At 62.1% G+C, this 57202-nt stretch carries 54 protein-coding genes, 1 tRNA gene and 1 CRISPR repeat array (2 of these 56 running past the window's edge); of the genes, 28 read left to right on the forward strand and 27 right to left on the reverse strand.

The genetic code is table 11. From position 1 onward, the window contains the following. The 7 genes from IGB42_RS08270 to IGB42_RS08300 all read right to left on the reverse strand — a co-directional run. A protein-coding gene (locus IGB42_RS08270; protein WP_159669782.1) for a CHASE2 domain-containing serine/threonine-protein kinase crosses the window boundary here: on the reverse strand, positions 1 to 124 show its 5' end (the start). It extends 2399 nt beyond the left edge of the window; the window shows 124 of its 2523 coding nt (coding positions 1-124); its start codon is at positions 122 to 124; the stop codon falls past the left edge of the window. Between the two features lie 148 nt (positions 125 to 272). Next, positions 273 to 980, reverse strand: a complete 708-nt coding sequence (gene mtgA / locus IGB42_RS08275) for a monofunctional biosynthetic peptidoglycan transglycosylase (RefSeq protein ID WP_159669784.1) — start codon at positions 978 to 980, stop codon at positions 273 to 275. A 53-nt stretch (positions 981 to 1033) separates the two neighbouring features. Then, complete coding sequence (gene aroE, locus IGB42_RS08280) at positions 1034 to 1849, reverse strand: shikimate dehydrogenase (protein ID WP_159669786.1); 816 nt, start codon at positions 1847 to 1849, stop codon at positions 1034 to 1036. A 79-nt stretch (positions 1850 to 1928) separates the two neighbouring features. Beyond that, positions 1929 to 4406: a DUF1631 family protein gene (locus IGB42_RS08285; protein ID WP_159669788.1), complete on the reverse strand. Its 2478-nt coding sequence runs from the start codon at positions 4404 to 4406 to the stop codon at positions 1929 to 1931. 220 nt (positions 4407 to 4626) lie between these two features. Continuing rightward, positions 4627 to 4953: a hypothetical protein gene (locus tag IGB42_RS08290; protein WP_159669791.1), complete on the reverse strand. Its 327-nt coding sequence runs from the start codon at positions 4951 to 4953 to the stop codon at positions 4627 to 4629. Between the two features lie 100 nt (positions 4954 to 5053). Beyond that, a complete protein-coding gene (locus IGB42_RS08295; protein WP_159669793.1) occupies positions 5054 to 7447 on the reverse strand; it encodes a DUF1631 family protein in 2394 nt (797 codons plus the stop codon). 102 nt (positions 7448 to 7549) lie between these two features. Continuing rightward, positions 7550 to 8002 (reverse strand): rhodanese-like domain-containing protein, encoded by a 453-nt coding sequence (locus IGB42_RS08300; RefSeq protein ID WP_159669795.1) that lies wholly within the window; start codon positions 8000 to 8002, stop codon positions 7550 to 7552. 416 nt (positions 8003 to 8418) lie between these two features. Here IGB42_RS08300 and glnA point away from each other — a divergent pair, with 416 nt between their 5' ends. Further along, on the forward strand, positions 8419 to 9828 hold the full coding sequence (glnA, locus tag IGB42_RS08305) for a type I glutamate--ammonia ligase (RefSeq protein ID WP_159669797.1): 1410 nt from the start codon (positions 8419 to 8421) through the stop codon (positions 9826 to 9828). A 219-nt stretch (positions 9829 to 10047) separates the two neighbouring features. After that, positions 10048 to 10605, forward strand: a complete 558-nt coding sequence (locus tag IGB42_RS22645) for a GNAT family N-acetyltransferase (protein ID WP_374705046.1) — start codon at positions 10048 to 10050, stop codon at positions 10603 to 10605. A 48-nt stretch (positions 10606 to 10653) separates the two neighbouring features. Here the strand turns inward: IGB42_RS22645 and egtB are convergent, their stop codons facing one another. Then, the gene (egtB, locus tag IGB42_RS08315; RefSeq protein WP_159669800.1) at positions 10654 to 11856 is read right to left on the reverse strand and encodes an ergothioneine biosynthesis protein EgtB; all 1203 of its coding nucleotides are present in this window, start codon (positions 11854 to 11856) and stop codon (positions 10654 to 10656) included. Continuing rightward, on the reverse strand, positions 11853 to 12926 hold the full coding sequence (gene egtD / locus IGB42_RS08320; RefSeq protein WP_159669803.1) for an L-histidine N(alpha)-methyltransferase: 1074 nt from the start codon (positions 12924 to 12926) through the stop codon (positions 11853 to 11855). The genes egtB and egtD overlap by 4 nt, the downstream gene beginning before the upstream one ends. Positions 12927 to 13173: 247 nt before the next feature. Between egtD and IGB42_RS08325 the strand changes: the two genes are divergently transcribed. The 9 genes from IGB42_RS08325 (at position 13174) to IGB42_RS08365 (ending at position 20004) form a co-directional block, all read left to right on the forward strand. Beyond that, complete coding sequence (locus tag IGB42_RS08325) at positions 13174 to 14268, forward strand: flavodoxin family protein (protein WP_159669806.1); 1095 nt, start codon at positions 13174 to 13176, stop codon at positions 14266 to 14268. Positions 14269 to 14288: 20 nt separating this feature from the next. Further along, positions 14289 to 14684, forward strand: coding sequence for an MAPEG family protein (locus tag IGB42_RS08330; RefSeq protein WP_159669809.1), 396 nt, complete (start codon positions 14289 to 14291; stop codon positions 14682 to 14684). Positions 14685 to 14877: 193 nt separating this feature from the next. Further along, positions 14878 to 15390: a hypothetical protein gene (locus IGB42_RS08335; protein WP_159669812.1), complete on the forward strand. Its 513-nt coding sequence runs from the start codon at positions 14878 to 14880 to the stop codon at positions 15388 to 15390. Between the two features lies 1 nt (position 15391). After that, positions 15392 to 16024: an HAD family phosphatase gene (locus IGB42_RS08340; protein ID WP_159669814.1), complete on the forward strand. Its 633-nt coding sequence runs from the start codon at positions 15392 to 15394 to the stop codon at positions 16022 to 16024. Continuing rightward, positions 16021 to 16305 (forward strand): SelT/SelW/SelH family protein, encoded by a 285-nt coding sequence (locus tag IGB42_RS08345; RefSeq protein WP_159669817.1) that lies wholly within the window; start codon positions 16021 to 16023, stop codon positions 16303 to 16305. The genes IGB42_RS08340 and IGB42_RS08345 overlap by 4 nt, the downstream gene beginning before the upstream one ends. A 37-nt stretch (positions 16306 to 16342) precedes the next feature. Further along, positions 16343 to 16825 (forward strand): DUF4124 domain-containing protein, encoded by a 483-nt coding sequence (locus IGB42_RS08350; RefSeq protein ID WP_159669820.1) that lies wholly within the window; start codon positions 16343 to 16345, stop codon positions 16823 to 16825. A 250-nt stretch (positions 16826 to 17075) separates the two neighbouring features. Then, positions 17076 to 18155, forward strand: a complete 1080-nt coding sequence (gene glnL, locus IGB42_RS08355) for a nitrogen regulation protein NR(II) (protein ID WP_159669823.1) — start codon at positions 17076 to 17078, stop codon at positions 18153 to 18155. Then, complete coding sequence (gene ntrC, locus IGB42_RS08360; protein WP_159669826.1) at positions 18152 to 19552, forward strand: nitrogen regulation protein NR(I); 1401 nt, start codon at positions 18152 to 18154, stop codon at positions 19550 to 19552. The genes glnL and ntrC overlap by 4 nt, the downstream gene beginning before the upstream one ends. A 152-nt stretch (positions 19553 to 19704) precedes the next feature. Beyond that, the gene (locus IGB42_RS08365; RefSeq protein ID WP_159669828.1) at positions 19705 to 20004 is read left to right on the forward strand and encodes an STAS domain-containing protein; all 300 of its coding nucleotides are present in this window, start codon (positions 19705 to 19707) and stop codon (positions 20002 to 20004) included. Between the two features lie 82 nt (positions 20005 to 20086). Here the strand turns inward: IGB42_RS08365 and ubiB are convergent, their stop codons facing one another. The 4 genes from ubiB to IGB42_RS08385 are packed head-to-tail and all read right to left on the reverse strand — an operon-like array spanning position 20087 to position 23308. After that, positions 20087 to 21616 (reverse strand): ubiquinone biosynthesis regulatory protein kinase UbiB, encoded by a 1530-nt coding sequence (gene ubiB / locus IGB42_RS08370; RefSeq protein ID WP_159669831.1) that lies wholly within the window; start codon positions 21614 to 21616, stop codon positions 20087 to 20089. Next, positions 21616 to 22182 carry an SCP2 domain-containing protein gene (locus IGB42_RS08375; RefSeq protein ID WP_159669835.1) on the reverse strand — a complete coding sequence of 189 codons (567 nt, stop codon included), beginning with the start codon at positions 22180 to 22182 and terminating at the stop codon, positions 21616 to 21618. The genes ubiB and IGB42_RS08375 overlap by 1 nt, the downstream gene beginning before the upstream one ends. A gap of 11 nt (positions 22183 to 22193) precedes the next feature. Continuing rightward, entirely contained in the window at positions 22194 to 22925 is a 732-nt protein-coding gene (ubiE, locus tag IGB42_RS08380) for a bifunctional demethylmenaquinone methyltransferase/2-methoxy-6-polyprenyl-1,4-benzoquinol methylase UbiE (protein ID WP_159669838.1), read from the reverse strand. A gap of 11 nt (positions 22926 to 22936) precedes the next feature. Further along, positions 22937 to 23308: a gamma-butyrobetaine hydroxylase-like domain-containing protein gene (locus IGB42_RS08385; RefSeq protein ID WP_159669841.1), complete on the reverse strand. Its 372-nt coding sequence runs from the start codon at positions 23306 to 23308 to the stop codon at positions 22937 to 22939. Positions 23309 to 23451: 143 nt separating this feature from the next. Between IGB42_RS08385 and phoB the strand changes: the two genes are divergently transcribed. The 3 genes from phoB to tal all read left to right on the forward strand — a co-directional run bounded on the left by phoB (position 23452) and on the right by tal (position 26776). Beyond that, positions 23452 to 24138, forward strand: coding sequence for a phosphate regulon transcriptional regulator PhoB (phoB, locus tag IGB42_RS08390; protein ID WP_159669844.1), 687 nt, complete (start codon positions 23452 to 23454; stop codon positions 24136 to 24138). 100 nt (positions 24139 to 24238) lie between these two features. Beyond that, a complete protein-coding gene (gene phoR, locus IGB42_RS08395; protein WP_159669847.1) occupies positions 24239 to 25528 on the forward strand; it encodes a phosphate regulon sensor histidine kinase PhoR in 1290 nt (429 codons plus the stop codon). A gap of 168 nt (positions 25529 to 25696) precedes the next feature. Beyond that, positions 25697 to 26776, forward strand: a complete 1080-nt coding sequence (gene tal / locus IGB42_RS08400) for a transaldolase (protein ID WP_159669850.1) — start codon at positions 25697 to 25699, stop codon at positions 26774 to 26776. A gap of 402 nt (positions 26777 to 27178) precedes the next feature. Here tal and IGB42_RS08405 read toward each other — a convergent pair whose 3' ends face one another. Continuing rightward, positions 27179 to 30016 carry a chitinase C-terminal domain-containing protein gene (locus tag IGB42_RS08405; protein ID WP_236822531.1) on the reverse strand — a complete coding sequence of 946 codons (2838 nt, stop codon included), beginning with the start codon at positions 30014 to 30016 and terminating at the stop codon, positions 27179 to 27181. Between the two features lie 409 nt (positions 30017 to 30425). Here IGB42_RS08405 and IGB42_RS08410 point away from each other — a divergent pair, with 409 nt between their 5' ends. Continuing rightward, a complete protein-coding gene (locus tag IGB42_RS08410) occupies positions 30426 to 30719 on the forward strand; it encodes a hypothetical protein (RefSeq protein WP_159669853.1) in 294 nt (97 codons plus the stop codon). Then, positions 30691 to 31287 (forward strand): 6-carboxytetrahydropterin synthase, encoded by a 597-nt coding sequence (locus tag IGB42_RS08415; RefSeq protein ID WP_159669856.1) that lies wholly within the window; start codon positions 30691 to 30693, stop codon positions 31285 to 31287. The genes IGB42_RS08410 and IGB42_RS08415 overlap by 29 nt, the downstream gene beginning before the upstream one ends. Positions 31288 to 31326: 39 nt before the next feature. Here the strand turns inward: IGB42_RS08415 and IGB42_RS08420 are convergent, their stop codons facing one another. From IGB42_RS08420 to IGB42_RS08445, 6 genes are all read right to left on the reverse strand, one after another. After that, positions 31327 to 32436: a VanZ family protein gene (locus IGB42_RS08420; protein ID WP_159669859.1), complete on the reverse strand. Its 1110-nt coding sequence runs from the start codon at positions 32434 to 32436 to the stop codon at positions 31327 to 31329. Positions 32437 to 32550: 114 nt separating this feature from the next. Beyond that, positions 32551 to 33609, reverse strand: a complete 1059-nt coding sequence (locus tag IGB42_RS08425; RefSeq protein ID WP_159669862.1) for a spermidine/putrescine ABC transporter substrate-binding protein — start codon at positions 33607 to 33609, stop codon at positions 32551 to 32553. Positions 33610 to 33804: 195 nt separating this feature from the next. Further along, positions 33805 to 34382: direct repeats of the CRISPR family, unit length 29 nt; unit sequence CGGTTCATCCCCGCTGGTGCGGGGAACAG. 267 nt (positions 34383 to 34649) lie between these two features. Then, the gene (locus IGB42_RS08430; RefSeq protein WP_159669865.1) at positions 34650 to 35975 is read right to left on the reverse strand and encodes a CRISPR-associated endonuclease Cas3''; all 1326 of its coding nucleotides are present in this window, start codon (positions 35973 to 35975) and stop codon (positions 34650 to 34652) included. Positions 35976 to 36265: 290 nt separating this feature from the next. Next, entirely contained in the window at positions 36266 to 37045 is a 780-nt protein-coding gene (locus tag IGB42_RS08435) for an ABC transporter permease (protein WP_159669868.1), read from the reverse strand. Next, positions 37042 to 37968, reverse strand: a complete 927-nt coding sequence (locus IGB42_RS08440) for an ABC transporter permease (RefSeq protein ID WP_159669871.1) — start codon at positions 37966 to 37968, stop codon at positions 37042 to 37044. Before IGB42_RS08440 ends, IGB42_RS08435 begins: the two co-directional genes overlap by 4 nt. Before the next feature lie 12 nt (positions 37969 to 37980). Further along, on the reverse strand, positions 37981 to 39066 hold the full coding sequence (locus IGB42_RS08445) for an ABC transporter ATP-binding protein (protein ID WP_159669874.1): 1086 nt from the start codon (positions 39064 to 39066) through the stop codon (positions 37981 to 37983). A 260-nt stretch (positions 39067 to 39326) separates the two neighbouring features. Here IGB42_RS08445 and IGB42_RS08450 point away from each other — a divergent pair, with 260 nt between their 5' ends. From IGB42_RS08450 to IGB42_RS08460, 3 genes are all read left to right on the forward strand, one after another. Further along, positions 39327 to 40649, forward strand: coding sequence for a deoxyguanosinetriphosphate triphosphohydrolase (locus IGB42_RS08450; RefSeq protein WP_159669877.1), 1323 nt, complete (start codon positions 39327 to 39329; stop codon positions 40647 to 40649). Beyond that, entirely contained in the window at positions 40650 to 40967 is a 318-nt protein-coding gene (locus IGB42_RS21870) for a hypothetical protein (RefSeq protein ID WP_174764187.1), read from the forward strand. 94 nt (positions 40968 to 41061) lie between these two features. Beyond that, the gene (locus tag IGB42_RS08460; protein ID WP_159669880.1) at positions 41062 to 42108 is read left to right on the forward strand and encodes an oxidoreductase; all 1047 of its coding nucleotides are present in this window, start codon (positions 41062 to 41064) and stop codon (positions 42106 to 42108) included. A 70-nt stretch (positions 42109 to 42178) separates the two neighbouring features. On the opposite strand, the gene IGB42_RS08465 is transcribed toward IGB42_RS08460, so the two are convergent. Continuing rightward, positions 42179 to 43078, reverse strand: coding sequence for an endonuclease/exonuclease/phosphatase family protein (locus IGB42_RS08465; protein ID WP_159669883.1), 900 nt, complete (start codon positions 43076 to 43078; stop codon positions 42179 to 42181). Continuing rightward, a complete protein-coding gene (locus tag IGB42_RS08470) occupies positions 43078 to 43836 on the reverse strand; it encodes a pteridine reductase (protein ID WP_159669886.1) in 759 nt (252 codons plus the stop codon). Before IGB42_RS08470 ends, IGB42_RS08465 begins: the two co-directional genes overlap by 1 nt. Before the next feature lie 50 nt (positions 43837 to 43886). Here IGB42_RS08470 and IGB42_RS08475 point away from each other — a divergent pair, with 50 nt between their 5' ends. Beyond that, positions 43887 to 45053 carry a class I SAM-dependent methyltransferase gene (locus tag IGB42_RS08475; RefSeq protein ID WP_159669889.1) on the forward strand — a complete coding sequence of 389 codons (1167 nt, stop codon included), beginning with the start codon at positions 43887 to 43889 and terminating at the stop codon, positions 45051 to 45053. A gap of 48 nt (positions 45054 to 45101) precedes the next feature. Continuing rightward, positions 45102 to 45178: transfer RNA gene (locus IGB42_RS08480), tRNA-Met, on the forward strand. 152 nt (positions 45179 to 45330) lie between these two features. On the opposite strand, the gene IGB42_RS08485 is transcribed toward IGB42_RS08480, so the two are convergent. The 4 genes from IGB42_RS08485 to IGB42_RS08500 form a co-directional block, all read right to left on the reverse strand. Continuing rightward, positions 45331 to 45531, reverse strand: a complete 201-nt coding sequence (locus tag IGB42_RS08485) for a KGG domain-containing protein (protein ID WP_159669892.1) — start codon at positions 45529 to 45531, stop codon at positions 45331 to 45333. Positions 45532 to 45655: 124 nt separating this feature from the next. Then, a complete protein-coding gene (locus tag IGB42_RS08490) occupies positions 45656 to 47044 on the reverse strand; it encodes a DUF1501 domain-containing protein (RefSeq protein ID WP_159669895.1) in 1389 nt (462 codons plus the stop codon). 10 nt (positions 47045 to 47054) lie between these two features. Beyond that, positions 47055 to 48821: a DUF1800 family protein gene (locus IGB42_RS08495; protein ID WP_159669898.1), complete on the reverse strand. Its 1767-nt coding sequence runs from the start codon at positions 48819 to 48821 to the stop codon at positions 47055 to 47057. A 365-nt stretch (positions 48822 to 49186) separates the two neighbouring features. Beyond that, positions 49187 to 51583: a catalase gene (locus tag IGB42_RS08500; protein ID WP_159669901.1), complete on the reverse strand. Its 2397-nt coding sequence runs from the start codon at positions 51581 to 51583 to the stop codon at positions 49187 to 49189. Between the two features lie 365 nt (positions 51584 to 51948). Here IGB42_RS08500 and IGB42_RS08505 point away from each other — a divergent pair, with 365 nt between their 5' ends. From IGB42_RS08505 to ybeY, 7 genes are all read left to right on the forward strand, one after another. Continuing rightward, positions 51949 to 52284, forward strand: a complete 336-nt coding sequence (locus IGB42_RS08505) for a hypothetical protein (protein WP_159669904.1) — start codon at positions 51949 to 51951, stop codon at positions 52282 to 52284. Continuing rightward, positions 52281 to 53633 (forward strand): tRNA (N6-isopentenyl adenosine(37)-C2)-methylthiotransferase MiaB, encoded by a 1353-nt coding sequence (gene miaB / locus IGB42_RS08510; protein ID WP_159669907.1) that lies wholly within the window; start codon positions 52281 to 52283, stop codon positions 53631 to 53633. The genes IGB42_RS08505 and miaB overlap by 4 nt, the downstream gene beginning before the upstream one ends. 26 nt (positions 53634 to 53659) lie before the next feature. Continuing rightward, positions 53660 to 54013, forward strand: a complete 354-nt coding sequence (locus IGB42_RS08515; protein ID WP_159669910.1) for a hypothetical protein — start codon at positions 53660 to 53662, stop codon at positions 54011 to 54013. Continuing rightward, the gene (locus IGB42_RS08520) at positions 53976 to 54593 is read left to right on the forward strand and encodes a UPF0149 family protein (protein WP_159669913.1); all 618 of its coding nucleotides are present in this window, start codon (positions 53976 to 53978) and stop codon (positions 54591 to 54593) included. The genes IGB42_RS08515 and IGB42_RS08520 overlap by 38 nt, the downstream gene beginning before the upstream one ends. Before the next feature lie 18 nt (positions 54594 to 54611). Then, positions 54612 to 54767 (forward strand): hypothetical protein, encoded by a 156-nt coding sequence (locus IGB42_RS08525; protein WP_159669916.1) that lies wholly within the window; start codon positions 54612 to 54614, stop codon positions 54765 to 54767. 62 nt (positions 54768 to 54829) lie between these two features. Then, positions 54830 to 55849, forward strand: coding sequence for a PhoH family protein (locus IGB42_RS08530; protein WP_159669919.1), 1020 nt, complete (start codon positions 54830 to 54832; stop codon positions 55847 to 55849). After that, on the forward strand, positions 55846 to 56346 hold the full coding sequence (gene ybeY, locus IGB42_RS08535; RefSeq protein WP_159669922.1) for an rRNA maturation RNase YbeY: 501 nt from the start codon (positions 55846 to 55848) through the stop codon (positions 56344 to 56346). The genes IGB42_RS08530 and ybeY overlap by 4 nt, the downstream gene beginning before the upstream one ends. A gap of 82 nt (positions 56347 to 56428) precedes the next feature. Here the strand turns inward: ybeY and IGB42_RS08540 are convergent, their stop codons facing one another. Beyond that, on the reverse strand, positions 56429 to 57202 hold the 3' portion of the coding sequence (locus IGB42_RS08540) for a sulfate/molybdate ABC transporter ATP-binding protein (protein WP_159669925.1). The gene runs 276 nt beyond the window's last position; only the last 774 of its 1050 coding nucleotides appear in the window; the start codon falls outside the window, past its right edge; the stop codon is at positions 56429 to 56431.

A 57202-nucleotide genomic window follows, 5' to 3' on the forward strand; every position in this document is an offset into this window, starting at 1 on the left:
CGCCGATGTCGTAGCCACGGCGCTCGATACCGGAGACCACCGGCGTCAGCAACCAGACGGCCAGGTACACCAGCACCACGGCCAGTGCGGTCACCCAGTCGCGCCGCCATATCCCACGCTTCATCCCGCGTCCCGCCGATTTTCTAGTCATCTATTGATAGCCGATCAGGCCCAGTTTGGACAGCGTGGGGCGCGCCGCTGGCAGCGGCAGGCGCAGATAGGTTCATGGAAGGATGAGGTGCGCAACACCCGGCGCATTTCAGCGCCCCCCATCATGGCACCTCTGCATACGGCAGCCGGCGCTGGATGATGGCGGCCTTGCGCAACAGGCGGCGGTCGCTGCGGTGTGCATCGTAATAGCGCGGGTTGGTCACCATGGCCGCCAGCCGCGCCGCTTGCGCGGCGCTGAGCTGGCTGGCCGGCACCTTGTAGTAATGCCGCGCAGCCGCTTCGGCACCGAACACGCCATTGCCCCATTCGATCACGTTCAGGTAAAGCTCGAAAATGCGCCGCTTGTCCATCACCGCCTCCAGCATCACGGTGATGATGGCTTCCTCCGCCTTGCGCCACGGCGTGCGGCGGCTGGACAGGAACAGGTTCTTGGCCAGTTGCTGGCTGATGGTGGAACCACCCGCCACGATGCGGCCTTTCTTCAGGTTTTTTTCCCACGCGGTCTGGATGCCTTCCCAGTCGAACCCGTCGTGATCAAGGAACTTGGCATCCTCGGATGCCACCAGCGCGCGCTTGAGGTTGGGCGAGATCTGCGCGTAGCCCACCCATTCATGGCGCAGCTCGGCATCCGGATTGGTGGCCTCCAGCCGCGACAGCTGTTCGTCCATGAACGAGGTATCGGACGGGTTGGTCCACTTCCACGCCAGCACATGCAGGAAAATCCACAAGTTCCAGGCAAGGAACAAGCCGAGCAGGCACAGCGTAATACGTGCCAGCCACCAGCCGAATGAATGCCTTGCTCTTGCCATGACCATGCCCTGAATGCAAACGGCCCGGATTATACCGGGCCGCAGCGATTGCCTTACAACGCCGTGCGCAAGGTGTGCAAAACCGGCGCCACCGCCGGCCGCTGGCCGGTCCACAGGAAGAACGCTTCCGCCGCCTGGCCCACCAGCATGCCCAGCCCGTCCACGCATTGCGCGGCACCTGCGCTGCGCGCCTGTGCCAGGAAGGCCGTTTCTTCCCGGCCATACATCATGTCGTACGCAATGGCGCCCGGCTCGAACACGCCGGCCGGCAGCGCAATGGCCTCGCCCCCCAGGCTGGCCGAGGTGGCATTGATGATCACGTCGAACGATCCTGCCACGGCATCGACACCGCACCCCGCCAGCGGCACCGCGATGCGACTGCGGAATTCATCCGCCAGCGCCAGGGCCTTGGCTGCGGTGCGGTTGGCCAGCATGATCGAAGCGGGCTGTTCAGCAGCCAGCGGCAGCAACACGCCGCGCGCTGCGCCACCAGCGCCCAGCAGCAGCACGCGCTTGCCGGCCAGCGTGGTGTGGCGCAACAGATCAGCCACCAGGCCAGCGCCATCGGTATTGTCCCCCAGCACGCGCCCGTCCGCCTGCACCTTCAGCGTATTCACCGCGCCCGCTGCCTGCGCACGCTCGGTCAGCGCATCGGCAAAGCGGAAGGCATCTTCCTTGAACGGCACGGTGACATTGCAGCCCCTGCCACCTGCAGCAAGAAAATCACGCACAGCGGCATCGAAGCCACCCAGCGGTGCCAGCAGGCGCTCATAGGAAAATCCATCCAGCTTGCATTGCGCGGCAAATGCGGCATGGATCTGCGGTGATTTGCTGTGGGCAATCGGGTTGCCGACGACGACATAATTCATGGCTAAACACTTCCGGGATTCAACAGGTTGAAAGTACCGTAAGCCGGCACCGCGTGGTACCGGCTGCGGCATTGCACAATCACGCTACGCGGTCGGCCGATACCAGCAGCGATTCGATGGCACGCTCGAACAGCGGTGCGGATTCCAGGAATTTCGCCCGGCCGCTGGCCAGCAGGCGGCGCAACACCTTGGCGGCAATCACCATGGGCTGGCGGTCTTCACCCATGGTCAGGATCATGGTGGATGCATCCTGGTTCACCCAGTTCAGCCTGGCCACCGCCGGCTTGCCGGCGATATTCACTTCGATGGAAACGCCGCTCTGCAGGGTGGCCAACACATCGGCGTCCTCGTTCTGCACCATGGATGCCGGCTCCTCATCGCCCAGCTCCTGCGCCACCACGCGGTCAAACACCTGCAGGTCCACCTCCAGTTCCCTGATCGCTTCATCAAGGAAACGGGGATCAACGTACGTGCCGCCCTCGGACATTGGGGCAGGGCCGGCTTCCTCGCGCGCAAAGACCGGGGCAAAGCGTTCATGCATCAGCGACAACGGCGGCACGGGCGCCGGGATTTCGCTCACGCGCAATGCGTCCTTGTGTGCCTCCACCAGCCAGTGCACAAAATCCTGCCGCTGCGCCGGGGTCCAGCCGATCAGCGTCAGCCCTTCCTGCAGCGTGGGCAGCAGCGACGGAATCAGCGCAAACAGCTGCTTGCGCTCCGCAGGATCAACCTTGGGGGCGATACTCCAGATCAGATCCGGAATCGCCAGCCGGTAGGACTGCGCGCGCCGGGCATCGGTGCGGCCAGCCTGCTCTATCGCCAGTGGCCAGGTTTTGACGAGGAAATCACGCAGATAGGGTTCCAGCGTCAGGCCCGCCAGGCCATCGGCAACCATCGCCGTGGTACGGGCGTACTGCAGCGTGCGGTTCTCCGAATTCTCCACCGCCTGCGCGGCCTGGCTGACGCGCGCATCGGCGGCACGCAACTCATGCGCAATGAAGGCATCGAGCTGATCGAGCATGGCGGTAAACAGCGAGACGTCGTCATTCGGCTCGGCCAGCAGCGTTTCGATGATGCGGCGGATTTCCGTCACCACCCGTTCACCGCTCGGATCCACTTTCTGCAGGCCGGCGGAAATCGAGCCAATGCGGTTGACCAGCATTCGCGCCGGGTGGTTCTTGTGCGAAAACAGCGCCGGGTCCAGCAGCGCGATCTTCAGTACCGAGAACTGCAACCGGCCCAGTTGCGCGCGTACTTCAGCCGGCACCTGGTTATCGCGCAGGATGAACTCGAACAGCATGCCGACGATGTCGATGATCATCTGTTCGTTGCTATCGCTGGCTACCTGGCTCAGCACCGGTCGCTGCTCGATGATCAGGTTGCGTAGCGCGCCATCCGGATCGGCGATGAGGTCGGGCTGGAAGCTGCGTGCCTGCAACAGCTTCACATCCAGCACATCGACCAGTTGCGAATGTGCCTGCAAAGGCCCGGTGGGAATGGCCGGCTGATGGCGGCCGGAGAACAGCCCGCGCAGCACCTCGCCAACGGACTGTGCGCCACCGAGCCAGCTGGTCCTGGGGGGCGCACTGGCTGCTGCCGCAGCGGCGGCACCGCCCGCGTGCATTGCCTGCACCAGTTGTTCGACCGTTCCGGCATCCACGCGGCCCAGCTGCGCGGCAACAGCGCCACCGGGGTGTTGCACTTGCTGGAACAACGCATCCAGCCGGGTTTGCGCATTGAGCATTTCACCCAGTTGCGCCAGCAGCGCGGCGGAAACCTGCGGATCGGCACTATCGGCGGGTGCCGCACCAACACCGGCCGGCCCGGAATCAGCAGTTGATGCATCGACACTATCGCCAGACGGGATGTCGCCGGCATCGGCACTGCTTGCTGCACCGCCAGCGCCGGGTGTTTTCCTGATCTTGAGCTGCAATTCCGCAGCAATGCCATGCTTGGCCAGCAGCGCATTCAGCCGCTCGTAGATACCGGCCACCCGGTTGAGCATGGCGAGCGAAAAGTGCTCGGTCAGTGCCGTGATCACCTCGGGGCTGTCACTCAACCCTTCAGCCACGCTGACCATGCAACGGGAAAACAGGTAGGGACGAAACGGGTTTTCCCGCTCCTTGATATTGTCCTGCTCGAACAGCAGCGCAACGCGGATGTTCAGATCACGCAGCGCTTCTTCCGCCACATTGCGGAAGCGTGCGGTGGCGGCATCCAGCCGCAATTCGCCTTCGACGGTATTCACGTCGATCAAGGACAGCGAGTTGCCGGAAAAGGAATCGGAAAAGGACGGGCGAAAGGTGCTGTATGCCGTCTGGAAGCTGCGGTTGAGCAACCGCTCCATCGTGTCGAACACCTGGGCATTCAGGCTTTGCGTATGCGTAAGCAATATGGTGCGCGCGTCCAGCAGTTTCCGCTGTTCGAGCATGGACGACGCGTGGTCTGCGCGCTCGAACAGGCTGGCAGCAGCGCGGTCGGCCAAACCATCGAGGTCGGCGGCAAACGCGCGCAAGAACTCGCTGCGTGTAGCAGCCAGCAGATCGTTACGGTCCATACCACCCCATCCCCGCAGCCCGCATCAGTCTGACGGAGCAATCTCCGTGACCGGCTTCACGCCATGCGTGCTGGAATTTATTCTAGTTGATGTTTTTTTATTGCAAATCAGGCTGGTACGGCTGGTTTGCACCCGGACAGATGGCGCACCGCAGCCCAACCTTGCAAGGGCATGATTTTAGCATGGCCGGCCCACGCCATACCGGGCCAAACTTACAATCTCACAATACGCCATCGTCGGGGCCGAGGATCAGCGCCGACGGGTAGAGCTGGTTGCGCACACGCTTGCGGGTCAGCAGCTTCGATTGCGCTTCGGGCGGCAAATCGGTGATGCGCAAGACATTCTTGTGGATCAGCACGTCCACCAGATCTTCCAGCACGCGGATCAGATCCTGATCGAGCCCGCTCAGCGGTGCCGGATCGGCATCCAGCCCGACAAAGGCGAGCACTTCTGGGCTGCGTTGCGGCAAGTATTCGTATACGCCCCCTTCCGGGCTTTGAAACAACGCACTGATGTGACCATCCGGCCCGCGCAGCACATAAGGCATGAATTTCTCCTGCAACATTTGCGCAACTGAGGCGTTGCACAGGCCTTGGCCCAAGATAGGCGAATCTGCTGAAAAACAAAGCCTTTCCATCAACCGGCCATCAGGACGCCTGTTCTGCCGCACCCAGCAGCGACGCAATCGCACGTTCGAACAGCGGTGACGGCTCGGCAAAACGGGCCTGCCCCTGTTCATGCAATTGCACCAGGGTTTCCATCGACATCAGCACCGGTTTGCGTGCGCCTGCGATATGCAGCAACAGCATGCGCTTGTCGGCACTTACCCAGCCCAGTATCGCGTGCGCCGGTGTGCCGTTCACCGCCAGGGCCAGGGCAACGCCGCACGCCACGCGCTCAAGCACGGCGGCAGTACGCTCGACCAGTGGCGCCTGCTGCGCGCTGGCAGCAGCAATCACTTGCCCGATGCGGATATCCGCCACCGCTTGCGCAACGAAGTCAACCTCGACCCCGTGCTCGCGCAGCGCTTCATCCAGAAAGGGCTGCAATACCGCCGGCGCGATCGCAGCTTGCCCGGCCCCGCCGGCAAACACGCGCTCGAAGTGCGGCGCAAAACGCGCACGCAGCATATCCAGCGATGGCACCTGCACCGGATCTTCAGGCGAGCGCAATGCCACCTTGTGTGCATCCACCAGCCAGCGCTGCATTTCATCCAGCTGCGCTGCGTTCCAGCCGGCCTGTACCAGCCCGGCCTTGAGCATGGGCAACAATCTGGGGATCAGTGTGAGCAGCAGTTTGCGCTCGGCAGCATCGCTCTTGGGCGCGATGCTCCAGATCAGCTCGGGAACCATGTGCAGCCAGCTTTCAGCCAGTTGGTGATCGCGGCGGCTGGCCTTTTCTATCGCCCGTGGCCACGCCTCCTGCAGCAGCGATTCAACATAAGGCATGAAGCGCAAGCCGGCCATACCCTGGCGGATGGCATCGCTGGCAGCAAGGTGCACCGCCACGCGCTGCGTTGCAGCGTGCCGGGCTTGCAGCGCACGCTGCGCCAGCACGGCATCATCGCTGAACAGGGAGCGCACCCAGGCTTCGAAGCGGTCCAGCATCACCGTGATCAGCGGCGGATTATCGCCCCGGTCGGCCAGCAAGGGATTGAGCGTACGGCCCACCTCGGCCAGCACGTGCGTGCTGCGCACCATGTCGTTATCGACGGCAAGCGCGACCTCGGCGATGCGGTTGATCAACAATCTGAGCGGGTGCGTTTTGCGTGTGAACAGGTCCGGCTCGATCAGGCCGATCCTGAGCACCAGGAACTGCATGCGCGCCAGTTGCACGCGCACAGTGCGCGGCAGCAGCTCATCGCGCAGCACGTAGGCAAACAGCAGCCCTACCACATCGATCACCATTTGCCTGGCATCCCCTCCGGCAACGGCACTGAGTTCGGCGTGATGTTGCATGATCAGGTTGGGCAAGGCGCTGCCATCCTCGGGCAGCGCCAGATCTGCCGCACCGGCGCCGAGGCTATCGAGCAGCTTTTCCAGTTGCGCGGCCGGGTTCCTGAACGCCAGCGTACTGCCGGCTGCGACACCCTCGCCCGAAAAAACGGCCTGCAGTGTCTGCTGGATGGCGCGGCCGGCAACCGGCACTGTTCCCGCAGCTTGCGCCACAGGCAGGCTGCCCGTCGCCTGCCCTTGTGCGGCCAGCACCTGTTGCAGCAAGGATTCCAAACGACTTTGCGTCGCCAGCAAGGCACCGGGAGACAATGCCTCTTGCCCGGACAATAAAGCCGCTACCGCCTGATCAGGCGAGGCCGGGCCGGCAGTGGCGCCAGCGGGTGTGGCTGCCGCCACGCTGGCGGGGGCCGGGCCGGGCGAGGCCGCCGGTACAGGCTCGGCCTGTTTCTTGATGGTCAGGCGCAGCTCTGCATCCACACCGCGCTGCGCCAGCGCCTCATTCAACTGGGCATAGATCTCTACCACCTGATCGGTGATCGTCACACCCAATGCCTCGGTCAGCGCGGCGGTGACATCGCCAGGCAACTCGAGCAGATCCACCGCACTGACAATGCAGCGTGCAAACATATAGGGACGGAACGGGTTTTCGCGCTCATGGATCTGTTGCTGGCTGAACAACTGGGCAATACGGATATTCAGATCGCGCAACGCCACCTCGGATGCATTGCGAAAACGCGTGGCCAGCCAGTCCAGGCGCAATTCCGATTCAACCGCACCGGTATCGATCAATGACAGCGACGGGGCCTTGGCGGCGCTGGCGAAAGACGGGCGAAACGCATTGTATGCTGTCTCGAAACCGCGATCGATCAAGCGCACCATGCCGCCAGACAGATGCTGCTTGAGCGCCCTGTCGGCATTGCGCAGCGCCTTGCCGGCATCCAGCATCACGCGCTGCGCTTCACCACTGCTTTGCGCGGCACGATCAGACAACTGCACCGCGCAGCGGTGCAGCCATTCATCAACGCCCTGGGAAAACGCCCTGAGGAACAGTCCCTTGGTTGTAGCGAGTAAATCGTTGCGATCCATGCAGGCACTCTTGATCTGGGCCGCGGCGCAGCGCGCGGTTCTGGATAAACCCGGTCAGCCCGACCGGCAAAATGGCATGGCGCCTATCGCCCGCAACACAACTCAGCCCTGCACCCAGGGCAGTCCCGCTGCTTTCCAGCCGTTGACTTCGTTGCGGTGCTGCGCGCCATTCCTGTCACCCTCGAAACCTTCGAGCACGTTATATACCTCGCTATAGCCGTTTTGTGCGGCCAGTGTGGCGGCATCGTTGCTGCGCGCACCGGAGCGGCACATGAACAGCACCACGTGCTGCGGATCGACCTGCTGCGTGAGCTGGCTCAGAAAATCCGGATTGGCCTGCATACCGGGGAAGCGCTTCCACTCCAGCAGCACACTGCCCGGTACGGTACCGACGAATTGCCATTCAGCTTGTGTGCGCACGTCCACCAGGCGTGCATTTGGCAATTCGCCAAGCAGCGCTTGTGCTTCGCGCGGGGTAACGGCACCGGAATAAGGCAACTGCAACTCGGCCGCGCGCTGACGCGCTGTCTGCAGGATGGTATTGGCTTGGCTCATCGCCGCTTGCTCCTTGTTGCAATGGGGTGCTGACGATTTTCTGTCAGCCGCCCGGCGAAGGCAATGCACAACAACAGCAACAGCATTTGCGCCAACAGTATCCGGCCCTGTCCGGGCGTCAAAGCGCAGGCGCAGTGCATGCCCGCAGCACAAAGGGGCGACTCGCACCAAACCGGTGCATTCATCGATAAAATTGCACCAATAAATGGCGCCCGTCGCAGCAGCCAGACGGTTGCAAAGCGACATCAGCAGCGGCAAGTGTTTATGGCACAATGGGCGCGCCCTGCGAATTTCCTCTGGCACGCTTCATGCTTCCCAGAGAGGCCATTCCAGCGCCCGCACGGTCAGCCGTGTGGCGTGTGAATAAACATCGAATTCGCTTTAAATGACTACTTTACGCAACCAGGAGCACTAGCATGGCGGCAGCCGACGTTCTCAAGCTGATCAAGGACAACGATATCCGTTTCGTTGACCTGCGTTTCACCGACACTATTGGTAAAGAGCAGCACGTAACCGTGCCGTCTCATGTGGTTGACGAAGACTGGTTCGTCAATGGCCACGCTTTCGACGGTTCGTCGATTACCGGCTGGAAGGGCATTCAGGCTTCCGACATGCTGCTGCTGCCGGATCCGTCCACCGCCAAGATCGACCCGTTCTACGACGAGCCGACCGTATTCATCACATGTGACGTGCTCGAGCCGGCAACCGGCAAGGGTTACGACCGCGACCCGCGTTCGCTGGCCAAGCGCGCTGAAGCCTACCTGAAGGCTTCGGGTATCGGCGATACCGCTTACTTCGGTCCGGAACCGGAATTCTTCATCTTCGACAGCGTACGCTGGAATGCTGACCTGTCCGGCTCGTTCGTGAAGATCGGCTCGGAAGAAGGCGCCTGGGCAACCGGCGAAGAATTCGAAGGCGGCAACCTGGGCCACCGTCCGCGCCTGAAGGGCGGCTACTTCCCGGTTCCCCCGGTTGACAGCCATCAAGACATCCGCGCCACCATGGTGATCGTGCTCGAAGAGCTGGGCGTACCGGTTGAAGTGTTCCACCACGAAGTGGCGAACGCTGGCCAGAACGAAATCGGCACCAAGTTCAGCACCCTGACCCAACGCGCTGACTGGACCCAGATCCTGAAGTACGTGGTGCACAACGTTGCCAACCAGTACGGCAAGACAGCCACCTTCATGCCCAAGCCCATCGTTGGCGACAACGGTTCCGGCATGCACGTTCACCAGTCGATCTGGAAAGACGGCAAGAACCTGTTCGCAGGCAATGGCTACGCTGGCCTGTCCGAAACCGCGCTGTTCTACATCGGCGGTATCATCAAGCACGCCAAGGCACTGAACGCCATCACCAACCCGGGTACCAACTCGTACAAGCGTCTGGTTCCGCACTACGAAGCACCGGTAAAGCTGGCTTACTCCGCCAAGAACCGTTCGGCTTCCATCCGTATCCCGCACGTGGCATCGGACAAGGGCCGTCGTATCGAAGCGCGTTTCCCGGATCCGTTGGCTAACCCGTACCTGTGCTTTGCCGCGCTGCTGATGGCCGGCCTTGACGGTATCCAGAACAAGATCCACCCGGGCGATCCGGCAGACAAGAACCTGTACGATCTGCCGCCGGAAGAAGACAAGCTGATCCCGACCGTTTGCGCATCGCTGGACGAAGCGCTCGACGCACTCGACAAGGATCGCGAGTTCCTGACCCGTGGTGGCGTGTTCACCGACGAGTGGATCGATGCCTACCTCGAACTCAAGCAGAACGACGTGAACCGCATCCGCATGTGGACTCACCCGGTCGAGTTCGACATGTACTACTCGCTGTAACAGAGTTTGGCCCGTGCTTACACGGGCCGGCAGCGACAAAAAACCCGTACCGGCTTTGCTGGTACGGGTTTTTTTCTGGTGCGGCGCTGACTGCCGATGGCCGTTGCGGCACACAGGCAGTAGACCTTGCCGATCAACCTTGAGCCTGCGCGGATCAAACGGGCTTGGCCCACCCCGAACCAAGGCCATAGCCGCATACAATGCGTGCTGGCCCCCGCTATGGCACGCCGATCTCCTGGCGTGGTAACGGATTTGAATCATGCGCCGGATGCAGACCACAGGTCTTGCTGTCCAGGCAATTACCGGCCCTATTCATGCATTTACGCCCCGCCACCGCTGACGACGCCGCAGCTACTGCCGAGCGCTACCTCGCCGCACGCAAGACCTTCCTGCCCGCTGACCCATGCCGACGACGCGGTGCGGGCATGGATACGCGATTATCTGCTGCCTGCAGGCGACGTAACGGTTGCGGAAATGGATGGCGTGACCAGCGGCTTTGTCGCCACCTCGTACGCAGATGGCTGCTCGTGGATCGATCAGCTGTACCTGCAGCCAAACACCGTGGGGCAAGGCATCGGGGCGGCGTTGCTCACGCATGCACTGGCAGACATAAAAGCGCAGGTGCGCCTGCATACCTTCCAGGCCAATCACGGTGCACGGCGGTTTTACGAGCGCTTCGGCTTTATGGCGATTGCATTTGGCGATGGCAGCAGCAATGAAGAGCACTGCCCGGACGTGCTGTATGAGCGCGGCCGCAATCAACTCACCACCAGTTGACCACGCTCATCAGGCCTTGCCGCGCCAGGTATCCAAAGGGCGGTGACGCTACACATCCCGCGCCAGCCGCACCCCGCTGAACTGCCAGCGCGCAGCGGGCGGGAAGAAGTTGCGGTAGCTATTCCTTGCATGCCCGCCCGGCGTGGCGCATGAGCTGCCGCGCAGTACCATCTGGTTGATCATGAACTTGCCGTTGTATTCGCCCACCGCACCTTCCGGCAGGCGGAAGCCCGGGTATGGCAGGTAGGCGCTGCCGGTCCACTCCCAGACATCACCCGTTGCCGCCACCAGCCCTTGCCGCGCCGCATGCTCCCACTCCTGTTCGCTGGGCAGCCGGGCACCGGCCCAGCGCGCATAGGCATCGGCCTCGTAGTAGCTGATCTGCGCAACAGGCGCATGCGGATCAAGCGGCGTATCGCCGTGCAGGCCGAACACCTGCCAGCCATCTTGCTGCCGCCAGTACAGCGGCGCCTGCCAGCCTTCGCGGCTGCAAGCATCCCAGCCATCCGACAGCCACAGCGTGGGGGTGCGGTAGCCGCCATCGTTGATGAAATCGAGATACTCGCTCTGGCTGACCGGGCGCGAGGCAATTTCGAACGGGGCCAGCCAGATGCGGTGCGCAGGCCTTTCGTTATCGAAGGCAAAATCCGCCCCCTCGTGGCCGATATGCGCATCGCCGCCAGCCAATGGCTGCCATTGCATGGCCGCTGGCTGCGGGGCAGCGGGCTGGCCGGGCCGATAAGCCGGGTGCAGCGGGTTGCACCAGAAGTGGTGCAGCAGGTCGGTTACGATCAGCTCCTGATGCTGCTGCTCGTGGTGCAGGCCCAGCTCCAGCAGATCGAGCACGGCATCGGCGAGCGGCTGCGCCAGCAGTGCGTCGATGCGTGCATCCACCTGCTGCCGGTACGCCAGCACGGTCGCCAGGCCGGGGCGCGACAGCACGCCGCGTGCCGCACGCGGGTGACGCGCGCCCACGCCAACGTAATACGAGTTGAACAGCATGCGGAACGCCGGATCGAATGGCTGGAAACCGGCCTCGTGCTGTTCCAGGATAAAGGTCTCGAAAAACCACGTCACATGTGCCAGATGCCATTTAACCGGGCTGGCATCGGCCATCGATTGCACCATGCAGTCTTCCGCACTCAGGCCCGCTACCAACTGCTGCGTATGCTGGCGCACGGCGGCGTAGGCGGTGCGCAAGCTGGCCTGGCGCGATCCGGGCAGCACGGTGGCAATGGCTTCGCGCTTCATGCCTGCGCTCCGGGCGCAGCCACGTAGACGTTGAACCAGCCACGCTCATCGCTCCAGCGGCGCACGTCGCCAAAGCCGGCTTGGGCCAGCAGCGCCTCGAAGCGCTCGGGCGTGTACTTGTACGAGTGCTCGGTGATGATGGCCTCGCCCGCGGCAAACTGGCGGATGGCATCGCCCACCGTCACCTGATGGCTGCGCCGTGCCACCAGCTGCATCTCGATGCGGCTGGCAGCGGCATTGAATACCGCGCGGTGCTCGAAATCGCCCGGCGCAAAGTGACTGCCCAATTCACGATTCACCACGCGCAGCACGTTCAGGTTGAAGGCTGCGGTCACACCCAGCGCATCGGCATAGGCGGCTTCCAGCAATGGCTGCGGCTTGGTGGTGGTATTGCATGGGGCATCCGCGCCGATCAGCAGCCGGCCGTGGCTGCCCAGGTGCGCACGCATGGTACGCAGCATGCTCAGCGCCTGCCCGGGCTCGAAGTTGCCGATGGATGAACCCGGGTAAAAGAACACCGCCGGCTTGTCTGCCTGCGTGCCCAGCACATCGGTAATCGAAAATGGCCGGGTGAAATCGGTAACGACTCCGGTAAAGCCGATATGCGGAAAGCGCTTGTGCCCGGCCTGCAAGGTGGCGGCCAGCCAGCCCTCGGCAATATCGATTCCGATATAACGGGCGGCCTGCACGGCATCGAGCCAGCCCCAGGCTTTTTCACCATCGCCGCACCCCAGGTCCACCCATTGCGCGCCGGTGGGCAGGCAGGCGGCAATCGCCTGGCGGTTTTTGGCAAAAATGCCGGTTTCGGTACGCGTGGGGTAATACTCGTCCAGCGTACAGATTGCACCGTAGATGGCACACCCTTGCGCATCGTAGAAAAACTTGGGGCTGATGCGGGCGGGCTCGGCAAGCAAGCCCGCAATCAGCCCGGCACGGCGCTCTGCCGGGCTCTCTATGGTATCGACCAGTATTTCCGGCGCGAGCGCCGGTGCGGGCTCGTCCGCAGGCGGATAGGCAAAATAGAAGCGGGGCAATCTGGTGCTGAACGGTAAATCCATCGGCGCAAACATACGGTCAGGTTCCTGTCGGCTAACAGCACGGCCCCCGCAATTTTGTACGGGCAAAAGCCAAGCAATTTTTCCGTTCTAGCCTAAAAACATTTCGATCTATACCGCCAAAATTCACGCCGCGACGAACGTAGCAGCTGTGGGCAGACGCCGACAGGGCAAGGCTGCATTGCCCTGCATCGGCGCCGTTGCCACGGCGCTACAGTGGCGTGATGCTGCGCCGCAGGTGCGCCGCACAAAGGAGAGCGCCATGGAACCCGCAGCGCAGCCACCGTCACTCGAGCCCGTTACCGGGCAAGCGCCCGGCGATGTATCGCGCATCACCTTCCACCAGCGCTTTGGCGCGCAATTCAGCGATCCGCTGTTCGCCCCCGAGCAGGCCGCGCTGGAACGGCTGGAGGCGATCGCATGGGAAGCCTACAAGGCCGGCCGCAAGGCACCACGCACGCAGAAAGCAGGCGCCGGCTATGCCGACCCGGATTACGACCTGTCTATCGACTGGATCAATATCCGCCGGCAACTGGATGACGCTGCCCGCACGCAGCAAGATCCGGCCACGCAATCGCGCGTATTGGTGATTTGCGCATCCGCACGCAACGACGGCACCTGTCCGGGCGAGGTCTCCAAAACCTGGCGCATGACGCAGCAGATCAGCACGTTGCTGAGCGCCGCCGGCATCACCGTAGACCTGCTGGACCTCAGCCTGCTGACCAGCGAATACGGCCGCAAGATCTACCCGTGCAAGGCATGCGTATCCACCGCCATGCCGCTGTGCCACTGGCCCTGCAGCTGCTACCCCAACCATGCGCTCAACCAGGCGGATGACTGGATGAACGAGATCTACGCCCGCTGGGTAGCGGCGCACGGGGTGATCATCGTGACCCCCGTGTACTGGTACCAGGCACCCAGCCCGCTCAAGCTGATGATAGACCGGCTGGTATGCGCGGACGGCGGCAATCCGGACCCGACCAGCACGCACGGCAAGAGCGCGGTCAAGGCCAAGGAGATCGAACTGGCCGGCTGGGACTATCCCAAGCACCTGGCAGGCCGTGCGTATGGTGTGGTGGTGCACGGCGACGTGGCCGGCATCGAAGGCGTGCGGCGCGGGCTGTGCGACTGGCTGGACTGGATGGGCCTGATCGACGCGGGCAACAGCGCGCAGCTGGACCGCTATATCGGCTACTACAAGCCCTACGCCACCAGCCACGCCGAATTCGACGCCGATGAAGATGTGCAGGAAGAGGTACGCAATGTGGCACGCGCAGTAGCCAGCACCGTTGCCAGGATACGCAAAGGCGAGCTCATCCCGCCGGATGCCGCTTTGCAGCGACCCCGCCCCAAATAAGCACGAGGAGCCCACATTACATGACTACCGAATTGACCCTGCTGGCCTGGAGCGTCGTGATCGGCGTGGTGCAACTGATGCTCGCCTCGCTGGCCATTCGCCGGCAAAACGGCCTGCAATGGGCGGTGAGCGCACGCGATGGCGAATCACGGCCACCGCAGGGCGTGGCCGGCCGCTTGCAGCGTGCCGAAGACAATCTGATGGAAACCTGGCCATTCTTTGCCGCGCTGGTGCTGATCGCCCATGTGGCCGGCCTCCATACCGGCACCATCCTGCTGGGCTGCCAGCTGTACGTGGCTGCGCGCGTGGTCTACCTGCCGCTGTATGCACTCGGCGTGCCGGTGCTGCGCTCGCTGGTGTGGATGGTGTCGTTCATCGGCCTGCTGATGGTGCTGTATGGTGTGCTGAGCTACTGAAACCCGCCAGGCTTGGCCGATGGGCAAGCTGCGGGCTGGTGAACCAATCCCGCGCCGCGTGGGTCTAGCCGTTCGGTATGTAATCTGGTCGACGCGGTGATCTGGTCGACACGCATGCGGATCAGCCGCAAGCAGATCGAGCATCGCCGGATCGGCCATAGCCGGATCAACGCTTTATGGACAGGAGGTGCCCATGCTGCCCGCAAACCTGCAACAACTTGAAACCATACGCGATGAATGCAAGGCGATGGTGACGCGCCGCGCCGGCTGGTCGGCCGGTGCCGCGCTGGTGCCGATTCCCGGTATCGACGTCGGCACCGATGTGGCCGTGCTGCTGCAGCTGATTCCCGCCATCAACCAGCGCTTCGGGCTGAGCCCGGCACAGCTGCGCGAGCTGGATCCGCAGATCGAAAAACTGGTGTGGGTGGGCATCAGCAGCGTGGGCAGCGAACTGGCCGGCCGCTGGATCAGCCGCAAGCTGGTACTGCGTATCCTGCAAAAAATGGGCGTTCGCGTGGCGACCAAATCGGTGGTGCGCTTCATCCCGTTGCTGGGGCAGGCGATTGCCGCCGGCATCAGCTTTGGCGCCATGAAAATGGTGGGTAATGCGCATGTGGAGGATTGCTATCAGGTGGCCAAACGGGCATTGTTGGCAGCCCCGGCGGCGCTGTTGCCCGCGCCGGGAATGATAACCAACGAGAGCTGACATGCAAACGATCTCCGACCCCATCGTCGTTTTCGACCTGGGCGGTGTGTTGTTCGAATGGAACCCGGATTACCTGTTCCGCGAGCTGATTCCCGATGAACAGCAACGCAAGTGGTTTCTGGGCGAAGTATGCAATGGCGACTGGAACCTGCAGCAGGATGCCGGCCGCAGCATTGCCGAGGCCAATGCACTGCTGCATGCGCAGTATCCGGAACACGCGGCGCTGATCAGCGCGTTCTACGGCCGCTGGCCGGAAACCCTGCGCGGCACGCTGCCCGGGGGCATGGCGATCTTCGAGGGCCTGGAGGCCGCCGGCGTGCCGCTGTATGCACTGACCAACTGGTCTGCGGAGACTTTTCCCTACGCGTGGGACAACTACCCGTTCATGCGGCGCTTCAAGGATGTGCTGGTATCCGGGCGTGAAAAGCTGATCAAGCCCGACCCGCGCATCTACGCGCTGATGCTGCAGCGCATCCGCCAGCATCATCCGCATGCGCAACCGGCGCAGCTGATCTTCATCGATGACGTGCAGAAGAACGTGCAGGGTGCACAAGCCTGCGGCTGGCATGCCATCCATCACACCGATCCGGCTGCAACCAAGGCACAATTGCAGGCTTGGAGCGTACTGCCATGAGCAGCAAACCCCGCGTGAGCATCCTGTATTGCACGCAATGCCAGTGGCTGTTGCGCTCGGCGTGGCTGGCGCAGGAACTCCTGTCCACATTCAGCGACGAACTGGCAGAAGTCGCACTGATGCCGGGCACAGGTGGCATTTTTGAAATCCGCTGCAATGATGTGCTGGTATGGGAGCGCAAACGCGATGGCGGATTTCCGGAAGCCAAGGAACTCAAGCAGCGGGTGCGTGATCAAATCGCCCCGGACAAGCCGTTAGGCCACAGTGACCGACAACCGTAAGAAACCGGTGTCAGCTTCGCTGTGTTAAGGTTGAACCATGAAATCCCGTATCGTCGCCCTTCTTCCACTGCTGCTTGCTGCACCGCTGGCCCTTGCCGACATCTACAAATATGTGGATGACGAAGGCCGCGTCACGTTCTCGAATATCCCCATGCGCGGTGCGCAGCGCATCTATACCGACCCGGCCCCGGCCGTGCCTGCACCGAAACCGCGCAGCAAGGGCGGCACCACCGAGCGGGTGAACGCGCCCTCGCCCGGCAACTTCCCCAAAGTAGATGCTGCCACGCAGAAAAGCCGCGATTCCAACCGCAAGCTCATCCTGCAGGAAGAACTCAATGCCGAGCAGCAGGCACTGGCCGACGCCCGCCGCGCGCTGGGCGACGCCGATGCCAACCGCACGCCGGAAGAACGCAGCAATATCAGCAAGTACACCGAACGGCTGGGCCGGCTGCGCGATGCTGTGGTCACGCACGAGAAAAATGTGACGGCGCTCACCAACGAGCTGGCGCGCGCCCGCTGAAACGGCCGCATGTTCGCTGCTTGCAGGTTAGCAAGCACACCCCGCTGCCCCAATCCGTAGCCCGTAAACATCCGACGCGCCAAAGTGCCGCCATAATGGCACCGTATTGGTGCAAAACTTCGCTACCATGACCTGATCATGCCGTGCATCGTGTGCGGCAATGGCACCCGGCCTTGCCCGGCGGCGCTTTGCAGCGGCTGGCCTGCTAATTGCTTGGTCGTGCCCAGATGCATACAGGTGGTAGCGCCCGATGAAATACCCTCCCCCATCCCCGTTCTTCTCCGGACTGGATTTCCTGGACACCGCCATCATCGCGGTCAGGAAAAACGGCGAAGTTGCGTACTTCAACCCCGCCGCAGCCGATCTGCTCGGCCTCAAGGAAGAAGAGCTGGGGTTGACGCTGTCTGCGTGCCTGGCGCCGGAAAGCCCGCTGGTACAGGCGGCGATCACCGCGCTGAATGAGAACATCAGCATCACCGAGCACGAACTGCTGCTGAACTCGGCGCATGGCGAAATCTATGTGTCGATGAGCGCCAGCCCGATCGAATCGCCGGAGGCCGATGCGCTGCTGGAAGTACGGCAGATCGACCAGCAACGCCGCATTGCCAACGAAGAGCGGCTGCAGGCACAGCAGCAGGCCAACCGCGAGCTGATCCGCAACCTGGCACACGAGATCAAGAACCCGCTGGGTGGCATCCGCGGCGCCGCGCAACTGCTGTCGAGCGAACTGGCCGATCCGCAGCTCAAGGAATACACGCAGGTCATCATCGAGGAATCGCAGCGGCTGCAAGGCCTGCTGGACCGGCTGCTGACGCCGCACCGCTTGCCCAAGCTCTCCGAGCTGAGCATCCACGAGGTGCTGGAGCGCGTGCGCAGCCTGGTGCTGGCCGAAACCCCGAACGGCCTGGCGGTGCGCCGCGATTACGATACCAGCCTGCCCGGCCTGATCGGCGACCGCGAACAACTGATACAGGCCACGCTCAATATCGTGCGCAACGCTGTGCAGGCGATGTCCGGCATTGGCGAGGTGATCCTGAAAACCCGCATCACGCGGCAGGCCACGCTCAACCGCAAGCGCTTCCCGCTGGCGATCATGGTGCAGATCATCGACAACGGCCCCGGCATTCCGGATGCGCTGAAGGAAACGCTGTTCTACCCGCTGGTATCGGGCCGCCCGGGCGGCACCGGCATCGGCCTGCACCTGGCGCACACCTATATCAGCCAGCACCACGGCGCGATCGAGTTCGACAGCCGACCTGGCTACACCTGTTTCACATTGATCCTGCCGCTTAACGGCTGGCAAACCAACCTTGTACCGGAGAAAGCATGAGCAACGTCTGGGTCATCGACGACGACCGTTCCATCCGCTGGGTTTTCGAGAAAGTCCTCGCCCGCGAGGGCATTGCGCACAGCACGTTTTCCTCCGCCACCGAAGCACTGGAGCGGCTGCGCCGCGAAACCCCGGCAGCCGTGGTGTGTGATATCCGCATGCCCGGTGAATCGGGCCTGACCTTCCTCGAGCTGGTGAAGGCCGAGCACCCCAGCCTGCCGGTGATCATCATGACCGCGCATTCCGATCTGGAAAGCGCGGTGGCTGCCTTCCAGGGCGGCGCGTTCGAATACCTGCCCAAGCCGTTCGATGTCGACCAGGCGGTGGCACTGGTACAGCGTGCACTGGCCGAAGGCCAGCGCCAGCATGCGGAGGAAGTGCCGGCAGTCGATACCCCGGACATCCTCGGCCAGGCACCGGCGATGCAGGACGTGTTCCGCGCCATTGGCCGGCTGTCGCAATCGTCTGCCACGGTGATGATCACCGGTGAATCGGGCAGCGGCAAGGAGCTGGTGGCACGCGCTTTGCACCGCCACAGCCCGCGCAGCGCCAAACCGTTCATTGCCATCAATACCGCTGCCATCCCCAAGGATTTGCTGGAATCGGAGCTGTTCGGCCACGAGCGCGGCTCGTTCACCGGTGCCGAGGCGCGCCGCCAGGGGCGTTTCGAGCAGGCCGAGGGCGGCACGCTGTTCCTCGATGAAATCGGCGACATGCCGGCCGACCTGCAAACCCGGTTGCTGCGCGTGCTCTCGGATGGCTTCTACTACCGCGTGGGCGGCCACCAGCCAATCCGCGCCAATGTGCGCGTGATTGCCGCCACGCACCAGAATCTGGAAGAGCATGTAAAGTTGGGGCGCTTCCGTGAAGACCTGTTCCACCGGCTGAATGTGATCCGGCTGCGGCTGCCGGCATTGCGCGAACGCCCGCAGGATATCCCGCTGCTGGCTCGGCATTTCCTGCAGCGTAGCGCCGTGGAGCTGGGGGTGGAATCCAAGCGCTTGTCTGACGATGCGATGAGCAAGCTCACCGCCTTCCCGTTTCCGGGCAATGTGCGCCAGCTGGAAAACCTCTGTCACTGGATGACGGTGATGGCGCCGGGCGCAGTGGTGGAAGCCAATGACCTGCCACCGGAAGTGAGCGAGAGCGCACAACCCGGCGCATTGCCGCTGGCATTCGGTGACTGGCGCGCGGCACTCGCTGAGGAAATCGGCAGCCGGCTGGCACGGGGCGAGCTGCGCGTGCTGGACGAAATCATGCCGGATTTCGAGCGCACGGTGATCGAGCGCGCGCTGGCGCATACCGGCGGCAAGCGCATCGAAGCGGCCGAATTGCTGGGCTGGGGCCGCAATACGCTGACGCGCAAAATCCAGGAGCTGGGGATGGATAACCGCTAAGTACCCACCCGCTGCGACCGTGACACACTGTAACCCGACAGCACTGTAGGTTTTATTGCGTTTCCGGGCACAGTTGTTAGACTGGGCTTGTCAGCGTGCATTGCAGCATGGCTGGCAAGCCCCGTCCATTGCCCCGGAATACTGAAGCCACCATGCAAGCCACACTGACTGTGAACGACGGCCGCGCACTGATCGAACTGGAAGGCAACTTCACCTACGAAGCGCACCGCGAGTTCAAGCAGACCACCACCAACGCCATTGCCGCGCCGGGCATCACGCTGATCGAAATCGATTTCGACAAGGTCGGTTACATGGATTCGGCCGCGCTGGGCATGCTGTTGCTGTTGAACGAGCGCGCTGCCGGCCGCAAGGTGGTGCTGACCAACTGCCGTGGCACGGTGCGTACCGTGCTCGACATTGCCAACTTCAGCAAGATTTTCGAGATCCGCTGAGCGCGCCAGTGGCAAGCAAAAGGCCAGTCATTGCGACTGGCCTTTGTTTTTGATGCATGGCCCTACGCGAGCAGTAGCCGGATCAACGCCACCACAGCGTGGCCAGCAAGCCCGCCAGCAGCGCAGCAATGGCCGCCAGCAGCCAGTTGCGCTTCTTCTGCTCCCACATCAGCCCGCGGTAGCCGTACACCAGCAGCTCGGTGGGGTTCTGGCGCGTCAGCTCGGCCAGCTGCCGTGGCAATACCGGCAGCAGCGCCGCCCATTGCGGTGCTTCGCGCTTGAGGTTGCGCCACATGGCGCGCCAGCCGATCTGCTCGTTCATCCAGCGCTCCAGGAACGGCTTGGCGGTTTGCCACAGGTCCAGGTCGGGATCGAGCTGGCGGCCCAGCCCCTCGATATTGAGCAAGGTTTTCTGCAACAGCACCAGCTGCGGCTGGATTTCGATATTGAAGCGGCGGCTGGTTTCAAACAGCCGCAGCAATACCTGCCCGAAGGAAATCTGCGAGATCGGCTTGTCGAAAATGGGCTCACAGGCGGTGCGGATGGCCGCTTCCAGCTCTTCGGCGCGCGTCTCCTTGGGCACCCAGCCCGATTCGATGTGCGCGGTGGCCACACGGTGGTAATCGCGGTTGAAGAACGCCAGGAAATTGATTGCCAGATACTGCTTGTCTTTCTCGGACAGCGAGCCGACGATGCCGAAATCGAGCGCGATATAGCGGTTGTCGGCCGCCACGAAGATATTGCCCGGATGCATGTCGGCATGGAAAAAGCCATCGCGGAACACCTGCGTGAAGAAGATTTCCACGCCGTAGCGGCTGAGTTTCTTCAGGTCGATGCCTGCGGCGCGCAGCTCATCGATGCGGCTGATCGGCGTGCCGTCCATCCATTCCAGCGTCAGCACTTCGCGGCTGGTCCAGTCGTAGAACACTTCCGGAACCAGCAACTGATCGGAGTTGAGGAAATTGCGCCGCAACTGGCTGGCATTGCCGGCCTCGATCATCAGGTCCAGCTCATCGTGCAGGTATTTGTCGAACTCGGCCACCACCTCGCGCGGCTTCAGGCGCTTGCCGTCGGCAAACAGCTTTTCCACCAGTGCGGCCATCACGCGCATCAGCGCCAGATCGGATTCGATCACCGCCAGAATATCCGGGCGCAGCACCTTCACCGCCACGCTGCGGCCACCGTGTACACCATCATCGTGCAGGCGCGCCTTGTGCACCTGCGCAATCGATGCCGATGCTACCGGCACCCGGTCAAACTCGGCATACAGCTCGGCCAGCGGCTTGCCGAGGCCGCGTTCGATCACCGCGACCGCAATCTCTGCCGGGAAGGGTGGCACCCGGTCCTGCAGGTGCGCCAGCTCATCAGCAATATCGAGCGGCAGCAGATCACGCCGCGTCGACAGCACCTGGCCGAACTTGACGAAGATCGGCCCCAGGTCTTCCAGCGCCAACCGCAGCCGCTCGCCGCGCGGACGGCTGAGCGTGCGCCAGAAGAACAGCGCGTCCAGTACCCGGCGCAGCCCGTGCACGCGCTCGTGGCCGAGCAGAAATTCATCCAGCCCGTAGTGCACGACGACACGGGCAATTTTAAACAGACGGAACAGGCGCATCAGGCGGTTTTCTGGGTAAGGAGGGCGAGGCGCTGTTCCAGCCTGGCCAGATCGTCGCGCAGGGTATCGACCCCGGCGCAGTAGCGCTCGACATCGGCTTTGTTGGCAAGCAGTGGCGCTTCATCGCGCCAGTACTCAACCAGGTGCACCAGCATGCGCGAGCCGATGGCAGCGGGTATGCCCCCCACCTTGCCGGCCAGCCATACCAGCCGCTGCGCGGCCACGTCGCCCACCAGTTGCGACAGCTCCTCGGCCGCATCCCAGCGCACCTGGCCCAGCACACGGCCGATGCCGGCAGCCAGCTCGGCATCGCCGGTGATCTGCAATTGCTTTTGCGCGGCCACGCGATCGAACGCGAAGGTCATGAAAAACGCCAGCGGCAGCGTGAGCGTGGCTTCGGATACTACGTCGGCGGCGGCGGCCTGCCAGCGGCCATCGTCGCCGATGGTGAGCGTCGCAGCCAGCGCCGGGAACACCAGGCGCAAGGTGCGCCCGCGATAGCCGGCCAGCTCGCTGCGGGCGGCAGCGTCGGCATCGAACAAGTGGTTGAGCAGTCTGACCAGCATGGTGATCGCCCTCAGGCCTTGATACCCTTGTGCAGCGCCACCACACCGGCGCTCATGTTGTGGAAATCGGCGCGGATGAAACCGGCGTCCAGCATCATCTGCTTGAGGGTCTCCTGATCCGGATGCATGCGGATCGACTCGGCCAGGTACTGATAGGAGTCGGCATCGTTGGCCACCAGCTTGCCCATGAACGGCAGCAGCTTGAACGAATACAGGTCATACGCGGGCTTGAGCGGCGTCCACACCTTGGAGAACTCCAACACCAGCAGGCGGCCACCAGGCTTGAGCACGCGATGCATTTCCTTCAGCGCCGCATCCTTGTGCGTCATGTTGCGCAGGCCAAACGCCACCGACACGATATCGAAGTAGTTGTCCGGGAATGGCAGCTTTTCGGCATCGCATTGCGCGACCGGCGTAGCGATGCCCTTGTCCAGCAGGCGGTCACGGCCTACACCCAGCATCGAGCTGTTGATATCGGTCAACCACACCTGGCCGGTCTTGCCGACCTTTTTCGCAAATGCCTTGGAAAGGTCGCCGGTGCCGCCGGCAATGTCGAGCACCTTGTCGCCCGGGCGGGCGCCACTGGTCTCGATGGTGAAGAACTTCCATGCGCGATGCAGGCCCGCGCTCATCAGGTCGTTCATCACATCGTACTTCTGCGCGACGGAATGGAAGACCTCGGCCACTTTCTGGGCCTTGTCTGTTTCGTTGACGGTCTTGAAGCCGAAATGGGTATCGGACATGGGTTTCCTTGTCAGTCGCGTGTGGCGCCGGCCGCAGCCAGCCGTTGCAGATAATCCTGCCAGCGGGCCGCCTGATCGCGCCCCAGTTCGTACAGGTAATCCCAGGAATACAGGCCGGAATCGTGGCCGTCGTCGAACACCAGTTTCACCGCGTAATGGCCCACCTGGATCACATCGACGACGCCGACGTTCTTCTTGCCCACCTGCAGCACCCCGGGGCCGATACCGTGGCCGCGTACTTCGGCCGACGGCGAAAAGACCCGCAGGTACTCACACGGCAGACTGAAACGGCTACCGTCGTCGAAGGCTATTTCGAGCACACGCGAAATTTGATGTAACTGTATTTCAACGGGCAGCGGCGTCGCCGCATTCAAGCCAGCCATGGTTTTCCGGGGATTTTTGTATGAAGACGAATGATAACGCGCGCAGGCAACTGCCGGATACCTCGGCACCAATACGACGACTTGTCATATTAGGTTCACAATAGGGTACTAATCTCGCAACAAATCCAAATTGTGAGCCCGCCATGCCCGCCAACATCCTGCTCGTTGAAGACGAACCCGCCATCCAGGAACTGATCGCTTTCAACCTCACGCAAGCGGGCCACCACGTGATGCGCGCCGACTCGGCCGAATCCGCCCAGAACATCGTGCGCAATGCGCTACCTGACCTGATCCTGCTGGACTGGATGCTGCCCGGCATGACCGGCATCGAACTGGCCAAGAAGCTGCGCGCGGAAGAGCGCACCAAGACCATTCCGCTCATCATGCTGACTGCACGCAGCGATGAACAGGACAAGATTACCGGCCTCGATACCGGTGCCGATGATTACATCACCAAGCCATTCAGCCCGCGCGAGCTGCAGGCCCGCATCAAGGCCGTGCTGCGCCGCCGTGCACCGCAGGTCACCGATGATCTGGTGGAAGTGCAGGGCCTGAAGCTGGACCCGACCACGCATCGCGTAACCGGCAACGGCGAGCATATCGACCTGGGCCCGACCGAATTCCGCCTGTTGCACTACTTCATGACCCACCCGGAGCGCGTGCATTCGCGTGCCCAGTTGCTCGACCAGGTGTGGGGCGACCATGTGTTTGTGGAAGAACGCACGGTGGATGTGCATATCCGCCGCCTGCGCTCGGCACTGGAAGCCACCAACTTCGACCGCCTGATCCAGACAGTGCGTGGCACCGGTTATCGCCTCTCGGCACAATGATTGCCAGCTAGGTTCATCAAAACTTAAAGCCGGATCGCTCTAAAATGGGGCAGGCTGCCGTGTCGGCGCTTGCCCACCCTCTCCCTATCGGTTGAATTCCATGCTCTGGCTGCGTTCCATCATTTATTACCTGATCATCACGCTGATCGCGCTGATGGTGGGCGCGGTATATGGCACCTTGTGGGCACTGGTTTTTGCACTGGTGGTGATTTCCGGTTCGTTGCTGTTCCACCTGTACAACCTGGGGCGGCTATACCGCTGGGCGCAGCACCCCCGCGTGGAAACCGTGCCACAAAGCTTCTTGCTGTGGCAGGAAGTGTTCGACAAGTTCTATGACCAGGTACGCCTGCAGAAAAAACAGCAGGACCGGCTGGCCAACACGCTGGACCGCTTCACCAGCGCTGGCGAGGCATTGCCGGACGGCGTGATCATCCTTGATGAGCATGACCGTATCGAATGGTGCAACCAGGCAGCCAGCGTACATCTGGGCATCGATCGTATTGCCGACATCTGGCAGGTGGTCACCAACATCCTGCGCCAGCCCAGCCTGCGCGAATACCTGCGTACGCAAGACTTTGCCCACCCGCTGATGCTGCGCACCGCGCGGCCGACCGAGCAGGTACTGTCGGTACAACTGGTGCCGTTCGATTCCACCCGCAAGCTGCTGCTCAGCCGCGACATCACGCAGCTGGACCGCGTGCAGACCGTGCACCGAGATTTCATCGCCAACGTATCGCACGAGCTGCGCACGCCGCTGACCGTAGTGGGCGGCTTCATCGAGACCATGATCGACATCCCCGATCTGGACGCCACCACGCGCTCGCAGCAATTGCAGCTGATGTACGAGCAAACCCAGCGCATGCAACGGCTGGTGGAAGACCTGCTGACACTGTCCAAGCTGGAAAACGGCCAGCAACTGCGTGAAGAAGAAGTGGACGTGCCGCAACTGATGCGCCTGCTGGCGGCAGAGGCCGAAGGCTTGTCGCAAGGCCGGCACCAGATCCGCATCGGTACCATTGCCACCGCGCGGCTGATCGGCAATCACGATGAATTGCATTCTGCATTCGGCAACCTGGTTTCCAACGCCATCCGTTACACGCCGGCCGGGGGTACCATCACGCTGAACTGGCGCGCCGAGGGCGAGCATGCCTGCTTCGGCGTGGAAGACACCGGCATCGGCATTGCCCCCGAGCATGTCCCCCGCCTGACCGAGCGCTTTTACCGCGTGGACCGCGGCCGCTCGCGCTCCACTGGCGGCACGGGTTTGGGCCTGGCCATCGTCAAGCACATCCTGCAGCGCCATCAGGCGCAGATGGTGATCCGCTCCCGGCTGGGTGAGGGCAGCGAATTTGCGGTGAAGTTTCCCATGCAGCGGCTGATCACCGACTGAGCGCGACCGCCGCCCGGCAGGCATGAAAACAGACCGTGCAAGCCGCGTTTTTCCGTCATGTTCGTCGGGTAAATTGCGCGATGGATTGCACAGTGCATGGGCGCAGTGTCAAACTCTTGAGTCTGCCCGATTTCCGGGCCTGTCCGATCAATAAACGAGGTGCACGCAATGAGTAGAATCGCCGCCATCAAACCCTTCGGTCAACGCATCTGGCTGGACAATCTGTCCCGTGGCCTGCTGCAATCGGGCGAGCTGCAAAAGCTGCTCGACGAAGATGCGATCGCTGGTGTGACATCGAACCCGGCCATTTTTTACAAGTCGATTTCGAGTGATCCGCTCTACGCTGCCGACCTCGCCGCACTGAAGGCGCAGGACCTGACCGCTGAACAGCGCTACGAAGCACTGGTCATTCCGGACATCCAGGCCACTTGCGACCTGAACCTGCCGCAATACAACAGCAGCAACAAGCTCGACGGTTATGTGAGCCTGGAAGTATCGCCGTTCCTCGCCAACGACACCCAGGGCACGGTCGACAACGCCAAGCGCCTGTGGGCCGCGGTGAACCGCCCGAACGCTATGATCAAGGTACCGGCTACCCACGCTGGCGTACTGGCATTCGAGCAACTGATCGCTGCCGGCATCAACGTGAACATCACGCTGATGTTCAGCCTGAAGCAGACCGACGACGTACTGACCGCGTACATCCGCGGCCTGGAAAGCCGTCTGCACGCCGGCGAGCCGGTTGACCACATCCACGCCGTGGCATCCGTGTTCCTGTCGCGCGTTGACGTGCTGCTGGACAAGGCGCTGGAAAACATCGGTACCCCGGAAGCACTGGCGCTGCGCGGCAAGAGCGCCATTGCCTTCGTGAAGGTGGCCTACCAGCACTACAAGCAACTGTTCCACGGCAACCGCTTTGCCAAGCTGAAGGCTGCCGGTGCCAACCCGCAACGCCTGCTGTGGGCATCTACCGGCACCAAGAACCCGACTTACCGCGATGTGCTGTACGTGGAAGAACTGATCGGGCCGGAAACCGTCAACACCGTGCCGGATGCCACCCTGAACGCATTCCGCGATCACGGCGATGCCGCCGACAAGCTCGAAGCCAACACCGACGAAGCGATCCAGACCCTGGTGACCCTGCGCAAGCTGGGCATCGACTTCAACAGCGTGGGCGAACAACTGCAAAGCGACGGCCTGAAGCTGTTCGACGAAGCTTTTGAAAAGCTGCTGGAATTGACCAAGTAAGCACGGTCAGCCGGAAGACCAGAAAGGCCAATCTGCGGATTGGCCTTTTTGTTGCCTGCCAATTGCGTGCTGCCGTTGTGTAAACGCCGACCATGCAGGCCACATGGCACCGCTGGTAGCCGGTTGCGGCCTTGCCGGAGGGCGGCACCGCTTACCGGGCGTGCCGGCAACAACGCGGCCCTGATGCCGCCGTAGCCACCCCTGCCGTTACCAGCCGCCTGCACAGCACCGTGATCATTCATCCATGCATTGGCAGTCATGGCACGGGCCGGATGCCGCCATGGACCTCTGCCCTGCATTGCCACAAGCACGGCCAATCCGGCAAAACGCAGCCAGCGCCGGGCAAATAAAAAACGGGCGAGTCTTGCGACTCGCCCGTTTCAGAGACTGGCTACCCCGATATTACTGGAGTGTGCCGGCCGGCAGGTTTGGATATTCCTGCTTGATCACGTACTTCTTGCCACCCAGTGTCACAACATAGTTGGACGGGCCGGAGATAGGCAGGTAGTAGTTCAAGGTCAGATCGAGCGTGCCACCAGCTGCAACAGTGGTCCAGTTCGGCGTGTGAAGCTTCACGTGATGGAAGTCACCCTTGAAACCACCGATGTTGTTGCCAGTGTGCTCGGACGATACAACAGTCAGCTCGGCAGACGACTGATCAGCCATATTGTTCGGCGCAGCAACCGGGTAATCGAATTCGATTACGGTACCCGGTGGCAGTGCAACACCGGTGTTGTTGGTTATGCGCAGATACGGGTTGATCGGGTAGTTCTGATCGCCCAGCTTGAAGTTGGTCAGATCAAACTTCAGGTCGATTTGCTGAGTCGGCAACGTGGTCTTCGCGCGCTTGTTGCCATACGGCGACGCACTGCGGAAGTTGGTTGCAAACAGCTTGGTCAACGTGGAGCCCGGTACGTACTGACCCTTGGTGCCATTCAGGTTGGTCTTGTTGGCGTCGTAATCGTAGTCGCCAGCCAGTTCCCAGAACATCGCACCACCGATGCCGTTGCTGATGATCCACTCGGCCTTGCGCTGGACAGATTGCTCGTCCTCGGTCGAGATGAATACCTTCTTGCTGGCGTTCCACAGCCACGGAGCAACCAGGGTTGCGTCGTAGTTACGGACATAAGTGCCAGTCAGGTCAGCAGCAGCCAGGCCGAACAGCGGCAGGTAGTCACCAGCGACACCCTTTTCAAGGTTCTTGGCGTGCCACATCGGGTTGGAGCCAGCACCCATTTCCTTGCCGTTCTGATCCAGGTCATGCCAGATGTTATCGATACCGATTGCACCCAGGCCGCACTCTGTCAGGCCAGGACCGCAGTTGGCCGACTTCGGCGATGTACCCCACAGACCGTTGTTGCCACCAACCACATCCTTGTGACCACGGGTGTAATACGGTACGCCGGCGTTGATACGGCCGGACTGCACGCTGCCGCGGAAGTAGCGGTAGGCCCAGTCTGTGTTCAGGTAACCGATGCCACCGTATTGGGCGGACGAGTACACCGACCACTTGGCGAGCTCGGCATCCTTGCCGTCATCGAACAGCGCAGCGTTAGGACCGACGAACTCGTTCCATGCACCGTGCAGGTCATACGACATGATGTTCACGTAGTCGAGGTACTGGGTACCCTGGAAGGCTTCCATGCCACGCAGCATGTATGCCGACGACGGCGATGCGATGGTCATCATGTAGTACTTGCCATCAGCAACCGAAGCCAGATCCAGCTTGTTGCGCAGAACCTTAAGCAGTTCGCGGTACGACGCTTGCAGGCCTGCCAGACGCGGGCTGGAAACTGCCCAGTCGAGCGGGTTGCCGGCCTTGTCCATCGTGGTCGGATATTCGTAATCGAGATCCGCGCCATCGAAGCCGTACTTGCGCAGGAACGCAACGGTGGAATCAGCAAACGCATTGATACCTGCGGTGTTGATCGAGCCATTGGCGTTGGTCGTCATGGTGTAGTAGCCACCCGACGATACGCGGTTGCCGTCGGCGCCGAAGTAGCCACCGGTTTCAGCCCAGCCACCGATCGAAACCAGTGTCTTCACGCCAGGATGCTGCTTCTTGAACTTGTTCAGCAGGTTGAAGTTGCCCTTGTACGGCAGGCTCGGGTCCATTGCCGCTGCAGGAACAACCGGCTTGCCATCGGAACCGTCCCACACCATGCCGGTGGATTCGTTACCGGCCACGTCTTCGTTCACCGACACCTTGTTGCTGCTGTCGATGTGCGCGAATGCGTAGTTGATGTGCGAAATGTCGTTCCATGGAATATCGGACGGCAGGTAGCCTGGCAGGCCGTTCTTGCCGGTGCGCCAGTTGGTGTAGTAACCGATGATGCGGCGCTTCAGGCCGTTCGGCAGGATTTCGCGGCCGTTGGCGTCGTACACGGTGCAATACGGTACGTTGGCAACAGTGCTGGTCAGGCCATCCGGACGGCAATCAGTACCCGGAACCACGGTCGGTGTCGGGGTTGCTGTCGGGCCAACCGGTGTCGGGGTGACAGTCGGGCCAGTGGTCGGTGTCGGGGTGACGGTCGGCTTCTGGGTCGGTGTCGGGGTAACAGTCGGGCCGGTTGTCGGTGTCGGAGTGACAGTCGGCTTCTGGGTCGGTGTCGGGGTAACAGTCGGGCCGACCGGTGTCGGGGTGACTGTCGGCTTCAGTGTCGGTGTCGGGCCGGTTGTCGGGGTCGGGGTGGCATTGCCACCGCAAACGCCGAGATCAGTCCATGGCTTGCCGTCGCCAGTATTGGCCGACGGGATATCGCCGCTGGTCCACCACTTGGCTTGATAGTTGCGACCGTTGTAGGTCACTTGTGCGCCGCCGTTGTAGGCGGTGCCGCTGCTCCATGCCTGGTAACAGACAGTGCCGGGAACCGGGGTAGCTGTCGGTGCAGTTGTTGCAGTCGGGGCTACTGTCGGTGTCGGGCCAGTTGTCGGTGTGACGCTCGGCTTGGTAGTCGGTGTCGGTGCAGTTGTCGGCGTCGGAGCTGTAGTCGGTGTAGGTACCGGTGTATTGCCGCTGGTTACGCCTTGATCTGCCCACAGGGTCGGTGTGGAAGCCGGGTTCCAGCCAGCGCCTACATAAGCGGTGTGGGTAACCAGCGCTTTGTAGTCATGGCCGTTGTAGCTGACGAAGGTGCCAGCAGCGTATGTATTGCCTTCTTGCCATGCCGGATAAGCGGCATATGCGTGGACGGCAATCAGCGCAGCAGGGATCACCGCGAGGGCGAAGCGTTGCATCATGGTAAAAGTCTCCTCCAACCTTGGAATTGGCATTGTTTATGCACCGTAACTGGTCTGGTGCAGTTTGCCGCCCTGTAATAATCAAGAAAGAATATTGTTTTTGGCGGCGCACAAACCGACTCGAACAGGCACAAATCGGCTCAGGCAATTTGATTAGCAGACAGCACCAAATCCTTGTCAAGGGGTGTGGCAAAGCGCTGACGGGGCGCTGTAGGGCATAGTCGTGACTACATTTCACAGCGACTACACAATTACCCTAACGACCAATGCTGCACCGCAACACAAACCTTATTCACTTCCAATGAAATAAGGTGCTGCAGCCCGCAATTTTTGCTCTGCAGCACATCATTAGCGCCGCCTGATGTAAGTATTTGCCCTGACAAAATGTAGTTTTCGCAGAAAAAAATTTGTGGGAAATCGCAAAAAAATGCTTTTTCCATACAACAGCGATCGAAGCCTGCTCCCAGCATCGCGCAATATGCTTTCCATAAAATTACTCAAACAAAACATGAATCATCAGCACCCGGCGCTGACTGGGCGGCACCATTTCCGGGCGATGACGCACCATGGCAATGATATGGCTGTCATGGAGTGGTCTCATCCTGCATGGGCAGAACTTGCCTTGAAGCCGCCATGCGCATCTGTTAAAACCGCTTATCAGAGGAAAGCCGCCCATGTTGATCCGCAAACTGTTCAAATTTGAAAACGCGCACATCGTGCGCAACTGCTCCAGCGATCGCTGCCGGCGCTCGATTCACGGCCACAGCTACAAGGTGGAAGTGCTGCTGGAAGCACACGCGCTGGATCACGGGCAGATGGTGTATGACTTTGGCTTGATGAAGGGCACGATCAAGGATGTGATCGATGCGTTTGACCATGCGATCTGTTATTGGGATAAGGACGACGCCGAGTACATCCGGCTATGCCAGCAGTTTTCGGCCCGCCATATTGCTTTGCCGGTGTCTCCGTCGGCCGAGCAGTTTGCACGGCTGTTCTTCGTACTGATCGATGCCATCCTCAAGCAGACGGTGATGAAGAACAACGAGGCGGACGTGCTGCTGCATTCGGTAATCGCCCACGAAACCGATACCGGCTACGCGCAGGCCTTCCGCGATGACGCCTACAACCCGCGCATGGGCCTGATCAAGCTGGAAGAGATCTTGTTTTCCGAGCAGATCCGCGCCGAATGGGGCGACCCGCAACTGTACGATAAGCTGCTGGCCGGCACGCCGCTGATCAATCCGGATGTGGCGCTGCAAGTGCAGCCCTGACAGGCGCTCCGATCGTCTTCATTCAGGGCGCGGCTTAGGTCACCAGTGATCGCCGTGCCCGCCACGACGCAGTACCAGACACAACAGGATGATGATGGCGCCGTACGGCCATATATCTCCGATCACGGCGGCCAGCCCGGAAAAATGCATCAGGTGGCCGTAGTGCCAGCGGAACAGCGGCAGCGTAGCCGAGAGCTGTGGTGACAACGGCCAGATCCAGCTCACCGCCGCCGCCGCAGCCAAGGCCAGCACGCCGCACAGTGCGCGCCAGCGCCATTGCAGCCGCCACAACCCCCACAGCAATACACTACCCGCCACGCCCCCGATCACCACGTTGCGGTTGACCCAGGCAAAGAACTGCGCCGGTTGCAGCAGCATGCCGGCAAACGCCAGTTTGACCACCAGCGCGGTGAGCAGCGTGATGCGGATGGCTGCGGGTACCTCGCGCGGGTGGCGCATCAACGTCGCCACGAACAGCGCCACACCCACCATCTGCAGCATCATGCCACCGGCTTCGAGCAGATGCAGGAACAGCTCTGCATTGGCAATGGGCGAATCGAACGGCTGCGGCAAGCCGCGCGCCTCCACCACCACCCCCAGGAAAGGCACGGTAGGATCAAACTGGGTGACAAACCACAAGCCCAGCCAGACCACGCCCCATTCCACTGCCGTACCTTCGCGCATATGGCTATAGCGGTATACCTGCCAGCGCCGCTGCCAGCTGCGGCTGGATAGCAATAATGCCAGCAGGCCGCCCAGCAGCGCACCGAAACCATTGCTGAGGATATCCAGATTGGAGGCAATCCGGCCCGGAATGAATTGCTGGATGAATTCCACCGCTCCCGATAGCAGCGCGCCAGCCACGGCTGCCACCAGCCATGAGATACCACGCTTGCGCACCGTGAGCCCTACACCCACGCCAACCGGCACATAGGCCAGCACGTTCACCAGGTTATCGAACAGCGTGAAGTAATACGGCAGCGGATAGGTGTAAAAGGCAAGAACCGGCTCGCCAGTAAAACGCCAGCCAGAGAACGGATAGAAGCTGACCACCAGGATGACCAGCAAATAGCAGATCAGGAAAAAGCGCGATACGCGAGACGGCGCAACGTCGCGGGCAAGGTAGGCGATGGGGGGAAAGGCACGCATCGTCGTCTGGGTGGCTTTGAGAGCGGGATCGAATCCGGATCGGCATAGAAAAAAGGGGCGACCTTGCGGCCACCCCTTCATTCTAACGCGGACTAAGCAAAACCCACGTTGCTCTTACCTGGACGTTTTCACTTGCGTCCACAGTTTGTTCAGGTCACGCAGCTGCTTGCCTTCCAGCGCGTTGAGCTGTTGCAGCTTTTTCAGCGCGGCCGCATCCGGGAACACGGCGCTGATCTTCTGGATTTCCGGCTGCACGAACTTGGCAGCCGCCGCATTCGGGTTGCCCGAACCGATCATGTTGGTGAGATCGGCCGCGTTCTTGCCATCAAGCATGAAGTTGATGAACTTGTGGGCCAGATCCGCGCGCGGCGCGTTTTTCAGGATCATCACATTGTCTACCGACAGCGTGTTGCCTTCCTTCTGCAGATTATAAGCAATGCCGAAGGGGCGCTTGGCGGCCTTGGCATCGATGTTGGCCTGGAACATGTCGCTGGAATAGCCATGCGCTACCCAGATATTACCCAAGGTCAGCTCCTTGATATAGCTCTGGCCGTTGAACGCCGCCCAATATGGCTTGGCCGCCTTGATGGTTTCAGCAGCTTTCTTCCACTCGTCCGGATTGACCGAGTTGGCCGAGTAACCGTTGTACATCAGCGCAGCGGCGAACACTTCGCGGCTGTCATCCAGCACGGTGACCTTGCCCTTGACCTTCTCCAGCACCTTCGGATCGAAGATCAGCGCCCAGCTCGACGCATCAACACCCAGCTCCTTGAGCTTCTTGTCGTTGTAGCCGATCAGCGTGGTGGTGAATGCGTACGGCACCGAGAACTTGTTGCCGGCATCGAACTGGCTGTTCAGGAACGAAGCGTTCACGTTCTTGAAGTTGGGCAGCTTGGCCTTGTCCAGCGGCTGCACCAGGTTTTGCTTGGTGAGCGGCGGAATGGCGAAGCCGGTAGGGATCACCACATCGTAGCCCTTGGCACCGGCCGACAGCTTGGCCAGCATTTCTTCCATGGCGCCGTAGTAATCTTGCACCACGCGGCACTTGCAGTCCGCTTCGAACCGCTTCACGGTTTCCGGCGCGATATAGTTGTTCCAGTTGTATACGTGCAACACGTCTTCCGCCTGGGCAACGCCAGTGGCCAGACACAAGGCCAGCAACAGTTTTTTCATCGCTCTAACAACCCCTGAAAATGAATAAAAAGCCAGAAAATCGGGCGCGGAACCGGGGTACCGCGGGTGTGAGGATAATTATGCCTTAAACATCCGGGATGTAAGTTGCTGGAGCGCGGCGACATGGGCGCGGCGGGCCCGAATGGCGACCAGTTTATTAGGGGACTGGGCGCCACTTGGTTATACCTCGGAGTGCGGTTCAGCCCCGTTAATGCAGGAAACAAACGTCGGCACCTTCTTCCACCGCGCCGGAATCCGGTTCATCCCCGCTGGTGCGGGGAACAGGAACATATCAACCTGACCACGGTAAAACGCCGCGGTTCATCCCCGCTGGTGCGGGGAACAGCCGAGTTTTTTCCAGATCGCCTGGCGTTGTTTCGGTTCATCCCCGCTGGTGCGGGGAACAGTCCACCAGGTCTTTGGCTGCTGCTTCCAACACCGGTTCATCCCCGCTGGTGCGGGGAACAGCGACCGCCAGCCGGTTCTATCGCAGGTGGCGCCGGTTCATCCCCGCTGGTGCGGGGAACAGATCGCCACCGAAAGGCTGGGCGAGGAAGACCACGGTTCATCCCCGCTGGTGCGGGGAACAGCTGGCCCACGAGCTGACGCACGCCGCTGCCGGCGGTTCATCCCCGCTGGTGCGGGGAACAGCCCACGGAACAGGTTGATGTGCGTTTCGGGGTCGGTTCATCCCCGCTGGTGCGGGGAACAGCTCCCGGCGCTGCTCCAACTCGGCAATACGCGCGGTTCATCCCCGCTGGTGCGGGGAACAGTCCACCCGGCGCTTCACCTGTTCACGCGTGGCGCAGGCATGCGTTTCGACCACATCGCCAGTGACCTGCGTGGCAAGGGGGTAACGTGCATCTGGCGAAATCGGTGCGTCAACGCCCAGCCCACGCTGGAAGGCAGACAGCAGTTTGGCACGGGTGGTGGCGGGTACGGTCGCGGACAACAGGATGGCAGACCCGCCCTGCCGCGCATGTGCGGCGAGCAGTTTTTCCAGCAGCTCGATCATATACGGGTCATACGCGTGGACTTCATCAATGATCAGCACCTTGCGCGCCAATCCCAGCAGCCGCAGCGCCTGATGCCGTACCGGCAACGCAACCAGCAGTGCCTGGTCGATCGACCCCCACGCCGATATCCGCCAGTAGTGCCTTTTTGCGGTTGTCGGCCAGCCACGCGTTGCATTGCAGCGTGGCGCTGGGTTCATCCTGCGCGTAGCCCCTATCCCGCGGCTGGATGGACTGCTGGAAATCCGCGATCAGGTCGCGCGCGCCATGGGCCAGCATGATCGAGGGCCGTTCACCCTCCTGATAGAAGCCACGATAGACATTGCCTACCCGCTGGTACATCTGGTTGGCAGTTGCCATGGTGGGCAGGCCGAAATAGAAACCATGTGCCAGCCCTTGTGCCATCAGGCGGTGCGCCAGGATCAGCGCGGCCTCGGTCTTGCCAGCACCGGTTACGTCTTCCAGCAGGAACAATTGCGGCCCGCTGCCGAGCTGCACGCTCGCGGCATGGCGTTGCAACGGGGTGGGCTCATGCAGGTAATGAAACAGCCGGGTCAGGTGCGCTGCGCCGGGGAAAGGTGCAACAGCATGTGCACCAACACCGGCCGCAGCCACGGCCCGCGCGGCGGCCGGCTGCGCAACCTGCTGCCAGTAATCAGCCAGCGAGTGGGTAGGCCGGTCATGATAAGGAAAATGCTGCTGGTCCGACCCCAGCCAATCGGCCAGTACGGCCAGCCCGGCCAGGAGCCAGCTGTGCCGCTGCAACGCCTGGTGTTGCTGCCTGGTGGGTGCCGGCAACTGAACGGGCAGCAGCAGGCCGGCTACGTCGGCAACAAACCTGGTGGCGACGTCGATATCTTCATCCACGAAGAAATCTTCGATCGACAAGCTGCTACGCTCATCCTTCGGCGGCATGCCATGGTGCCCGGTAACGATCTTGATCCAGTCAGCCCAATATCCATTGGCAGGATCTGCAAGCAGCCCGGGCGGCAGTTGGCTGACAAGCGCCTGCTGCCACAGCAAACAGCCCAGCGTATCGTGGCGTTGCGTGTAGCAACGCTGCCCCACCTTGCCGGCGACAAGATCAGGTGACAAATCCTTTGCCAGCAACTGGAATACCCTGGCAAATTTGCCGAGGTCATGCAGCACCAGAAAAAACACCAGCAACGCACGGAGCTGCGTAGCGCTCAGGCCCAGTTCGGCAGCAATCCCATCCAGCGCCAGGCCAAGCCGCTGCAACAACACATCGCCAACCGCCGCGACATCCAGGCAATGGTAGGCAAGCAGGTGATAGCGTACGGCCGCTTCAAGCGGCTTGGCCTTGCCCCAGTATTGCCAGTATGTGGCGCCCACGAACACCCCCTTCTGTGTAGGACGAATCCTAACGCTGCCGGCACTTTTCTTGCAAAACACAAAATATATTCAATCCATGCTTTTCAATTAAATTTCCAAAAAAGTCAGAATTTGCACGCCAAAATCCCATACCGGCCATGTACGTATTTCAGGCCATCGCCATAAAAAACCTTTCATAACAGCAACATACCGGCACGGAACACGCGCTGTAGCTGGCATGACTACAAAGAAAAGGGCTCCGTCCGGAGCCCTTTTGCCTGCAGGTCACTGTGCTTCAATTACAACAACCGTCAATCTCCTGCCCGCAACGCACTCGGCGCCACCTTGCTCACAATCAGGATCAGCGACAAGGTCAGCAACATCAGCAAGGTGGAGACCGCGTTCACTTCGGGGTTGAGTTTTACCGGTACCTTCACGCGGCTGTAGATTTCCAGCGGCAGCGTGTTGGAGCCCACGCCGGCGGTGAAGAAGGAGATCACGAAGTCGTCGATCGACAGCGTGAACGCCATCAGCGCGCCGGCGATGATGCCGGGCATGATCAGCGGCAGCGTGATGCGGCGGAAGGCGGTGATGGGGCTGGCGCCCAAGTCGCGCGCGGCTTCCACCAGCGATTCGTCCATGCCCTGCAGCCGCGAGCGCACCACGATGGCCACAAAGCCGATGCAGAAGGCAATGTGCGACAGCGTGATCGATACCAGCCCCAGCGTCATGTTGAGCATCACGAAGAAGATCAGCAGCGATACGCCCATCAGGATTTCCGGGATGGCGATCGGGGTAAGCACCAGCACCGGCAGCAGGCGCAGCCGGTACTTGTACATGGCGTAGCCGGCCAGCGTGCCCAGCACGGTGGCCACCACGCAGGTGACGAAGCCGATCAGCAGCGTGTGCGTGGCGGCTTCGATCATCACATCGTCCCTGAACAGCAGCCGGTACCAGTCCAGGGTGAAGCCCACCCATTCGGCATTGAGCGCCGAATCGTTGAACGAGAACGCCACCACGATGGCCAGCGGCAGATACAGGAAGGCATAGACGACGATGGCGGCGCCCCATACCCAGCGGGAAACTTTCATGCGCGCTCCTTCTTGCTTCTGCCGGCCCAGCCGGCAATGGCGGCCATCAGCAGCACGCTGAGCGTGAGCATGATGGAAAGTACCGAGCCGAACGGCCAGTCGCGGCTATCCAGGAACTGCTGCTTGATCAGGTTGCCGATCATGATGCTGTTGGTGCCACCCAAAAGATCGGGGATGGCAAACATGCCCAGCGCGGGGATGAACACCAGCGCGGTGCCAGCCCATACGCCCGGCAGGCTCAGCGGCCAGGTAATGCGCCAGAAGCGCTGCCAGGCATTGGCACCCAGGTCTTGCGCGGCATCGAGCAAGGCCATGTCGTGCTTTTCCAGGTTGGCGTACAGCGGCAGCACCATGAAGGGCAGGTGCACGTACACCAGGCCGATGATCACCGCAAACTGCGAAAACAGCAGCGACACCGGTTCGATGCCCACCAGCGCCAGCAGGTGGTTGAGCGCCACACTGAAGTAGCTTTGCGGGCCAAGGATGATCATCCACGCGTACACGCGGATCAGGAAGTTGGACCAGAACGGCAGGATCACCAGCAGCACCAAGAGATCACGCGTTTTCTTGTTGCTGCGTGCGATCAGCCACGCCAGCGGATAGGCCAGCACGATGCAGATGAGGGTGGTGATGCCCGCATACCAGAATGACTTGAGAAACAGCTCGGCGTAGATGCTGTCTTCAAAAAAGCGGCCGAAGTTTTCGAAAGTGATGAAATCGTGCCAGTTGCCGGCGTTGATCAGTACTTCGGTCTTGCCGGCATCGTCGGTTTGCAGCAGCGGCAGCAGGCCGCCGTAATCACCGGGGATGCGGAACGCGGCAAACACCATGATCAGCGTGGGCGCGGCAAAGAAAATCAGCAGATACAGCAGCGGCGGCCCGGAAATCAGCCACCGGCTTAGCCGGCTGGAAAGGTTACGCATCGCAGCTACTCCTTAGCCGAGCAGGAAGTGGCCGGCATCGAAGCGCCATGCCAGCTCTACCGCATCGTTGTCGTCAAAGAAGCGGGCCCGGCCCGGCGCGGAGTTGGGCAGCATGGTTTCCACCAGCGTGCCGTTTTCCAGCTCGACGATATAGATGGTCACGTCACCCAGGTACAGGCAATCGTGCACCTTGCCCTTGAAGTGCACTTCGTCCGCATCGTGCGTGACTGCGGCGGCCAGGCGGATTTTTTCCGGGCGCAGCGTGAGCGTACCGCTCTGCCCCACCTGCGCGCCTTCCACCGGCAGCGCTTCGCACAGGCCCACGCCGGGGATTTCCAGCTTCATGCGGCTGCCGCCCACTTCCGCCACCTTGGCATCCAGCAGGTTGCACTGGCCGATGAAATCGGCCACGAAGCGATTCTTCGGATAGCTGTAGATGGTTTCCGGCGCATCCAGCTGTGCCACTTCGCCCTTGTTCATCACCGCGATGCGGTGGCTCAGTGCCAGCGCTTCGCCCTGATCGTGCGTGACGTACACAAAGGTGATGCCCACTTCTTTCTGCAGGTTGATCAGCTCCAGCTGCATTTCTTCCCGCAGCTTGGCATCCAGTGCGGACAACGGCTCATCCAGCAGCAAGAGGCGCGGGCGGTTGACGAGGGCACGGGCGATGGCCACGCGCTGGCGCTGGCCGCCAGAGAGTTCATGCGGCAGGCGCTTGGCAAACTGCTGCAGGCGCACGTCTTCCAGCACTTCATCCACACGGGCGGGGATATCGGCCTTGGCCACGCCGGCCATCTGCAGCGGGAAGGCAATGTTCTGCGCCACGGTCATGTGCGGAAACAGCGCATAGCTCTGGAATACCGTGTGCACCGGGCGTTTTTCCGGCGGCACCTGGCTCATGTCCTTGCCATCGAGCAGGATCTGCCCGGCGTTGGGTTGCTCGAAGCCGGCCAGCATGCGCAGCAGCGTGGTCTTGCCGCAGCCCGACGGCCCCAGCAACGTGAAAAACTCGCCGGCTTCCACCGACAGGCTCACATGATTGACGGCGGTAAAGTCGCCAAAGGTCTTCACCACGTCACGGATTTCGAGCAGCGCCATCGCAGCATTCGTCCCAAGTAAAATTTTGCGGGCGATTCTAACAAAATCCACCCCTGCGGGCAGGGTTAAACAGGCGTTTTCCTGCCAGCCGGAGCACGGGCTGGCCACACGCCAGCGCAACGCCGGCCCAACTGTTGGCAATTGCCCACAACAGCCGATGCACGCGCCAGCGTGGTGATTTGCCAGATCGATGCAAAGCCGCCACATGGGCCGCATATAATCGGGCCATCAACCTACCCCCACAGCGAGCAACCCCGGCAATGATGGACTGGAACAGACTGCTTTCGGCCGAGCGCCTTGGTGCATCCCCCGGCGGCCATACGCCGCTGGAAAGCGGCCGCAGCAACTTCCACAAAGACCACGACCGCATCGTGTTCTGCTCGCCGTTCCGGCGTATGGGCCGCAAGACGCAAGTGCACCCGATGACCGAGAACGACCACGTGCATACGCGGCTGACGCACAGCATCGAGGTGGCGTGCGTGGGGCGCTCGCTGGGTGTGCTGACTGGCGAGGCGCTGCGCGGCAAGATCCCCGCCGATATCACGCCGTATGACCTGGGCGCCATCGTGCAGGCAGCGTGCCTGGCGCACGATATCGGCAACCCGCCGTTCGGCCATGCGGGCGAATATGCGATCCGCGACTGGTTCCGCCGCGATGAGCACGCCTACCTGCTGCAGCATCTGAACACCGCAGAGCGCCGTGACCTGATGACCTACGAGGGCAATGCGCAGGGCTTCCGCATCATTACCCAGCTGGAGAACCACCGCTTCGAAGGCGGCCTGCGGCTGACGCACGCCACGCTGGGCACCACGATGAAATACCCGTGGACCAGCGATCACGCCAGCGAGAAAGGCAAGTTCAGCTGCTACCAGAGCGAAACCGCCCAATTGATCGAGGTGGCCAGCCAGCTGGGCCTGCCGGAGCTGGAAACGGGCCGCTGGGCGCGCCACCCGCTGTCTTACCTGATGGAGGCGGCAGACGACATCTGTTATGCCATTCTCGATCTGGAAGACGGCATCGAGATCGGCATGCTGCCGTATGAAACGGTGGAGCCCATCCTGATGAAGATCTGCGGTGGCGATCACGATCTGCTGGCACTGGAAGTTGCCGCCGCGCCATCCAGCCGCCGCAAGATCTCGCTGCTGCGCGGCAAGGCCATCGACCGCTGCGTGCGTGATGTAGCCGCTACCTTCATTGCCCAGTACGACAGGCTGATGGACGGCCGCTACCAGGGAGATTTGCTGAATGATTCCCCGCCCGGCATGCGCCACGGCATCAACGAGGCCAAGCAGTTGGCACGCGACCGCATTTTCAACGAACGGCGCAAGATCGAGATCGAAGTGGGCTCGTTCACCTGCCTGGATATCCTGCTGGATGCATTCTGCAAGGCGGCTTACCAGCAGAAAGTCAGTGCAGAAATGCCATTCCGGCTGAAACGCGTGCTGGACCTGATGGAATACAATGCCCCCAGGAAGGAATGGGGCATGTACGAAACGTACCGGCGCGTGCTCGATTTCATCGGCGGAATGACGGACAACTACGCCACCTACCTTGCCCAGCAAGTGGGTGGCATGGGGCGATAAGTGCGGTTACACACAGTTTTACTGGTGGCGGGTGCAGTGACGGCGTTGCAAGGCTGCGCGGTGGTCACCACCACGGTGGCGGTCGGTTCTGCCGCCGTCAGCGTGGCCAGTACTGCCGTCAATGTGGGCACTACTGCCGCCGGCATGGCTTGGGATGTGGGCAAGGCCGGCGTGAATGCCACCACCACGGTGGCTGGCTGGGCGGTTGATTCCGCGCAGGCGCCATCTGCCGGCACCCCGCTGGCACTGCCGGCCCGCTCTGCCACGCCCAAGGGTAATGGCGGCGATATCAAGATACAACCGCTGGACAGCGAGTAAGCCCACCCTAACCGGCCGCTCTACTGGCTAAACCGGATACCCCGCGCGGCCCGGGCGCAGTATGGTGATGGTTTGACGCCCCCGGACCGACCCGATGACCGCCCCCTTGCGTGTAGCCCTGCTGGGCTACGGTTATGCCAGCAAAACTTTTCATGCCCCGCTGATCGTTGCCACCGGCATGCAACTGGCGGCCGTGCAATCGTCCAGCGCCGCCAAGGTGCATGCAGACTGGCCGGATGCGGTGGTGCACGCCGATGCGGCAGCCGTGTTTGCCGACCCGGCCATCAACCTGGTGGTGATCGCCACCCCGAACGACACGCACTATCCGCTGGCCCACGCCGCGCTGCTGGCCGGCAAGCATGTGGTGGTGGATAAGCCATTCACGCTGACCGTGGCCGAAGCGCGCAAGCTGGACGCACTGGCTGCCACGCAGCAGCGGGTGCTGTCGGTCTTCCACAACCGCCGCTGGGACGCAGACTTCCTTACCATCAAGGCGCTGATCGAAGCCGGTGCGCTGGGCGAGGTAGCGCAGTTTGAATCACATTTCGACCGTTTCCGCCCCGAGGTCCGCCAGCGCTGGCGCGAAGGCGCCGGGCCGGGTGCGGGGCTGTGGTACGACCTGGGCCCGCATATCATCGACCAGGCATTGCAGCTGTTCGGCCCGCCACTGGCAGTGTTCGCCGATCTGGCACAACGCCGCAGCGGTGCGCAATCGGTGGACGATGCACACGTGTTGCTGCGCTACGCCAACCGCCGGGTGGTGCTCTCCGCCAGCATGCTGGTGGCCGGCGGCAGCCCGCGCTTCGTGGTGCATGGCGCGCAAGCCAGCTTCATCAAATACGGGCTGGATACGCAGGAAGACATGCTCAAGGCCGGCGCCCGGCCCGGCTGCACCGGCTGGGGCCACGATACACGCCACGGCGAGCTGCTGATCGGTACAGCAGGTGAGCCGGAACGTCAGGCACTGCCCACGCTGCCGGGCGATTACCGCCAATATTATGCCGGCGTGCGGGATGCGATCAGCCAAGGTACAGCCAACCCGGTGCCAGCCCACCAGGCCATCATGGTGATGGAAGTGCTGGAACTGGCAATGCGCAGCGGTGAGGCCCGCCAGGAGCTGGCCTATATTCCCGCAAACTGATAGACAGGCCAGATTACTCCTGCTTGCAGGCTCTCTATCTCAAACCAAGATGCACGTTCTTGCTTTCCCATCACTCAAGATCAAACACCAGCGGCCGGTGATCCGATCCCAGCGATGGCCCCAGCCAAACGTTGACCGGCCGCACTGCGCCCGCGAACAATGCCCGATCCAGCGGTAACAGATGATTCCAGCTGGGCCACAGGCCAGCGCCCGCCTCCCGCAGGCCAGCTTCATCCACAAAATGGCGGTACACCGGCGAGAACGGTGTGACGTTGAAATCACCCAGCAGCAGCACTGGCGCGCGCTCGGCCTGTAATCGCTGCGCAATCAGCTGCAGGCTGGCATTGCGCGCGAGGGCCAGATCAGCTCCGAGCGGCGGTGGCGGGTGCACGCCATAGACGACGCGGCCGTCGGCCAGCTCGGCACGCACATAAGGGTAGCCGCGCAGCGCAGCGTCGCCGTTGATCTGGCAGCTACGCAATGCCTGGCGCGACAGTAGCGCCAGGCCGGCCGTGCCATCCGCCCACGCAGCGCATCCATGCGGGTAAGTCTGCAACAACACAGATAGCCCGCTGGCCCAAGCGGGCGTTGCCTCGGTCAGCACGATCACATCGGCATGGCTGCCGGCCAGCCATGTGCCGACCTCATGATAGCGGGTGTTGGAGAACAGCAGATTGAAGCTGGCCGCGCGCAATGGGCTGGCAGCGTGATTGCTGCTGGCCGCCCTATCGAACAGCCGCAATGGCTGCGCCACCACCCAGCACTGCAGCAGCATGGCCACCGTCAACACCACGCGTGGCAAACCGCGCTGGGCCACCAGCACGCCACACAGCAGCAAGGGCAGGTACAGCAACGCAAAATGGCTGAAGAGTTCCGGCACCCAATGCCAGCGCCCCAGCAAGCCCAGCAGCGATGCCCCGGTTGCCAGCCAGGCCAGCGTGACCAGCCCCCTCCCCGGCCAGCCCGGCACTACAGCACCACGCTGCGCCCGCCATCCACCGGCATCACCACCCCGGTCAGGTAGGGCGCGTTCAGCAGGAATTCGATCGCCTGCGCCAGATCGGCCGGTTCGCCAATGCGTTGCAGCGGAATGGTATCGACGATGCGCTGCTGCTCGGCGGCATCGAATGCCTTGCCGTGTTCCGGCCACAAATTGCTGCCGGGGGCGACGGCGTTTACCCGCACATCCGGCGCCAGCTCGCGCGCCAGGCCGCGCGTCATCGCCACGAGGCCGGCCTTGGCTACCGTATACAGTATGTATTGCGGATAAGGCCGCTCGGTGTGGATGTCCGCAATGCTGACGATGCTGCCGCGGGTGCGGGCGAGCACCGGCGCGGCGGCTTGTGCCAGGAACAGCGGGGCTTTCAGGTTGGAGCCCAGCAGGTCATCCCACGCAGCCTCGCTGAACGTGCCCACCGGCGTGGCAAAGAACGATGATGCATTGTTGATCAACGCATCCAGCCGGCCAAAATGCGCGGTGGCGGTGGCCACCAGCTCGGGCAGGCGTACGGTATCGAGCAGGTCGAGCTGGACGGTGACCACGGAACCGGCGCGTGTGGCATTGAGCGCATCCGCCAGTGCATCGGCCTCTGCACTGCTGGCGCGGTAGTGCAGCACCACCCGCCAGCCGACCGCGTGCAACCGCCGTACGATGGCCGCGCCCACGCGCTTTGCCCCACCGGTAATCAATGCCACGCGTTCTTCTGCCCTGCCGTCTTCTGCCGCCATGCCTGCATCCCCGGTTTACAATGCGTCAAACCGACGATTCTCACGCGACTATGAATACCCCGCAACTCCCCGCCCCCACTCCCGAAGCATTTGCCGCCAGCAATATGCTGCAAGCGCGCATCCGCGCTGCCATCACGCAGGCCGATGGCTGGTTGCCGTTTGACGACTATATGCGCATGGCGCTGTATGAGCCCGGCCTGGGTTATTACTCGGGCGGGGCCACCAAGTTTGGCGAAGCGGGCGATTTTGTTACCGCACCGGAAATGTCGCCGCTATTCGGCGCCTGCATTGCCGAAACGGCTGCGGCGGTACTGGGCGCACTGGATGGCCATGGCGATATCCTGGAATTTGGCGCCGGCACCGGCGTGCTGGCGGCGCAGATCCTGGCCGAGCTGGAACGGCTGGGCAGCCTGCCGCAGCGCTATTGCATCGTCGACCTGTCTGCAGAGCTGAAACAGCGGCAAATGCAAACGCTGCAGGCGCGCGTGCCGCATCTGCTAGCGCATGTGGTGTGGCTGGAGCAACTACCGGGCGAGTTCCGCGGCTTCATCATCGGCAACGAGGTGCTGGACGCCATGCCATGCGCGCTGGTGCATACCGATGACGAAGGCGAAATCTGGCAACGCGGCGTGGCGTGGCAGGATGGCTTTGCCTGGCAGGACCGGCCGGCCAGCGGCGCGCTGCGTGACGCTGCCGCAGAGCTCGACCTGCCACCTGGCTACACCACCGAAATCTCGCTGGAAGCACGCGGCTTTACCGCCAGCCTGGCCGGCGTGCTGGGCGCGGGTGCCGCGCTGCTGATCGATTACGGCTTTCCGGCCCGCGAGTATTACCATCCGGAACGCCACATGGGCACGCTGATCGGCCACTACCGCCACCACAGCATCCACGACCCGTTCTTCCTGCCCGGCCTGACCGACCTGACCTGCCATGTGGATTTTTCGGCCATTTTCGAAGCTGGTAGCGATGCAGGGCTGATGCTGGAAGGCTACGTATCGCAAGCGCAATACCTGCTCGATACCGGCCTGCTGCAACGGCTGGAAACGCTGGGGGCAGACAACACCGCCCTTTACCTGCCGGCAGTGGGTGCCGCACAAAAACTCACCAGCCCGGCCGAGATGGGCGAGCTGTTCAAGGCCATCGCGTTCTCGCGCAACCTGGCGCTGCCTGCATTGCTGCCGGGCTTCCGGCAGGGGGATGATTCGTACCGGCTGTGAACAGGCTTGACAGCATGCAGGGATTCAAAGAGAATATCGGGCTCCCATGGCTATGTAGCTCAGTCGGTTAGAGCACAGCACTCATAATGCTGGGGTCGCAGGTTCGAGTCCCGCCATAGCCACCAAGATGTAAAGCCCAAGTCCGCAAGGACTTGGGCTTTTTCATTTCCGCTCTCCGCGGGTGCAATATGCGTTGTTCAGGCAGGCCTTCTCTATTTCTCTATTGAAAACCCGCGCCTCCGCGCAAACCGGATCACCCGGCCAGCAAACTGCCCGGTCAGGCCTTGCCGCGATGCCGGCTCAGGCCACCCTTGCGGCCTGCTTCACGTGCTTCGGCAGAGTTGAATTCGTGGCCGGCGCCATTGCGATGCGATGCCTTGCCGCCTTCGCTGGCAATCTTGCGACGGCGTTCCGGGTCCATCGCAGCAAAGCCGCGTTTGCCGGCGGGGGCTTTGTGAGGTTTGCTTGGAGATGCCATTGCGGCCCTCCTCGTCGATGCGCATGCACGGGCATGCACATCGAGTGTGCTGCCATTGCGGCAGCCTGCCTGTCGGCAAGCCGCGCTTATGGCAGTCAGCAGGGGCGGTGCATGGCGCCAGACCTTATACGAAGCCCAGGTTCCAGCTACTGGCGTTGAAGTTGCGCAGATTGGGCAATACCGTCAACAGATCGCTATCCGGAATACCGAACCAGCTACCCAGCGTGGCCGCGTACTGATCTACCGAGGTGGTGGGCAGCAGCCGGCCCTGGCCGACATCATCCGGGCCGTTGTTGGCAACCACCGGCGCAGTGCCGTAGAAACGCTGGCCTTTCACCGCACCGCCCAGCACGAAGTGCATGCTGCCCCAGCCGTGGTCGGAGCCATCCTTGTTGCCGGTGAGCGTGCGGCCGAAATCCGATGCGGTAAACGTGGTGACCTGGTTGGCCACGCCCATGTCCACCGTAGCCTGATGGAATGCCGCCAGCGCGGCAGACAGGTTGCCCATCAGCCCGGGGTGTACGGTAAGCAGGCCATCGTGGGTATCGAAACCGCCCATCGATACAAAAAACACCTGCCGCCTGGTGCCCAGCGTGCCGGCACTGGCAATCATGCGTGCCACCATCTTCAGTTGATCCCCCAGGCTGTTAGCGCCGGGGAATGGGGTAGTGATGCTGGTGGCGGGCGCCAGGCCGCTGGCCAACTGGCTGCCGGCATCGAGCGCACGCTTGGTGACGCGGTTGTACTCGGCCTCCAGCAAGTGCGTGCGTGGCTGGGTGATCAGGCTTTGCAGCGCGGCCGAGCATGCGCTGGAACCGAACAGCGGCGCGCTGCCGGCGCGCAATGCGACCGGGCCGTTCACCGTCATCTGGTATTGCACCGCGTTATTGCCGGACAGGTACACCGCATTGCCAGATACATTGATGCAGGTGAAGGTAGCGTTGCCGTTACTGGACATCAACAGATCGCCCATGCGCCCGCCCCAGCCACTGTTGGCCCCTTCGGCAGCGGATGATTGCCATACCGATTGCTGATCGTTGTGCGAGAACAGCTTGGGCGGCAACAACACCGTCTTCTTCTGGTACTGCAGCTTGGTGGTGGGCTGCACCAATGTACCCACATTGAGCACCGCAGCCATCCTGCCGGTATTGAAGAGGTCGGCCATCTGCGTCATTGCCGGCGCCAGCGCGTACTGGCGTGCATCGGCCAGCGCCACGGCCGGCTTGAGCAGGGTGGCGTCCAGCGCGCCGCGGCCATAGGCCAGCGTAGGGCGCTGCGCGTTGTAGAGGTTGTAATTGACCAGGTCATACGGGATCAGCGTATTGGCATAGTCATTGCCGCCGTACAGGAAAACGCACACCAGTGCCTTGTAATCGGTAGCGCCCGCGGCAGCAGCTTCGCCCAGCGAAGCCAAGCTCAGCGCCCACGGCGTGGCGGCACTGGCCAGCGACAGCGCCGAGGCGCGTTTCAGGAACTCGCGGCGCGAGGCATCGACAGCATGGGATTTGCTCATGTTCGGGCTCCTACTTCTGCACCAGGAATTCGGGGGCGGCCATCACCATCAGGATGGCGGCATACAGGCGGTTGGGGCGCGTTGCCACGCTCACCTTGATGCTGTTCAGCGCGGTCTGCAGCGTGCCCAGCGTGGCGCTGCCAAGCTGACCGGCGGCCAGCAGCAGGTTCAGCTGTGCCAGCAAGGCCGCAGCATCGTCCGCCAGCACCAGCCAGGCATCGTATTTCCCCTTTACATCCCCCACACCACTGCTGATCACCGTCTGCATGTAGTTGAGATAACCGATCACCGATGATTCATTGGTGATCTGGAACTCGGGTGCCACCATGGCGGCACCGGCCATGCTGCTGTCTGGCGGCACATAGCCGGGGCGGAAAAAGTTGAACACGCTGGATGCGCGCAGCGGGCTCTGCCCCAGCCGGGTGCCGGGATCGGAGGTATCGCCGATCGCCCATGCATCGCTGGGCGACGTAGCGCCGAACGCACGTGCCCAGCCGGTCAGCCGCAGGATGGGCTCACGCAGTTTGCCGAAGCTGTTGCTGGCGCTACTGGCGGGGTTGCGTGCTTCGTCATCGAGCAACAGCGTGCGGATCACCGCCTTCAGGTTGCCCTTTACGCCACTGCCGTCGTTCTGGAATATGCTGGCCACGCGCTGCACATAGGCCGGGCTGGGGTTGCTGGTCACCAGGCGCTGGATCAGTTGGCGGCTGATGAAGGGCGCAATATTGGGGTGCGCAAAGAGGATATCGAGCGCGGCAGTGAGCGCGGCGGTGCCATCGAGTCCACCGGCAACGGTACTGCCCAGAAAGGGACTGGCGCCGGTTTCGTGCCGGCTGGCCACCTGCACCATGGGGCGGCGCTGGAAATCCGGCGTGTTGCCGTTGCCCAGCGAAAGATCCCACTCCCAGCCGGTAAATACACGGGCAAGGCCGGTGATGTCTTCCAGCATATAGGTTTCCTGCACCTTGCCGTTGCTGATTTTCGGCGTGCCGTCCGGGTTGAGCTGCACCAGGCCGACGGTGAACAGCTGCATTAGCTCGCGCGCGTAGTTCTCGTCCGGCTGCGCGCCAGTGCTGGCGTTGTATTTGACGTTGCCACGATAGGTCAGGTACTCGCCCATCGCCGCGCTGGTCGATACCTGCTGCAGCAGCGTGCGGTAATTGCCGAACGCGTTGTTCTCCAGGATATCCAGGTAGTTGGCGGCGGAAAACTGCCGCCAGCCGCCGGACAGGCCGTTGACCGATACCACGAGGATTTCCGACAGCGCCAGTGTCACACGCTGGCGCAAGGTATCCGGCGACGACAGCAAGGTGCGCCACACGCAGGCATCGAAGCCGTTGACGCCGTTCTTGTTGACGTTATTGGCCCCTGCCTGGTCGTAGCCCTTGCTGACCAGCCAGTCGCAACGGCTGATGCCTTGCGGCAACGCCATCTGCTCATCGATCCAGCCTGCATAGCCCAGCGCCTGCACGCGGGCGATCTGCGTACTGTCCGCTCCCATGCTGGCCTGCGCGAGGAAACGTGCGGCACCGGTGGCAGCAAGCGCCGCGCCCGGTGCATCCGGAGGAACGATGCCGGGTACGGGTGTGGGCGAGCTGCCACCGTTCGGTACTGGCGTGGGCGTAACGGCATTGCCATTCTCCCCGCCACCACCGCCACCACAAGCAGCGAGCGTGGTTGCCGCCAGCGCAAGCAACGCGGCAGTCTGGCCGCCGTGCGATGACGCAGGGGATTCGTCGGCAAAGAGTTCCAACTGGCTGGAAGCAGGTTCGAACATGATGGGTCCGGTAGAAAGAAAGGGGGCTGGCAGTGCGTGAAGGAGGGGCATATTGCCCATCTCCACAGCCCTTTGCCAAGGGTGCCAACTTCCGCCTATCGACCATCATTTCAAGTTCAATAGCTACCGTTCATCTGCCTGCCAACGGGGCTGCGCAGCGCTTAGCTCGACCATGGGCACGCCTGAAAGCTTCGCTTAAACGGCGTTTGCCAAATGGCCGCCCGACTGGCGCAATGCTTCGCAACCGCCGTCAGATTGATGGTTACAGTGTTGTTATCTGCATCCGCACAAGAAAACGGCACGCGTTCTGCGTGCCGTCATCGCTCTGCGTTGCCAGTGTGAACAGGCTCACACCGTTCGTCGGGTCATACCTGTGGTGGATCGCTCTCGCGCGAGTGATCACGCGGCTGGCCCAGCAACTTGATGAAGGGCTCGATGCCTTTTTCCATTGCGGGCACCACCAGCAACGCCGGATCCGCCTTGCCGCTGGCCAGTTGCGTGGCGATGCCGGCCTTCTGCAGCAGGGCCTTGCCATCGCCCACCACCAGGATGGGTTTGCAGTGCCGGTATTGCTCGCGCAGGAAGTCCAGCGCCAGCGCGTTGTTGCCCAGCGTGGTAGCTGACTTGGGCCCGGACGGAATCACCACCGCATCGAACAGCACCGATGGCATGGCTTCCAGCGTGCCTTCCACCACGATGGGCGCATCTTTCAGGTTGTTCACCTTGCCCAGCCGGTGGCTGATCACGCGTGGCACGCCGCCGCCGGCCAGTACCGCGTTGTACAGCGCGTGCACGCCATCGGTATCCACGCCATCCGCCACCAGGATGGCCACCTTGCGCGTCTTGATGCTGCCATCGCCGGGGTAGAAGCTGAGCGACAGTGCCGGTGAGGGCGGCAGCTCGGGGAAGCTGATATCGCTGGCCAGCGGCGCCGCAGCCGGCACCTCGAAACCCAGCCCATGCGCCACGCCCTGCGCCAGCTTGCCATCCACGTGTACCAGCAGCGAGACCACGCGCTCACGTATCGCCTGCGTCTGCACGCGGGTCAGCTCGAAGCGGAATGCATTGATGATGTGCTGCTGCTCCACCGGCGTCTGGCTGTGCCAGAACAATTTCGCTTGCGAGTAATGATCGGCAAACTTCTCAGGCTTGCCGCGCACCTTGTCCTCTGCCACCGGCTCGGGGAAGCTGGTGAACCCGGCCGCACCAGCCTGGAACGGACAGCCACCGCCCAGCGAATTGGGCTCGTATGCCACCCGGCCACGCGGAATGGTCTGGCGATGCATGCCGTCGCGCTGGTTGTTGTGTACCGCCCGCAGCGGGGTATTGATCGGCAGCTCGTGGAAGTTGGCCCCCCCCAGCCGCGAGATCTGCGTATCCACATACGAATGGATGCGCCCTTGCAGCAAGGGGTCGTTGGAGAAATCGATGCCCGGGATCACATGCGCAGCGCAGAACGCCACCTGTTCGGTCTCGGCAAAAAAATTGTCCGGGTTGCGGTTGAGCACCAGCTTGCCGACTGGCAGCAGCGGCACCAGCTCGACCGGAATCAGCTTGGTAGGGTCGAGCACATCGAACGCGAATTCGTTAGCCTGCTCTTCGGTGAAGATCTGCAGGTTCAGCTCCCACTCGGGGTAGGCGCCTGCCTCGATCGCTTCCCACAGATCACGGCGGTGGAAATCGGAATCCGCGCCGCTGATCTTCACTGCTTCATCCCATGCCAGCGAATGCGTGCCGGCCAGCGGGTTCCAGTGGAATTTGCAGAACACCGCTTCATTCTGCTCGTTGATCAGGCGGAAGGTATGCACGCCAAAGCCCTGCATGGTGCGGTAGCTGCGCGGAATGGCGCGATCCGACATCGCCCACAGCAGCATGTGGGTCATTTCCGGCATCAGCGAGGCAAAATCCCAGAAGGTATCGTGCGCGGAGGCGGCTTGCGGGATGCCGTTGTGCGGTTCCGGCTTGACCGCGTGGATCAGGTCCGGAAACTTCATCGCATCCTGGATGAAGAAGATCGGGATATTGTTGCCCACCAGATCCCAGTTGCCGGCATCGCTATAGAACTTGACCGCAAAGCCGCGCACATCGCGCGCGGTATCGGTAGAGCCGCGCTCGCCCGCCACGGTGGAAAAGCGCACGAACACCGGCGTGCGCTTGCCGGCCTCGGCAAACGGGGCGGCCTTGGTGTGCTGCGGAATGGCCTGGTAGTTTTCAAAGTAGCCATGCGCGGCGGAGCCACGCGCATGCACGATGCGTTCCGGAATGCGCTCATGATCGAAATGCGTGATTTTTTCGCGCAGGATGAAGTCTTCCAGCGCGGTGGGGCCACGCAGGCCGATCTTCAGCGAATTCTGGTTATCGGCAATCGCCACGCCCTGGTTGGTGGTGAGCACCTGGCCAGTGCTGTCGGCGCGTACACGGTCCAGATCACCACCTGCATGGTTTGCGCCTTGCGGCGGTTTGCCGCTGCCCACCTTGTCCGAACCATTGCTTTCCGACACGGTGCTGCTCCCTGGCAACGGCGACTTGGCCGCATGGCTGGCGCCAGTGAACGGGCAGCGGGCGGCTTCGCCCACCTCGTGCGGCTTACCAGGGTTATCGGTGGTTTGCGCCGAAAGTGCGCTGCTTTCCCGTACTTTTTCCAGCAGCGCCGCCGGGGTGGCGTTGTCTGCAGCGGCCTTGGCAGGCAACGGTACCGATGGAGCGGAAATCGTCGACAACACAGAGCCCAGGCCTATCTGATCTTTTGCTTTTTCGGTCATCGCAACACCCGTGATTTGATTGGACATGGTGGACACAGCAAGCCTCACCCGTGGCGCAAGCGATACGGGGAGCAGTGGGACGATCATAGGGACTGCGGCGCGCGGCCATCAGCAGACGTAGCCGGGAAATCGGTAGGAAGAAATGCCCGGCGCATGTAGGACATTCCTCGCTACCTCAGCAGGCAGCACAGCACTGCCCAGCCGCAGCACTGCAACGACAGGCGTACTCGCCTGCGGCAGCGATCTGCCTTATAATTAGGCAGATGGCAAGAGCCCGGGTCCACGCTGACTCGGGCTTTTTGCGTTGCCGGCCGCGCATGGCAGGCGTGCTACCATGAATCTTGCGATTTCCTACGGAGACCTTGATGCGCAAGCTGCTGTTTTCATTACTGTTGCTACCCTGCTTGTGTGTTGCATTTGACCGGCCGCTGCCGCCCAACGCCATACAGGGCAACATGCAGGCGTATACCGCGCAAGCCATCAAGATCGACGGCAAGGTTTACCGTGGTGGCGCTGGCCTGCGGGTATACAACACCAACGGGCAGATCATCCTGCCCCAGTCAGTGCCGCAGGAAAGCGCGGTGCTGTATCAACTGGAAGCCAACGGCTTCATGTGGAAAATCTGGCTGCTGACCAAGGCGGAAGCCGAAGCGGTCAAACTCCGGAAAAAAGCATTGAAAGAGGCGGCAACAACGCAATGAGCAAGAAAGTATTCATCAAGACCTTCGGCTGCCAGATGAACGAGTACGACTCGGACAAAATGGTCGACCTGTTGAACGCCACCGAAGGGCTGACCAAGACCGACAAACCGGAAGAGGCGCACGTGATCCTCTTCAACACCTGTAGCGTGCGCGAAAAAGCGCAGGAGAAGGTGTTCTCCGACTTGGGCCGCATCAAGGAGCTCAAGCTTGCCAACCCCGACCTGGTGATCGGTGTGGGCGGCTGCGTGGCCAGCCAGGAAGGCGAAGCCATCGTCAAGCGCGCGCCATATGTGGACATCGTGTTCGGCCCGCAAACGCTGCACCGCCTGCCGGAGCTGATTGCCAAGCGGCGCTCGTCCGGTGTATCGCAGGTGGATATCTCGTTCCCGGAAATAGAAAAGTTCGATCACCTGCCGCCGGCCAAGGTGGAAGGCGGCACGGCCTTCGTATCGATCATGGAAGGCTGTTCCAAGTTCTGCTCGTTCTGCATTGTGCCGTATACGCGTGGCCAGGAAGTATCGCGCCCGTTCGAGGACGTGCTGACCGAAGTGGCGCTGCTGGCGCAGCAGGGCGTAAAGGAAGTGACACTGCTGGGCCAGAACGTGAACGCTTATCGCGGCAAGATACTGGATGGCGACGAAGGCGATATCGCCGACTTTGCGATGCTGCTCGAATACGTGCACGACATTCCCGGCATCGAGCGCATGCGCTACACCACCAGCCACCCGCGTGAAATGACCCAGCGCATCATCGATTGCTACCGCACGCTGCCCAAGCTGGTTTCGCACCTGCACCTGCCGGTACAAGCCGGATCGGACCGCACGCTGGTGAACATGAAGCGCGGCTACACCACGCTGGAATACAAATCGCTGGTGCGCAAGCTCAAGGAAGCGCGGCCGGGCATCTGCCTGTCCAGCGACTTCATCATCGGCTTCCCCGGTGAAACCGACGAAGACTTCGAGAAAACCATGAAGCTGATCGAGGATGTGCAGTTCGATGCCAGCTTCAGCTTCATCTACAGCATGCGCCCCGGCACGCCGGCGGCAGACCTGCCGGACGACGTGGCGCCGGAAGTGAAAACCAGGCGTCTGATGCGGCTGCAGGCACGCATCGAAGAATTTGCGCAGCAGGTGAACCGCGACATGGTGGGCACCGTACAGCGCGTGCTGGTGGAAGGCTTTGCCCGCCGCAATGTGGAAGAACTGGCCGGCCGTACCGACAACAACCGCATCGTCAACTTTGCCGGCAACCCGCGCCTGATCAACCAGTTTACCGAAGTGCTGATCACCGAAGCCTACCCGCACAGCCTGCGCGGCGAGATCATCACCAAGGAAACCATCGCGGCCTGATGCCCGGTGCATGAGGGAGAAACACAATGCGCCGCGCCGTCATTGTCTACCTCAGGCAGCACCCGCTGATAACCGTACTGGTGATGGCCGTGGCTTTCATCGGCTTTGCATCCAGTTCGGTCACACTACTGATGCTGCTGCATGCCAATGCGCGCTTCATCTGGCAATCCGGCTGGTGGGCCGTGCGTGAAGGCGCGCTGGAGCAACTGGCGGGACTGCTGGGCAGCGGCGCACTGGCCCTCGCGCTTTACCTCGTATTCAAGACCTGCGAGAAACTGCTGGTCGAAAAAATCACCGATACCGCTGCCCCGGTGGCAGCGGCAACCAAAGGACAAATCGAGCATGGCGAAAGACCTGGAACTGATTGCCCCGCTGAATGATGCGGAACTCGATGAACTGGCCGGCTTCCTGGAGTCCGATGCGTCGCCGGAACAGGCCATGGACCTTTCCATGCTGCACGGCTTCCTGACCTCCCAACTGGTTGCGCCGGAAGAGCCGCTGCCGGATGCCTGGTTTGGCCTGGTGTGGGGCGAGCATGGCGAAAAACCGCAATGGGCATCGCCCGCGCAGCAACAGCGCATCGAAGACCTGATCCTGCGCCTGTACAACCAGCTGTCCGACGACATCGGGGCGGAGCCGCCGACGTTCTCGCCCATGGTGTACCTGGATGAAGAACGCCAGCTCGATATCGTCCAGCAGTGGTGCTACGGCTTCATGCTGGGCACCTCGCTGAACCCGGACGGCTGGCAGGTATTGCTGGACGATGACGATGCGGTGGAACTGATCGCCCCCATCATCGATTGCGCGGACGACGAAGCACGCGCCAGCCTGGAAGAGGCCGGCGACGATATTGCCCAGTTCGAACACGAACTGGCCGCCGCCCTGCCGGACATCATTCCCGCCATCAAGGATTACTGGGCGCAGAACAAGCCGGCGCCCCGCCCGGGCCGCCGCCGCTAAACGGCAGCGGCAGCGGCCATGGAAAGCCGGGTAGCCCATGCACTGCTGTCGGCCTGCTTTGCCGGGCTGGTGGCAGTATCGGCCAAGGCCGGGCGCCTGGATGCAGCCGCACTGGCGCGCAGCGATGCACGCATCCGGCTGTGGCAACAGCGGCCAGCCACGGCAGTCCCCTGATTGCCCCGGCCTGCAGCGTATCCCCCGGCGATATAGCCCCCTCCGTTTTCAAGGAACCTGATTTGTACAACGACACGATTTCCTTCCTGCCCGCCGACAACAGCCGGCTGGCCAACCTGTGCGGCCCGCTGGACGAAAACCTCAAGCAGATCGAAACCGCGCTGGACGTGAACATTGCCCGGCGTGACGCCAATTTCCGCGTAACCGGCAAGCCCAAGCAGATCAAGCTGGCGCTCGATGCGCTGGAATACTTCTACAACGAGGCGCTGATCCCGCTCGATATCGACTACATCCAGCTGGGCATGGTGGAAATGACGCGCGCCAGCGACGATACGCCCATCGATCCGGATGCGCCGGTGCTGAAAACCCGCCGCAGCGACCTGCGCGGCCGCACGCCGCGCCAGACCGAATACATCAAGGCAGTGATGGCGCACGACATCACCTTCGGCATCGGCCCGGCCGGTACCGGCAAGACTTACCTGGCCGTTGCCTGTGCGGTGGATGCGCTGGAGCGCGACGTGGTGAAGCGGCTGGTACTGGTACGCCCTGCGGTGGAAGCGGGTGAAAAACTTGGCTTCCTGCCCGGCGACCTGATTCAGAAAGTGGACCCGTATTTGCGTCCGCTGTACGACGCGCTGTACGACCTGATGGGCGTGGACAAGGTGACCAAGCTGTTCGAGAAAGGCATCATCGAGATCGCACCGCTGGCCTTCATGCGCGGGCGCACGCTCAACCACGCGTTCGTGATCCTGGATGAAGCGCAGAACACCTCGCCCGAACAGATGAAGATGTTCCTGACGCGGATCGGCTTTGGCTCCAAGGCGGTGATCACCGGTGACCCGACGCAGATCGACCTGCCGAAGAACCAGAAATCCGGCCTCATCGACGCGCAGGAAGTGCTCGACGGCATCCGTGGCATTGCGCTGCATTACTTCACCAGCGCCGACGTGGTGCGCCATCCGCTGGTGCAGAAAATCGTCGATGCGTACGACAAGAAAGGCAAGGAGCGCGAAGCCGAGGCGGAGAAAAGACAAGCCGCGCGTGATGCGGCACGTGCCGCCGAGCAAGGCCACCAGCCATGAGCCGCAAGCTGAAATTGGCGGTGCAGGTTGAATCCAGCGCCAATGGCCTGCCGGGCAAACTGCAGCTCAAATGCTGGGCGCAAACCGCGTTGCAGCCGGGCATCAGGCGCGCCGAAGTCACCGTGCGCTTTGTCGATGCCGAAGAGGGCCGGCAACTGAACCGCGATTATCGCGGCAAGGATTACGCCACCAATGTGCTGACGTTCACCTTTGACGAGGACATGCCGCAAATCGACGACATGCCGCTGGTGGGTGATCTGGTGCTGTGCGCACCGGTGGTGGCACGAGAAGCGGCCGAGCAGGGCCTGTTGCTGGCCGCGCACTACGCACACCTGATCGTGCACGGCATGCTGCACCTGCAGGGCTTCGACCATCTCGACGATATCGAGGCCGATGCGATGGAAGCGCTGGAAACGCGCTTGCTGGCATCGCTGGGGATTGCCGACCCGTACCGGAGTGAAAAATCCGCCGATCAAACCGGCGCGATTGACGACTGACAGCGCGCCAGCAACAGACATGGTGCGCGGAATGAAAAACGGCGGGGGTTAACCCCGCCGTTTTTGCATCCGCATCTAGCGCTTACAGCCCGGTATATACCTTGGCATCGCGCGGGTTCAGCCAAACGGCCTCGCCCACTTTCCACTCGCCTTCCGCATAGCGTTCGCGCGTCAGCTCCACCTCGACTGCATCGTGGTCGGCGACGTCCACTTCAAGGCGCACCGTCGAGCCCAGCAGGCGCACGTGGGTGATCTTGCCGGCAATGGCCGCTTCGCTCGCCACGCGCGACAGGTCGATTTCATGCGGGCGCACGTAGATGGTGGCCTTGGCGGCATCCGGGCTGTCGGTAGCGGCAATGCGCGCGCCGGCCACTTCCGCCCAGCCGTCGTGCACGCGCGAGTGGAACAGGTTGATGTCGCCCAGGAACTGGTACACGAACGGCGAAGCCGGCGTGTCGTACACCTGCGACGGCGTGCCGATCTGCTCGATCTGCCCCTTGTTCATCACCACCACGCGGTCGGCCACTTCCAGCGCCTCTTCCTGATCGTGGGTGACGAATACCGACGTGACATGGATTTCATCATGCAAGCGGCGCAGCCAGCGGCGCAGTTCCTTGCGCACCTTGGTATCGAGCGCACCGAACGGCTCATCCAGCAGCAGCACGCGCGGCTCTACCGCCAGTGCGCGCGCCAGTGCAATCCGCTGACGCTGGCCACCGGATAGCTGGGCAGGGAAGCGGTCTGCCAGCCAGTCCAGCTGCACCAGTTCCAGCAGGCGGTGCACCTTCTTCCTGATCTCTGCATCGGAAGGGCGGGTTTTCTTCGGCCGCACGCGCAGGCCGAACGCCACGTTCTC

The sequence above is a fragment of the Andreprevotia sp. IGB-42 genome, assembly GCF_009848685.1.
GTDB lineage: Bacteria > Pseudomonadota > Gammaproteobacteria > Burkholderiales > Chitinibacteraceae > Andreprevotia.

Coding starts and splice junctions, on each gene's coding strand:
- mtgA (WP_159669784.1), bottom strand. CDS start 980: ATGGCAAGAGCAAGGCATTCATTCGGCTGGTGGCTGGCACGTATTACG.
- aroE (WP_159669786.1), bottom strand. CDS start 1,849: ATGAATTATGTCGTCGTCGGCAACCCGATTGCCCACAGCAAATCACCG.
- IGB42_RS08285 (WP_159669788.1), bottom strand. CDS start 4,406: ATGGACCGTAACGATCTGCTGGCTGCTACACGCAGCGAGTTCTTGCGC.
- IGB42_RS08290 (WP_159669791.1), bottom strand. CDS start 4,953: ATGCCTTATGTGCTGCGCGGGCCGGATGGTCACATCAGTGCGTTGTTT.
- IGB42_RS08295 (WP_159669793.1), bottom strand. CDS start 7,447: ATGGATCGCAACGATTTACTCGCTACAACCAAGGGACTGTTCCTCAGG.
- IGB42_RS08300 (WP_159669795.1), bottom strand. CDS start 8,002: ATGAGCCAAGCCAATACCATCCTGCAGACAGCGCGTCAGCGCGCGGCC.
- glnA (WP_159669797.1), top strand. CDS start 8,419: ATGGCGGCAGCCGACGTTCTCAAGCTGATCAAGGACAACGATATCCGT.
- IGB42_RS22645 (WP_374705046.1), top strand. CDS start 10,048: ATGGCACGCCGATCTCCTGGCGTGGTAACGGATTTGAATCATGCGCCG.
- egtB (WP_159669800.1), bottom strand. CDS start 11,856: ATGAAGCGCGAAGCCATTGCCACCGTGCTGCCCGGATCGCGCCAGGCC.
- egtD (WP_159669803.1), bottom strand. CDS start 12,926: ATGTTTGCGCCGATGGATTTACCGTTCAGCACCAGATTGCCCCGCTTC.
- IGB42_RS08325 (WP_159669806.1), top strand. CDS start 13,174: ATGGAACCCGCAGCGCAGCCACCGTCACTCGAGCCCGTTACCGGGCAA.
- IGB42_RS08330 (WP_159669809.1), top strand. CDS start 14,289: ATGACTACCGAATTGACCCTGCTGGCCTGGAGCGTCGTGATCGGCGTG.
- IGB42_RS08335 (WP_159669812.1), top strand. CDS start 14,878: ATGCTGCCCGCAAACCTGCAACAACTTGAAACCATACGCGATGAATGC.
- IGB42_RS08340 (WP_159669814.1), top strand. CDS start 15,392: ATGCAAACGATCTCCGACCCCATCGTCGTTTTCGACCTGGGCGGTGTG.
- IGB42_RS08345 (WP_159669817.1), top strand. CDS start 16,021: ATGAGCAGCAAACCCCGCGTGAGCATCCTGTATTGCACGCAATGCCAG.
- IGB42_RS08350 (WP_159669820.1), top strand. CDS start 16,343: ATGAAATCCCGTATCGTCGCCCTTCTTCCACTGCTGCTTGCTGCACCG.
- glnL (WP_159669823.1), top strand. CDS start 17,076: ATGAAATACCCTCCCCCATCCCCGTTCTTCTCCGGACTGGATTTCCTG.
- ntrC (WP_159669826.1), top strand. CDS start 18,152: ATGAGCAACGTCTGGGTCATCGACGACGACCGTTCCATCCGCTGGGTT.
- IGB42_RS08365 (WP_159669828.1), top strand. CDS start 19,705: ATGCAAGCCACACTGACTGTGAACGACGGCCGCGCACTGATCGAACTG.
- ubiB (WP_159669831.1), bottom strand. CDS start 21,616: ATGCGCCTGTTCCGTCTGTTTAAAATTGCCCGTGTCGTCGTGCACTAC.
- IGB42_RS08375 (WP_159669835.1), bottom strand. CDS start 22,182: ATGCTGGTCAGACTGCTCAACCACTTGTTCGATGCCGACGCTGCCGCC.
- ubiE (WP_159669838.1), bottom strand. CDS start 22,925: ATGTCCGATACCCATTTCGGCTTCAAGACCGTCAACGAAACAGACAAG.
- IGB42_RS08385 (WP_159669841.1), bottom strand. CDS start 23,308: ATGGCTGGCTTGAATGCGGCGACGCCGCTGCCCGTTGAAATACAGTTA.
- phoB (WP_159669844.1), top strand. CDS start 23,452: ATGCCCGCCAACATCCTGCTCGTTGAAGACGAACCCGCCATCCAGGAA.
- phoR (WP_159669847.1), top strand. CDS start 24,239: ATGCTCTGGCTGCGTTCCATCATTTATTACCTGATCATCACGCTGATC.
- tal (WP_159669850.1), top strand. CDS start 25,697: ATGAGTAGAATCGCCGCCATCAAACCCTTCGGTCAACGCATCTGGCTG.
- IGB42_RS08405 (WP_236822531.1), bottom strand. CDS start 30,016: ATGATGCAACGCTTCGCCCTCGCGGTGATCCCTGCTGCGCTGATTGCC.
- IGB42_RS08415 (WP_159669856.1), top strand. CDS start 30,691: ATGTTGATCCGCAAACTGTTCAAATTTGAAAACGCGCACATCGTGCGC.
- IGB42_RS08420 (WP_159669859.1), bottom strand. CDS start 32,436: ATGCGTGCCTTTCCCCCCATCGCCTACCTTGCCCGCGACGTTGCGCCG.
- IGB42_RS08425 (WP_159669862.1), bottom strand. CDS start 33,609: ATGAAAAAACTGTTGCTGGCCTTGTGTCTGGCCACTGGCGTTGCCCAG.
- IGB42_RS08435 (WP_159669868.1), bottom strand. CDS start 37,045: ATGAAAGTTTCCCGCTGGGTATGGGGCGCCGCCATCGTCGTCTATGCC.
- IGB42_RS08440 (WP_159669871.1), bottom strand. CDS start 37,968: ATGCGTAACCTTTCCAGCCGGCTAAGCCGGTGGCTGATTTCCGGGCCG.
- IGB42_RS08445 (WP_159669874.1), bottom strand. CDS start 39,066: ATGGCGCTGCTCGAAATCCGTGACGTGGTGAAGACCTTTGGCGACTTT.
- IGB42_RS08450 (WP_159669877.1), top strand. CDS start 39,327: ATGATGGACTGGAACAGACTGCTTTCGGCCGAGCGCCTTGGTGCATCC.
- IGB42_RS08460 (WP_159669880.1), top strand. CDS start 41,062: ATGACCGCCCCCTTGCGTGTAGCCCTGCTGGGCTACGGTTATGCCAGC.
- IGB42_RS08470 (WP_159669886.1), bottom strand. CDS start 43,836: ATGGCGGCAGAAGACGGCAGGGCAGAAGAACGCGTGGCATTGATTACC.
- IGB42_RS08475 (WP_159669889.1), top strand. CDS start 43,887: ATGAATACCCCGCAACTCCCCGCCCCCACTCCCGAAGCATTTGCCGCC.
- IGB42_RS08485 (WP_159669892.1), bottom strand. CDS start 45,531: ATGGCATCTCCAAGCAAACCTCACAAAGCCCCCGCCGGCAAACGCGGC.
- IGB42_RS08490 (WP_159669895.1), bottom strand. CDS start 47,044: ATGAGCAAATCCCATGCTGTCGATGCCTCGCGCCGCGAGTTCCTGAAA.
- IGB42_RS08495 (WP_159669898.1), bottom strand. CDS start 48,821: ATGTTCGAACCTGCTTCCAGCCAGTTGGAACTCTTTGCCGACGAATCC.
- IGB42_RS08500 (WP_159669901.1), bottom strand. CDS start 51,583: ATGACCGAAAAAGCAAAAGATCAGATAGGCCTGGGCTCTGTGTTGTCG.
- IGB42_RS08505 (WP_159669904.1), top strand. CDS start 51,949: ATGCGCAAGCTGCTGTTTTCATTACTGTTGCTACCCTGCTTGTGTGTT.
- miaB (WP_159669907.1), top strand. CDS start 52,281: ATGAGCAAGAAAGTATTCATCAAGACCTTCGGCTGCCAGATGAACGAG.
- IGB42_RS08515 (WP_159669910.1), top strand. CDS start 53,660: ATGCGCCGCGCCGTCATTGTCTACCTCAGGCAGCACCCGCTGATAACC.
- IGB42_RS08520 (WP_159669913.1), top strand. CDS start 53,976: ATGGCGAAAGACCTGGAACTGATTGCCCCGCTGAATGATGCGGAACTC.
- IGB42_RS08525 (WP_159669916.1), top strand. CDS start 54,612: ATGGAAAGCCGGGTAGCCCATGCACTGCTGTCGGCCTGCTTTGCCGGG.
- ybeY (WP_159669922.1), top strand. CDS start 55,846: ATGAGCCGCAAGCTGAAATTGGCGGTGCAGGTTGAATCCAGCGCCAAT.